This window comes from Bordetella tumulicola, assembly GCF_965138755.1.
GTDB classification, from domain to species: domain Bacteria; phylum Pseudomonadota; class Gammaproteobacteria; order Burkholderiales; family Burkholderiaceae_B; genus Bordetella_A; species Bordetella_A tumulicola.
Map to the genome: position 1 here is coordinate 374,511 of NZ_CBCSFP010000003.1, position 57,671 is coordinate 432,181.

Annotated in this window: 52 protein-coding genes and 2 pseudogenes (2 of these 54 cut by a window edge); 20 read left to right on the forward strand and 34 right to left on the reverse strand. The window is 60.6% G+C overall.

Annotation, left to right across the window (positions count from 1 at the left end; all coding sequences use genetic code 11):
- A protein-coding gene (gene risK, locus ACNAZS_RS12065; RefSeq protein ID WP_415789458.1) for a sensor histidine kinase RisK crosses the window boundary here: on the forward strand, positions 1–195 show its 3' portion. It extends 1,236 nt beyond the left edge of the window; the window shows 195 of its 1,431 coding nt (coding positions 1,237–1,431); its start codon lies off the left edge, out of view; its stop codon occupies positions 193–195.
- A gap of 63 nt (positions 196–258) precedes the next feature.
- Here the strand turns inward: risK and ACNAZS_RS12070 are convergent, their stop codons facing one another.
- Complete coding sequence (locus tag ACNAZS_RS12070; RefSeq protein WP_415789461.1) at positions 259–1,287, reverse strand: cytochrome d ubiquinol oxidase subunit II; 1,029 nt, start codon at positions 1,285–1,287, stop codon at positions 259–261.
- Positions 1,284–2,627 (reverse strand): cytochrome ubiquinol oxidase subunit I, encoded by a 1,344-nt coding sequence (locus tag ACNAZS_RS12075; RefSeq protein WP_415789463.1) that lies wholly within the window; start codon positions 2,625–2,627, stop codon positions 1,284–1,286. Before ACNAZS_RS12075 ends, ACNAZS_RS12070 begins: the two co-directional genes overlap by 4 nt.
- Before the next feature lie 117 nt (positions 2,628–2,744).
- Between ACNAZS_RS12075 and ACNAZS_RS12080 the strand changes: the two genes are divergently transcribed.
- The 5 genes and pseudogenes from ACNAZS_RS12080 (at position 2,745) to minE (ending at position 6,559) form a co-directional block, all read left to right on the forward strand.
- Complete coding sequence (locus tag ACNAZS_RS12080) at positions 2,745–4,508, forward strand: glutamine--tRNA ligase/YqeY domain fusion protein (protein WP_415789465.1); 1,764 nt, start codon at positions 2,745–2,747, stop codon at positions 4,506–4,508.
- A gap of 9 nt (positions 4,509–4,517) precedes the next feature.
- Positions 4,518–4,989: septum site-determining protein MinC (locus tag ACNAZS_RS12085; RefSeq protein WP_462935899.1), on the forward strand; the 472-nt coding region annotated here is incomplete at its 3' end.
- Positions 4,990–4,991: 2 nt separating this feature from the next.
- Positions 4,992–5,354 (forward strand): annotated as a pseudogene (minC, locus tag ACNAZS_RS12090) (septum site-determining protein MinC); the annotation flags it as partial.
- Between the two features lie 125 nt (positions 5,355–5,479).
- Complete coding sequence (gene minD, locus ACNAZS_RS12095; RefSeq protein ID WP_415789467.1) at positions 5,480–6,295, forward strand: septum site-determining protein MinD; 816 nt, start codon at positions 5,480–5,482, stop codon at positions 6,293–6,295.
- Positions 6,296–6,298: 3 nt separating this feature from the next.
- Positions 6,299–6,559 (forward strand): cell division topological specificity factor MinE, encoded by a 261-nt coding sequence (minE, locus tag ACNAZS_RS12100; RefSeq protein WP_415789469.1) that lies wholly within the window; start codon positions 6,299–6,301, stop codon positions 6,557–6,559.
- A 111-nt stretch (positions 6,560–6,670) separates the two neighbouring features.
- On the opposite strand, the gene ACNAZS_RS12105 is transcribed toward minE, so the two are convergent.
- The 6 genes from ACNAZS_RS12105 to ACNAZS_RS12130 form a co-directional block, all read right to left on the reverse strand.
- Positions 6,671–6,895, reverse strand: coding sequence for a glycine zipper 2TM domain-containing protein (locus ACNAZS_RS12105; RefSeq protein ID WP_415789471.1), 225 nt, complete (start codon positions 6,893–6,895; stop codon positions 6,671–6,673).
- A gap of 272 nt (positions 6,896–7,167) precedes the next feature.
- Positions 7,168–7,701: an isochorismatase family protein gene (locus tag ACNAZS_RS12110; RefSeq protein ID WP_415789473.1), complete on the reverse strand. Its 534-nt coding sequence runs from the start codon at positions 7,699–7,701 to the stop codon at positions 7,168–7,170.
- 12 nt (positions 7,702–7,713) lie between these two features.
- Complete coding sequence (gene ettA / locus ACNAZS_RS12115; RefSeq protein ID WP_415789475.1) at positions 7,714–9,387, reverse strand: energy-dependent translational throttle protein EttA; 1,674 nt, start codon at positions 9,385–9,387, stop codon at positions 7,714–7,716.
- Positions 9,388–9,444: 57 nt separating this feature from the next.
- The gene (locus ACNAZS_RS12120) at positions 9,445–10,353 is read right to left on the reverse strand and encodes a DMT family transporter (RefSeq protein WP_415789478.1); all 909 of its coding nucleotides are present in this window, start codon (positions 10,351–10,353) and stop codon (positions 9,445–9,447) included.
- A gap of 125 nt (positions 10,354–10,478) precedes the next feature.
- Complete coding sequence (locus ACNAZS_RS12125; RefSeq protein WP_415789480.1) at positions 10,479–11,384, reverse strand: SDR family oxidoreductase; 906 nt, start codon at positions 11,382–11,384, stop codon at positions 10,479–10,481.
- A 103-nt stretch (positions 11,385–11,487) separates the two neighbouring features.
- Positions 11,488–12,270: an SDR family oxidoreductase gene (locus ACNAZS_RS12130; RefSeq protein ID WP_415789655.1), complete on the reverse strand. Its 783-nt coding sequence runs from the start codon at positions 12,268–12,270 to the stop codon at positions 11,488–11,490.
- 546 nt (positions 12,271–12,816) lie between these two features.
- Here ACNAZS_RS12130 and ACNAZS_RS12135 point away from each other — a divergent pair.
- Entirely contained in the window at positions 12,817–13,245 is a 429-nt protein-coding gene (locus tag ACNAZS_RS12135; protein WP_415789483.1) for a winged helix-turn-helix transcriptional regulator, read from the forward strand.
- A gap of 196 nt (positions 13,246–13,441) precedes the next feature.
- The gene (locus tag ACNAZS_RS12140; RefSeq protein ID WP_415789486.1) at positions 13,442–13,984 is read left to right on the forward strand and encodes a hypothetical protein; all 543 of its coding nucleotides are present in this window, start codon (positions 13,442–13,444) and stop codon (positions 13,982–13,984) included.
- Positions 13,985–14,316: 332 nt separating this feature from the next.
- Here ACNAZS_RS12140 and ACNAZS_RS12145 read toward each other — a convergent pair whose 3' ends face one another.
- A complete protein-coding gene (locus ACNAZS_RS12145; RefSeq protein WP_415789488.1) occupies positions 14,317–15,252 on the reverse strand; it encodes a glycosyltransferase family 2 protein in 936 nt (311 codons plus the stop codon).
- 281 nt (positions 15,253–15,533) lie between these two features.
- A complete protein-coding gene (locus ACNAZS_RS12150; protein WP_415789490.1) occupies positions 15,534–15,662 on the reverse strand; it encodes a hypothetical protein in 129 nt (42 codons plus the stop codon).
- Positions 15,663–15,970: 308 nt separating this feature from the next.
- Here ACNAZS_RS12150 and uvrA point away from each other — a divergent pair, with 308 nt between their 5' ends.
- The 3 genes from uvrA (at position 15,971) to ACNAZS_RS12165 (ending at position 23,660) form a co-directional block, all read left to right on the forward strand.
- Complete coding sequence (gene uvrA / locus ACNAZS_RS12155) at positions 15,971–21,742, forward strand: excinuclease ABC subunit UvrA (RefSeq protein WP_415789657.1); 5,772 nt, start codon at positions 15,971–15,973, stop codon at positions 21,740–21,742.
- Positions 21,743–21,745: 3 nt separating this feature from the next.
- Positions 21,746–22,942 (forward strand): aminodeoxychorismate synthase component I, encoded by a 1,197-nt coding sequence (locus tag ACNAZS_RS12160; RefSeq protein ID WP_415789493.1) that lies wholly within the window; start codon positions 21,746–21,748, stop codon positions 22,940–22,942.
- An 82-nt stretch (positions 22,943–23,024) separates the two neighbouring features.
- Complete coding sequence (locus tag ACNAZS_RS12165) at positions 23,025–23,660, forward strand: aminotransferase class IV family protein (RefSeq protein ID WP_415789496.1); 636 nt, start codon at positions 23,025–23,027, stop codon at positions 23,658–23,660.
- Positions 23,661–23,665: 5 nt separating this feature from the next.
- On the opposite strand, the gene ACNAZS_RS12170 is transcribed toward ACNAZS_RS12165, so the two are convergent.
- On the reverse strand, positions 23,666–24,619 hold the full coding sequence (locus ACNAZS_RS12170) for a tRNA threonylcarbamoyladenosine dehydratase (RefSeq protein WP_415789499.1): 954 nt from the start codon (positions 24,617–24,619) through the stop codon (positions 23,666–23,668).
- A gap of 287 nt (positions 24,620–24,906) precedes the next feature.
- Here ACNAZS_RS12170 and ACNAZS_RS12175 point away from each other — a divergent pair, with 287 nt between their 5' ends.
- From ACNAZS_RS12175 to purU, 6 genes and pseudogenes are all read left to right on the forward strand, one after another.
- Positions 24,907–26,121, forward strand: a complete 1,215-nt coding sequence (locus ACNAZS_RS12175) for an MFS transporter (protein ID WP_415789501.1) — start codon at positions 24,907–24,909, stop codon at positions 26,119–26,121.
- Between the two features lie 41 nt (positions 26,122–26,162).
- A pseudogene (locus tag ACNAZS_RS12180) lies at positions 26,163–26,771 on the forward strand (gamma-glutamylcyclotransferase); the annotation flags it as partial.
- 66 nt (positions 26,772–26,837) lie between these two features.
- Positions 26,838–27,470, forward strand: coding sequence for a pyridoxamine 5'-phosphate oxidase (pdxH, locus tag ACNAZS_RS12185; RefSeq protein WP_415789503.1), 633 nt, complete (start codon positions 26,838–26,840; stop codon positions 27,468–27,470).
- A gap of 38 nt (positions 27,471–27,508) precedes the next feature.
- Positions 27,509–28,021 carry a flavin reductase family protein gene (locus ACNAZS_RS12190; protein ID WP_415789505.1) on the forward strand — a complete coding sequence of 171 codons (513 nt, stop codon included), beginning with the start codon at positions 27,509–27,511 and terminating at the stop codon, positions 28,019–28,021.
- Between the two features lie 13 nt (positions 28,022–28,034).
- Positions 28,035–29,144, forward strand: coding sequence for an NAD(P)/FAD-dependent oxidoreductase (locus ACNAZS_RS12195; RefSeq protein ID WP_415789507.1), 1,110 nt, complete (start codon positions 28,035–28,037; stop codon positions 29,142–29,144).
- 25 nt (positions 29,145–29,169) lie between these two features.
- Complete coding sequence (gene purU / locus ACNAZS_RS12200) at positions 29,170–30,024, forward strand: formyltetrahydrofolate deformylase (RefSeq protein WP_415789509.1); 855 nt, start codon at positions 29,170–29,172, stop codon at positions 30,022–30,024.
- A 68-nt stretch (positions 30,025–30,092) separates the two neighbouring features.
- Here the strand turns inward: purU and ACNAZS_RS12205 are convergent, their stop codons facing one another.
- The 11 genes from ACNAZS_RS12205 to ACNAZS_RS12255 all read right to left on the reverse strand — a co-directional run bounded on the left by ACNAZS_RS12205 (position 30,093) and on the right by ACNAZS_RS12255 (position 40,785).
- On the reverse strand, positions 30,093–31,031 hold the full coding sequence (locus ACNAZS_RS12205) for a sugar kinase (protein WP_415789511.1): 939 nt from the start codon (positions 31,029–31,031) through the stop codon (positions 30,093–30,095).
- Positions 31,015–31,656: a bifunctional 4-hydroxy-2-oxoglutarate aldolase/2-dehydro-3-deoxy-phosphogluconate aldolase gene (locus ACNAZS_RS12210; RefSeq protein WP_415789513.1), complete on the reverse strand. Its 642-nt coding sequence runs from the start codon at positions 31,654–31,656 to the stop codon at positions 31,015–31,017. The genes ACNAZS_RS12205 and ACNAZS_RS12210 overlap by 17 nt, the downstream gene beginning before the upstream one ends.
- Before the next feature lie 113 nt (positions 31,657–31,769).
- Positions 31,770–32,546 (reverse strand): SDR family oxidoreductase, encoded by a 777-nt coding sequence (locus ACNAZS_RS12215; protein ID WP_415789659.1) that lies wholly within the window; start codon positions 32,544–32,546, stop codon positions 31,770–31,772.
- A 75-nt stretch (positions 32,547–32,621) separates the two neighbouring features.
- Complete coding sequence (locus ACNAZS_RS12220; protein ID WP_415789515.1) at positions 32,622–33,467, reverse strand: fumarylacetoacetate hydrolase family protein; 846 nt, start codon at positions 33,465–33,467, stop codon at positions 32,622–32,624.
- A 34-nt stretch (positions 33,468–33,501) separates the two neighbouring features.
- Positions 33,502–34,236, reverse strand: a complete 735-nt coding sequence (locus ACNAZS_RS12225; RefSeq protein WP_415789517.1) for an SDR family oxidoreductase — start codon at positions 34,234–34,236, stop codon at positions 33,502–33,504.
- A gap of 68 nt (positions 34,237–34,304) precedes the next feature.
- Positions 34,305–35,327: a TRAP transporter substrate-binding protein gene (locus ACNAZS_RS12230; protein WP_415789519.1), complete on the reverse strand. Its 1,023-nt coding sequence runs from the start codon at positions 35,325–35,327 to the stop codon at positions 34,305–34,307.
- A gap of 145 nt (positions 35,328–35,472) precedes the next feature.
- Positions 35,473–36,750 (reverse strand): TRAP transporter large permease subunit, encoded by a 1,278-nt coding sequence (locus tag ACNAZS_RS12235; RefSeq protein ID WP_415789521.1) that lies wholly within the window; start codon positions 36,748–36,750, stop codon positions 35,473–35,475.
- Positions 36,750–37,274 carry a TRAP transporter small permease gene (locus tag ACNAZS_RS12240; RefSeq protein WP_415789523.1) on the reverse strand — a complete coding sequence of 175 codons (525 nt, stop codon included), beginning with the start codon at positions 37,272–37,274 and terminating at the stop codon, positions 36,750–36,752. The genes ACNAZS_RS12235 and ACNAZS_RS12240 overlap by 1 nt, the downstream gene beginning before the upstream one ends.
- Positions 37,275–37,380: 106 nt before the next feature.
- Positions 37,381–38,547, reverse strand: a complete 1,167-nt coding sequence (locus tag ACNAZS_RS12245) for a fumarylacetoacetate hydrolase family protein (RefSeq protein WP_415789661.1) — start codon at positions 38,545–38,547, stop codon at positions 37,381–37,383.
- A 7-nt stretch (positions 38,548–38,554) separates the two neighbouring features.
- Positions 38,555–39,301, reverse strand: a complete 747-nt coding sequence (locus tag ACNAZS_RS12250; RefSeq protein WP_415789525.1) for a FadR/GntR family transcriptional regulator — start codon at positions 39,299–39,301, stop codon at positions 38,555–38,557.
- A gap of 44 nt (positions 39,302–39,345) precedes the next feature.
- On the reverse strand, positions 39,346–40,785 hold the full coding sequence (locus ACNAZS_RS12255) for an FAD-binding oxidoreductase (RefSeq protein WP_415789527.1): 1,440 nt from the start codon (positions 40,783–40,785) through the stop codon (positions 39,346–39,348).
- A 191-nt stretch (positions 40,786–40,976) separates the two neighbouring features.
- Here ACNAZS_RS12255 and denD point away from each other — a divergent pair, with 191 nt between their 5' ends.
- Both denD and ACNAZS_RS12265 read left to right on the forward strand, forming a co-directional pair.
- Complete coding sequence (denD, locus tag ACNAZS_RS12260; RefSeq protein ID WP_415789529.1) at positions 40,977–41,963, forward strand: D-erythronate dehydrogenase; 987 nt, start codon at positions 40,977–40,979, stop codon at positions 41,961–41,963.
- Between the two features lie 9 nt (positions 41,964–41,972).
- Positions 41,973–43,760 (forward strand): IlvD/Edd family dehydratase, encoded by a 1,788-nt coding sequence (locus tag ACNAZS_RS12265; RefSeq protein WP_415789531.1) that lies wholly within the window; start codon positions 41,973–41,975, stop codon positions 43,758–43,760.
- Positions 43,761–43,773: 13 nt separating this feature from the next.
- On the opposite strand, the gene ACNAZS_RS12270 is transcribed toward ACNAZS_RS12265, so the two are convergent.
- From ACNAZS_RS12270 to ACNAZS_RS12325, 12 genes are all read right to left on the reverse strand, one after another.
- A complete protein-coding gene (locus ACNAZS_RS12270; RefSeq protein ID WP_415789533.1) occupies positions 43,774–44,949 on the reverse strand; it encodes an MFS transporter in 1,176 nt (391 codons plus the stop codon).
- Entirely contained in the window at positions 44,946–45,704 is a 759-nt protein-coding gene (locus ACNAZS_RS12275) for a GntR family transcriptional regulator (RefSeq protein ID WP_415789535.1), read from the reverse strand. The genes ACNAZS_RS12270 and ACNAZS_RS12275 overlap by 4 nt, the downstream gene beginning before the upstream one ends.
- Positions 45,701–46,891, reverse strand: coding sequence for a CaiB/BaiF CoA transferase family protein (locus ACNAZS_RS12280; RefSeq protein WP_415789537.1), 1,191 nt, complete (start codon positions 46,889–46,891; stop codon positions 45,701–45,703). The genes ACNAZS_RS12275 and ACNAZS_RS12280 overlap by 4 nt, the downstream gene beginning before the upstream one ends.
- Positions 46,888–48,042, reverse strand: coding sequence for an acyl-CoA dehydrogenase family protein (locus ACNAZS_RS12285; protein WP_415789539.1), 1,155 nt, complete (start codon positions 48,040–48,042; stop codon positions 46,888–46,890). The genes ACNAZS_RS12280 and ACNAZS_RS12285 overlap by 4 nt, the downstream gene beginning before the upstream one ends.
- Before the next feature lie 41 nt (positions 48,043–48,083).
- Positions 48,084–49,484: an MmgE/PrpD family protein gene (locus ACNAZS_RS12290; protein WP_415789541.1), complete on the reverse strand. Its 1,401-nt coding sequence runs from the start codon at positions 49,482–49,484 to the stop codon at positions 48,084–48,086.
- Between the two features lie 31 nt (positions 49,485–49,515).
- Complete coding sequence (locus tag ACNAZS_RS12295) at positions 49,516–50,787, reverse strand: TRAP transporter large permease (RefSeq protein ID WP_415789543.1); 1,272 nt, start codon at positions 50,785–50,787, stop codon at positions 49,516–49,518.
- Complete coding sequence (locus ACNAZS_RS12300) at positions 50,784–51,425, reverse strand: TRAP transporter small permease (protein WP_415789545.1); 642 nt, start codon at positions 51,423–51,425, stop codon at positions 50,784–50,786. Before ACNAZS_RS12300 ends, ACNAZS_RS12295 begins: the two co-directional genes overlap by 4 nt.
- Entirely contained in the window at positions 51,412–52,416 is a 1,005-nt protein-coding gene (dctP, locus tag ACNAZS_RS12305; protein WP_415789548.1) for a TRAP transporter substrate-binding protein DctP, read from the reverse strand. Before dctP (ACNAZS_RS12305) ends, ACNAZS_RS12300 begins: the two co-directional genes overlap by 14 nt.
- Positions 52,413–54,056: an amidase gene (locus ACNAZS_RS12310; protein WP_415789550.1), complete on the reverse strand. Its 1,644-nt coding sequence runs from the start codon at positions 54,054–54,056 to the stop codon at positions 52,413–52,415. The genes dctP (ACNAZS_RS12305) and ACNAZS_RS12310 overlap by 4 nt, the downstream gene beginning before the upstream one ends.
- A gap of 1 nt (position 54,057) precedes the next feature.
- Positions 54,058–55,050, reverse strand: a complete 993-nt coding sequence (dctP, locus tag ACNAZS_RS12315; protein WP_415789552.1) for a TRAP transporter substrate-binding protein DctP — start codon at positions 55,048–55,050, stop codon at positions 54,058–54,060.
- Positions 55,051–55,164: 114 nt separating this feature from the next.
- Complete coding sequence (locus tag ACNAZS_RS12320) at positions 55,165–55,668, reverse strand: MaoC family dehydratase (RefSeq protein WP_415789554.1); 504 nt, start codon at positions 55,666–55,668, stop codon at positions 55,165–55,167.
- Between the two features lie 182 nt (positions 55,669–55,850).
- Positions 55,851–56,756 carry a LysR family transcriptional regulator gene (locus ACNAZS_RS12325; protein ID WP_415789556.1) on the reverse strand — a complete coding sequence of 302 codons (906 nt, stop codon included), beginning with the start codon at positions 56,754–56,756 and terminating at the stop codon, positions 55,851–55,853.
- Between the two features lie 121 nt (positions 56,757–56,877).
- Here ACNAZS_RS12325 and ACNAZS_RS12330 point away from each other — a divergent pair, with 121 nt between their 5' ends.
- A protein-coding gene (locus ACNAZS_RS12330; RefSeq protein WP_415789558.1) for an acyl-CoA dehydrogenase family protein crosses the window boundary here: on the forward strand, positions 56,878–57,671 show its 5' portion. It continues 901 nt past the right edge of the window; 794 of the gene's 1,695 nt are visible here — the first part of the coding sequence; its start codon is at positions 56,878–56,880; its stop codon lies beyond the right edge, outside the window.

The window sequence follows — 57,671 nt, forward strand, 5'->3', positions numbered from 1 at the left end:
ATCGATCCGGAACGGCGTACGGAGGCATTGCGCCCCTTTGCCCGCCTGGACGATGCACGAACTCGCACCGGCAGCGTCGGCCTGGGCCTGGCGTTGGCAGACGCGATTGCCCGGGCCCACGCAGGCAGCCTCGAGTTGCTGCAGGCCAAGAGTGGCGGGCTGCTCGTGCGTATTCGGTTGCCGTTAATCGCCTGATTTAGCGGCAAAAGCCCGACCGGCACAAGGTGCCAAATTGACGGCATCTCGCCGCAAAAACTGCTAACTACGACGTTCTTTGCCAAACACGGACCGGTACGCCCACAGGTTGAAAATCAACACCACGGGCGCGCCCACCACCGCCGCCGACAACACGAGCCGCATCGACTCGATAGAGGCCGTGCCGTCCCAGAGCGTCATGTCGTCCAGGATCAGGTACGGAAACAGGCTATATGCCAGCCCGGCCAACATCAGCCAGATCAACACCACACACAATACAAACGGCAGCCAATGGTAGGCCGACTCGTGGCGTGGCACCCGCACCAACAGCATTTCGACGAACGAGAAACAAAGCAACATGACCGCCCATACCCCCACAACGGTCGCCAATCCACCTGGGTTGCTCCATTTGTAGAAAATCCCGGCATTTGCCAGTCCCAGCATGACCGAGGTGCCTACCATGCCCACCGCCGTCCAGCGGATCGCATGACGCGCCCAGCGCGCCGCGCGACGCTGTAAGTCGCCATCGACACGCATCACTAGCCAAGCCGCTCCCAGCAATCCATAGGCCGCCACCACACACAGCCCGATCAGAACCGTAAACCAGCCGTAGCCGGAGGCCGTCTGATAACCCGTGGCGATGCGCCCCAGGATCAGGCCTTGGCCAAAAGCGGTCGCCAGCGATCCCAGGCAGAATCCGAAAATCCAGCGCGGCTTGGTCTCGGCACGCGCCCGAATCCGAAATTCAAAGGACACACTGCGCAACATCAGCCCCAGCGCCATCAGCGCAAGCGGGCCATACAGCCTGCCGAACACCACCCCCCACGACAACGGGAAGGCCGCGGCACACAAGCCTATCCCCAACAGGGGCCAAAATTCGTTGGCGTCCCGCCATGGGCTAAGCAAGCCCATCATGCGCCCGCGTTCGTGGGCCGGCGCCAACGGCAGCAACATGCCCACGCCGATATCAAAGCCATCGAGCACGACACCGCCGGCGATTAACAAAAACAGCAGGCCCATGAACACCAACGGGATCCAGAATGTCGGATCATTGGCACTCACGCCCAGCGAAGCAGCCAGCGCAGCGATCATTGGGCCCCCCCTCCGGGTTTGCGTACCGGTACGACCCCGTAGCGGACTGCGTGAAACAACATGCTGTTAAAAGCCGCGATCAGCACGATATACAACACGCTATAGCCCACCAGACCCAACGCCAGTGCAGCTGTGCCGGTCGTGCCCAGCACCTCGGTTTGCGTGATCGTGCCGTTGACCGCATACGGCTGCATCCCCACCAACGAAAAAACGCCTCCCGCCAGCACGGCGAGGCCGCCGGTGTACACCATGCCCACCATCAGGCGTAGCCACCAGCGAGGCAAGTGAGACGGATCCAGCCCACGTCGCGCCGTCAGGATCAGGGTGGCCCACGACATCAGCAACATCAGCCCGCCCAACAGCAACACGGCACGCAACAACCAGAACGTCAGCGCCACCGGTGGCCGCATACCTGAATACGTGTCCAGTCCCAGGTACTGCCCGTGGGTATCGCGGCCCAGCCATTCACCGCCTGCCTGGTCCAGCGTCCAGGCAAAACGATTTTTCTCGGCCCGATGATCTGGCCACCCAAATAGCGTCCAGCTGGGCTCGGCACCGCTGTGCCAATAACCCGCGGCCGCAGCGGCCTTGGCGGGTTGATGCTCCGCCATGACACGTGAGGCGCCAGCGAGCACGGGAATCTGCAGCGCAGAGGCCACCACCGCCACCACCAGTGCCGTCTTGAACGTGCAACGCTCTCCGTCGTCCAGGGGACGCCGCAGCGCATGCAAGGCCGTGACCCCCAGCATCAGGAACGCCGCCGCCAACGCAGACCACAGGGCCATCAAGCCCAAGTTCCATCCCAGGGAGGGATTGAAAATCACCGCATTCCAGTCGTAAACCCGATATCGGGCATCGATCAGTGTCGCTCCCGCGGGTGTCTGGACCCATGATTGCAGCGACAGCACCCAAAACAGCGTCGCCGCCTGCCCCACCGCCACCATAAACACGGCAAAGGTGTGTACGCCATCCGAAACGCGCCGCTGACCGAACAGCATGACGCCCAGAAAACACGACTTCAGAATAAATACCGACAGCACGCCAAAACCCACGAGCGGTCCAGCGATATTGCCTATTTTGTCCATCAGGCCCGGCCACAAACTGCCCAACTGGATCAGGACGGGCAGCCCGGAGGCCAACGCCAACACAAACGACAGGGCGAAAAAACGCACCCAAAACCGATAGGCGGCCGTCCACCCGGCCCGCCGGGGTCCGTGCGTACACAACTTAAAAAACAGCAACAGCCAGGCCAGCGCGAACGCCAGGGCCATGAACAGTGCCAGGAAACTGAGGCTGGTCGTAAACTGGATGCGAGCCAGTAGTAGGGGAACAATATCCATGATGGCCGGTAGTGTAGAGCCTGTTTTCGATACGTGGGAGACGGGTTTACGACGGCACCTTCAGCTGAACGTGGCAAAATTGACGCTTTGCTGCTGCATTTACTTATTCCATTGAGCATGACCACCGCCCCCACCACGTCTGCCGCCACCAACTTTCTGCGCAACATCATCGACGATGACCTGCAGGCCAACCGCTACCAAGGTAAGCGCTGGGCCGGTGTGCCCGGTCCCGCCTCGGTACAGTCTCAAGGCGAGCCTGATCCCGCGCGGATCCGCACTCGGTTCCCGCCCGAGCCCAACGGCTATTTGCACATTGGCCACGCCAAGAGCATCTGCGTCAACTTCGGTCTGGCGCGCGAATACGGGGGGGTTTGCCATCTGCGCTTTGACGACACCAATCCCGAAAAAGAGGACCAGGAATACGTCGATGCCATCGCCGAGGCCGTGCACTGGCTGGGTTTCGACTGGAAAGCCGACGGCAACGATAACCTGTATTTCGCCAGCGACTACTTCGAGTTCATGTACGAATTCGCCCAGGCGCTGGTGCAGGCCGGCCACGCCTACGTCGACGAGCAAACACCCGAGCAGATCCGCCTGAACCGCGGCACCCTGACCGAACCGGGTACGGCGTCGCCCTGGCGTGACCGTCCTGCCGCCGAGTCGCTTACCTTGCTGGCGGACATGCGCGACGGCAAGTACCCCGACGGCAGCCTGGTGTTGCGCGCCAAAATCGACATGACCTCGCCGAATATCAATCTGCGCGATCCTGTCATGTATCGCGTGCGACACGTCACCCACCACCGTACCGGCAACAAATGGTGCATCTACCCGATGTACAGTTGGGCACACCCGGTCGAAGACGCCCTGGAAGGCATCACCCACAGCATCTGTACCCTGGAATTCGAAGACCAACGCCCGTTCTATGACTGGATCCTGGCGCGCTTGGCCGAATTGGGCAAACTAAGCCATCCTTTGCCGCGCCAATACGAATTCGCGCGCCTGAACCTGAGCTACGTCGTCACCAGCAAACGTAAATTGCTGCAACTGGTGCGCGAAGGGTACGTCGACGGCTGGGATGACCCGCGCATGCCGACACTGTTCGGTCTGCGTCGGCGCGGCTACACCGCCGCGGCCATCCGGCTGTTCTGCGATCGCACGGCCGTCTCCAAATCCGACTCTCGCATCGACTACAGCCTGCTCGAACAAGCCGTCCGCGACGACCTGGATCCCATCGCCGCCCGTTCGGTGGCCGTGCTGGACCCCGTCAAATTGGTCATCACCAACTATCCGGCGGGCCAGGAAGAGCTTTGCTCGGCCCCCACAAACCCTCACGACCCAGCAGCCGGCAAACGCGAGTTTCCCTTCTCGCGCGAGCTCTGGATCGAGCGCGACGACTTCCGCGAAGAACCGCCAAAGAAGTACTTCCGCCTGTTCCCGGGCAACACCGTCCGCCTGAAATACGGCTATGTCGTACGCTGCACCGGTTTCACTAAAGATGAGTCCGGCCAGATTACCGAGGTTCAGGCCGAATACCTGCCCGACACCAAGAGCGGCACGCCCGGCGCCGACAGCGTCAAGGTCAAGGGCAACATCACATGGGTCAGCGCCGCACATGCCGTGCCGGCTCGCGTCCATTTGTACGACCGTCTGTTTTCTGATCCCCACCCAGATGCCGGCGATAAGGACTTTCTGACCTGCCTGAACCCGAACTCGCGCAAAACGGTCGATGCCTGGCTAGAGCCGGGTACCGTGGCCACGCCCGGTGCCACCTGGCAATTTGAACGGCTGGGCTATTTCACCGCAGACAGCCAAGACTCCACGCCTGACGCCCCGGTACTCAACCGCATCGTGACCCTGCGCGACTCCTGGGCCACGGCCTGATTGATAACTATGACTACCGATTCCCTAGCCCTGGATTTCAAAAGTGCCACGCTGTATGCCATACGCGTGGTCCTGCATAGCGCCGATCTGACACATTTGTCCACCGCGCTCGATCAACGCATGGCCGACGCCGGCAGTTTCTTTGAAAACGAACCTGTCGTCGTAGATGCCAGCCGCGTGACGGACCCTGTCGACTGGACCGCCCTGATCGCCGCGCTGCGCGGCCACAATCTGCCACCCATTGGGGTGATCGCCGAGGGGGACAACCTCACGTCCGCCCAGGCCGCGGGCCTCACGCCCGTCGAACTGTCCACACCGGTGGCACGTCCTGCCGCCACCGTCGAAATGGCCTCAGCCTCCGTCGCGACACCCGTACCTAGTGTGGCGGCCAAGGATCCGACGACGAATGCCGCCAAGCCAAGCGAGCCAGGACCCGCCGATGCCGAGGCCACAGACGCCAAGGCCGCCGCAGCCAGCGCGGNNGCTTCCGCGCAGCCCGAGCCCCTGCCCACCACCGCGCTGGTCATCACAAAGCCCCTGCGCTCGGGTCAGCGTGTTTATGCACGGCATACGGATCTGGTCGTGATCGGTATGGTGAGCCAAGGCGCCGAAGTCATTGCCGATGGCAATGTGCACGTCTATGGCCCCTTGCGCGGCAAAGCCATGGCCGGTGCGCGCGGTGATACGTCCGCACGGATTTTCACGACCCAGCTTGACGCCGAGCTTCTCGCCATCGCGGGTGTCTACCGTGTGGTAGAAGCGAAGCTCGACAGCGCGCTGCATAACCAGCCTGCTCTGGTCTATCTCGACAACGAAACACTCAGCGTCGATGCATTAAAAAAATAAGCAACACCACGCGGATTCGCCTCGGTACACCGTACCGTTAGCGAGACCTACAACTTGTAAAAAGCCTTACAGTGCTTTTTGCTTTACGATAACGCGATTTCCTCGAACATAAAGGTTAATTAGTCATGACACGAATTGTGGTGGTGACTTCCGGAAAAGGCGGGGTCGGCAAAACGACCACCAGCGCCAGCTTTTCCTCCGGCCTGGCCATGCGCGGCCACAAAACCGTCGTCATCGACTTTGACGTCGGCCTGCGCAACCTGGATCTCATCATGGGCTGCGAACGTCGCGTCGTGTATGACTTCGTCAACGTCATCCAGGGCGAGGCTTCGCTCAAGCAGACGCTGATCAAAGACAAGCAGCTGGAAAATCTGTTCATCTTGCCAGCGTCGCAAACGCGCGACAAAGACGCGCTCAGCCAGGAGGGCGTTGAGAAAGTCATCAACGAGCTCAAAGAAATGGGCTTCGATTACATCGTTTGCGACTCGCCCGCCGGTATCGAAGCAGGTGCCCTGATGGCCGCCTATTTCGCGGATGACGCATTGGTGGTGACCAACCCCGAAGTCTCCTCGGTACGCGACTCCGATCGCATTCTGGGCATTCTGGCCGCCAAATCTCGCCGCGCCATCGAAGCCGACGAGCCCGTCAAAGAGTTCCTGCTGCTGACGCGCTACAACCCCAAGCGTGTCAATGACGGCGAAATGCTGTCCCTCGGCGACATCGAAGACATTCTTCGCATCAAGCTGATCGGCGTCATTCCGGAATCAGAGTCCGTACTACAAGCCTCCAACCAGGGCGTGCCTGCCATTCATTTGCGCGAAACCGACGTCGCCGAGGCTTATAAAGACGTCGTGGCTCGTTACCTGGGTGAAGAAAAACCGCTGCGTTTTACGGATTACAACAAACCCAGCCTCCTCAAACGCCTGTTCGGAGGAAAGTAAGCGATGTCCTTCCTGTCGTTTCTGCTTGGGCAGAAAAAAACTTCGGCTGTAGTCGCCAAAGAACGCCTGCAGATTATCCTGGCACACGAACGTACGGGTCGCGGCTCATCGCCCGACTACTTGCCACAATTACAGCAAGAGCTGATCGCCGTTATTTCCAAATACGTGAACATCAACCCTGAGGACATCCGGGTGCACCTGGAACGCCAGGACACACTCGAAGTCCTGGAAGTCAAAATCGAAATGCCCCAAAAAGAAGCCTGACCACGGCGACTTTTGTTGTCCCATACAACACAAGGCCCCGGCAGATTTTTCTGCCGGGGCCTTGCTGTATTCGGGCATATCAGGTGCGCAGGACGCTACTTACCGTGCTCCCTACTTGCCAACCTGGTTCCCGATGATGCCACCCAATGCGGCGCCCCCGACAGTCCCCAGCACGCCGCCGTTCGTAATCACGGCCCCGGCCAGGCCGCCTGCGGCCGCGCCACCCACGGTGGCCTTATCTCGATGGCTCATGCGATCCCAGGACGAACAGCCCGCGGCAGATGCGGCCAGCACGACCGTCATTACAATTTTTGAGATAGTTCCGATTTTCGTCATAATGAGACTCCTGTTTTTGCCACCGGACCGTTCCAAGACAACATATCCTGGGACAACCTCGCCACATCATGGCAAGCGTGGGGCACCTTCGCCCGGGAAAGCTCACAAACCTGGATCGAGCCGGGTTCGCCTATATACAATATTCCCCGTATTACTACGAACACACAGCATCGCAGAAAGTGCACTGCCTAGCTGTGAGGGATCACCATAAATTGTATCGATGCGTAGGTATAAACCCTGATATAGACGCGAAACGTTGCCGCTTGTCGGGCTTATTTCACCAGTCGTAACACATCACGAAAACGCGGATGGTCGCAGCTCTCCAGCCATTCGAACAGGGCCATCTCGGCTGTGATGACCGTTGCTCCGGCGGCGCGCATGCGCCGCAAGCCCGCATGCTGATCCGATGCACGACGCGATCCCGCCGCATCCGCCACCAGCACCGCGCGATAATCCAGCGCGAGCAGGCCCATGATCGTTTGCAGCACACACACATGAGCCTCCCAGCCGGCGACCAGGATCGTGCGTCGCGCCGGTGGCAACCAAGCCTCGAAGCCTGGCTCACCCATCGCTGAAAAATGCCGTTTTTGAAACACCGCCTGTACCGAATCGTTCAGGGACGCAATCGTCGCGCCCAGCGCCGAGCGATTGTGCTCGGTCGCCACCACCGGGACCTCCAGCAGCCGAGCGCCCTGCGCCAACTTGCAGGCCGTCGCCGCCGACGCCTCCCCGTTCATGATCGCGGGCTGCAGACGTTCCTGCATGTCCACAATCAATAAGGTTGAATCGGCAGCTCGCAGCAACATGGCGGCCCCGGCTTACTTCAGTGCCTTGTAGCGCAGACGACGCGGCTTGGCGCCTTCTTCGCCCAGGCGACGTTTCTTGTCGGCTTCGTATTCTTGATAGTTGCCGTCAAAAAACACCACTTGCGAATCACCCTCGAACGCCAGGATATGAGTCGCGATACGATCCAAGAACCAACGATCATGGCTGATCACCATGACGCTGCCGGGGAACTCCAGCAAGGCATCCTCGAGCGCCCGCAACGTTTCCACGTCCAGATCGTTAGAGGGTTCGTCCAGCAGCAGGACGTTACCGCCCGCGACCAGCGTCTTGGCCAGATGCAGGCGGCCACGCTCGCCGCCTGACAACTGCCCGACGACCTTGTTCTGATCCGCGCCCTTGAAATTAAAGCGACCGAGATAAGCGCGCGACGACATTTCGAACTTGCCAACCGTCAGCAAATCAGCACCATCGGCGACCGCGTCGAACACGGTCTTGGCGTCTTGCAGCGAATCGCGCGACTGATCGACAAACGCCACCTGCACCGTCTGACCCAGCGTCACACTGCCCGAATCCGGCTGCTCGCGGCCGGAGATCATGCGAAACAACGTTGACTTACCGGCGCCGTTGGCGCCGATGATGCCCACAATCGCGCCTGGCGGCACCTTGAAGCTCAGGTTGTCGATCAGCAAACGATCGCCGTAGGCCTTGCTGACGTTATTGAACTCGATAACCTCGTTACCGAGACGCTCGCCGACTGGAATGAAAATTTCCTGGGTTTCATTGCGCTTTTGGTATTCGTACGATGACAGTTCCTCAAACCGCGCCAAACGCGCCTTGGCCTTGGCCTGACGCCCCTTGGGGTTTTGACGCACCCATTCGAGTTCCTTCTTGATTGTCTTTTGGCGTGCCGATTCGGAAGACTCTTCCTGTTTGAGGCGAGCGTCCTTTTGCTCGAGCCAGGAACTGTAATTGCCCTTCCAGGGAATACCGTAACCGCGATCGAGCTCCAGAATCCACTCGGCCGCGTTATCCAGGAAATAACGATCGTGGGTCACGCCCACCACCGTGCCAGGGAATTTATGCAGGAATTGTTCGAGCCACTCTACGCTTTCGGCATCCAGGTGGTTGGTCGGCTCGTCCAGCAGCAGCATATCGGGCTTGGACAGCAGCAAACGGCACAACGCCACGCGGCGCTTTTCACCGCCCGACAGGTTGCCCACTGTCGCCTCCCAGGGCGGCAAGCGCAACGCATCCGCGGCGATTTCCATCTGGTGTTCAATATCGTCGGCGCCACTGGATGCCGCTGCGGCAATCACCGCCTCAAGGTCGGCCTGCTCGGCCGCCAACGCGTCAAAATCCGCATCTGGCTCGGCATAGGCAGCGTACACCTCATCCAGGCGTTTCTTGGCCTGCACCACCGCCCCCAGACCTTCTTCGACGGCTTGGCGCACCGTATGTTCGGGGTCCAATTGCGGCTCTTGCGGCAAGTACCCGATGTTCAAGCCCGGCATGGGCACGGCTTCGCCTTCGATATCCTTGTCCACGCCGGCCATGATCTTGAGCAACGTCGACTTGCCCGACCCGTTCAGGCCCAGCACGCCGATCTTGGCGCCGGGAAAAAACGAAAGAGAAATATCACGCAAAATCTGGCGTTTCGGCGGCACGATTTTGCCGACGCGATTCATGGAGTAAACGTATTGGGCCATGGGCTCGTATGTAAATAGACGGATCAACTAGAAGCCATGATTGTAGGCCGGATTGCCTCAAGCCGGCCGCGCCGCCGGCCGAGGCCGCCACTGCGCGAGCATTACACCCGCCAGCGCCATCATCCCTCCCACAATGTGATAACCGTGCGGCACCTCCCCCAACATCGCCGCCGCAATAGCCACCGTGCCCACCGGCATCAAATTCAGAAAAATACTTGACCGGTTCGGCCCCAGATACTGCACCGCCTGCATCCACAAATACGGCGCAAACAGCGACGGAAAAATCCCCGCATACAGCACCAGCGGAATATTCGCGTCAGTCAAGGGCGACGCTACCGACAGCAAAAACACCGGCAACTGAAACAACAACCCGAACAATATCTGCACATAGAGCGACTGCCACACCTTGATAGGCAACGGCCAGCGACGCAGCAAAACCCCATACGTCGCATAAGCAAGCGCCGCGACGCCCATCAACGCATCCCCCCGGCTGCCACCCACCTCCAGCAACCGTAAAGGATCCCCCTCGCTCAACAACACCCCCAACCCCAACAGCGACAACACGCCGCCCGCCACAGCCGCCCAGGTCGGCCACTCCCGCAGCACCACACATACCAACACAATCGTCAGCAGAGGCACCATCGCCGTAATAATGCCCATATGGGTCGCGGTCGTCGTCTCCGCCGCCACATAAATCAGCCCTTGATACACCGCCATGCCCAGCGCACCCAACACCGCCAGCTTGCCCAACGCCGGCACAATCACCCGCCAGTCGCGCACCACACTCGGCAAAACAAAAGGGGTCAACAACGCCGCGGCCAACGCCCACCGATAAAACCCGATCGAAGCCGGCTCAATCACCCCCGCCGCCATCTTCGTCACCACCATATTCATCGACCAGATCAACACCGCCGACAGGGGAAACAACATATAGCGCATAGACGGCACGGCAACAGCATTCGACATCACATCCCACCTTCCGCAAGCAAAGCCGGGATATTACTGCTCTCGCACCCAATTCATCGCCACAAACCGCGTCTTGGGCTTGCTGTCCACCTCACGGCGGGCAGGCCGCTCGGATTCCCCAGCCATCAGACAATACCGCCGTTGGCAAACACGGTTTGGCCATTGATCCACCAGCCGTCATTGCTGCACAGCGTGGAAATCACCTGGGCAATATCTTCCGGCTCGCCCAAACGCTTGTGCGGCGTGCGCTGCGCGAAGCCCGCGATTTGCACCTCTGTTTTGCCATCGGTGAACAAGGTGGTGTTCACCAAGCCCGGCGCAATCGCGTTGACTGAAATATTGCGGCCTTCCAGCTCCTTGGCCAACACGCTGGCAAACAAATCTTGCGCCGCTTTGGAGGCCGCGTATGGGCCATAGGTCGGGCTGCGCAGCTTGGTGATGCTGGAAGACAAGGCGATGATGCGGCCACCATCTCGCACCTGCTGGGCGGCTTCACGTAACACGTTGAAGCTGCCCTTGATGTTTACCGCGATCATCCGGTCGAAATCAGCATCGCGTATTTGGGCGAATGGCGCCAGGCGCATGATACCGGCGTTGCTCACTACCACATCCACGCCGCCAAATGCTTGCTGGGTGGCCGCAAACAAGCGGCGCACTGCCTCCGGATCGCTGACGTCAGCCTGTACGCTGATCGCCTTGCCGCCCGCCTGGGTGATGTGTGCAACCACCGCCTCGGCCAGCGCTTGGTTGGTCAGATAGTTGACCGTCACGCTGTAACCATCGGCGGCCAACTGTTTGGCCGTTGCGGCACCAATGCCGCGTGAGGAGCCGGTGACCAGCGCCACTTTGCCATTGGCGGGTTTGGATATGCCGACATCAGTAGCGCCTGCCGCGGCCGTTGCCGCAGCTGCGCTACCAGCGCCCATCAACATGGCCGCAGGCGCTGCCAACGCCGATGCCCGCAGGAAGTTACGGCGCGAGTGGCCTGTGTGTTCAATCTCGGTGGATGTGTCGATGATATCTTTTGACATGTCAGCTCCTCGTCGTTTCAAAAAGGTCGGAAAAATCAGGAAAAGCGCGGTGACCGACATGCGGCGTCCATCGATGCGGCCTTGCGCGCCGTCGTAGCGCGATTTAGGTCAAACCGCCATTGGCATTGACCACTTGGCCGCTGATCCACGCGCCTCGCTCACTTGCCAGAATCGAAACGACCTTGGCAATGTCTTGCGGCTCACCCAAACGCTGGTGCGGCGTCTGGCGGGCAAAGCCGGCGATTTGCTCGGCTGTTTTGCCATCGGTGAACAAGGTGGTGTTGGTAGTGCCTGGCGCGATCGCGTTGACGGATATCATTCGGCCCGCCAGCTCTTTGGCCAGAATGTTCACGAACACATCCACCGCCGCCTTGCTAGCGGCATAGGCACCGTAGGTAGGTGGGCGCATCGTCACCGTGCCTGACGACAGCGCCATGATGCGGCCGCCATCGACCACGCGTCGCGAAGCTTCACGCAGGGTATGGAAACAGCCTTTCATGTTCACGTCGATCAGGCGGTTGTAGTCGGCATCGCTCATCTGCGCGAAGGTACCCAGGCGCTGGATACCGGCGTTGGCTACCACCACGTTCAATGACCCGAACGCCTCTTGATGAGCATCAAACAGACGCCGCACTGCTTCTGAATCGCTGACATCCGCCTGCACGTATATGGCTTTTCCGCCCATATCGGTGATCTCGCGCACCACTTGTTGTGCGAGATCCCGATTGTTCAAGTAGTTGATCGTTACTGCGTAGCCATCTTGCGCCAAACGCTTAGCCGTCGTCGCGCCAATGCCACGTGAAGAGCCAGTCACCAAGGCCGCCTTGGACGGGTTGCCATCAGGTGGTGCCGTGACAGGAGTCGCGGCACTTGCGGTGCTGGCCAGCAGCGCGACAGGCGCAGCCAAGGTGGCGGCGCGCAGCAGATTGCGGCGCGAGAGATATGCCCCGCCCGGACTTGCCGGGTCGTGTGAAGTGAAGTCTTTGTAGGACACGTGATACTCCATAAAAGGATCGATATTGCAAAGCAGAACCTACGGGCGTGCCTTGCTGTGGCGGGTCACCGGCTGACGGTGTTTCACAGCGCGTGCAGACGCTGCGCCAGTTCACGGCCAATACCGGAGCCATCGCCGGTGAGAAGGATGGTGTTCTCTGTGGTTTGCATGATCTTTCTTCCTTCTGGAGAGGGGGCGGAAGCTGCATTGCCAAGCAGCAGCAACCCATCCGTAGCGCGTTGCGGGCATCTGGCCACCGCCTTTTGCCACCGGCAAGCAATGGACGAAGCGAAGATTAATTTCTATACTCTCTTTTGGGAAGAAGGCACCTGAAAGTGCTATACAGACTTTCTGGTAAGAAATGGAGTAATCGTCGAGGGACAACGCCAATTCCCTTCACAGGTACACGGCCGAAGCACCGCACCCACAGGAACACGCATGAGCATCGATTTCGTCAAACACGCCCAAATGCAAGCCAAACTGGCCGCCGAGCAGCCCCCGGACCCACGCGTACAGGCCTTGGTCAATGAAGTCATCGCACGGGTGGCCGACAAATGGACGATGATCATCGTCGACGTGCTGGCCGGACACGGCGCGCTGCGCTTCACCCAGTTAGCCGGGAGAGTCACCGGCATCAGCCAGAAGATGCTGACGCAAACGCTGCGCGAGATGGAACGCGAAGGGCTGGTGACCCGCACTGTTTTCCCCGTGGTGCCGCCCAAAGTGGAATACCAACTGACGGATCTGGGCCTTGGCTTGGGCGCAGCATTTTGCGGCGTGTGGATCTGGGCTGAGCAAAGCTTGGAGGTCATTGAGCAAGCCCGTGCAGCCTACGACCAGCGCAATGGCAAAAGGAGCAGCCAATAGTTGTTCGCAACGCCTCCTCATGCACGACGGCGCTACGATGGACTGCTCAAGCGGGTTCGTGCCATCCGGGCTCATCCCCCAAGGGGCCGTTTTTGACTTGAGGCAGCCCAAGGCAAAAAACGCGCGACAATATCGCTTTCATACACTTTCGACCGAATCGCCACCCCGCATTCGCCGCCCCATTCAGGAACTCCCCATGACCGCCTCCGCCACGCCGCCGGCCTCATTAACGCACTTCAGCCCCAAAGAACTCGACATGCTCGCCAAAACCGCGGACGCTCTTAGCGCCTACGTCGGCAAGCCCGTCTTGGCCGAAGTCGTCCTCGGCGACGAAGGCACCGAATGGGTCAGCTTTGGCACACCCATCGCCCAAGACGCCAAAGACGACGAACAACCCCACATCCAGATGGGCGGCCCGCAAGCCCGCCTCCTCGGCAACCGCGGCGGCCTCGATCCCAACGACAACAACGCCTACGACTGTCTTTACCTCTGGGCGATACAAATCACCCTCACAGAAGGCGAGCGATTCATAAAACTGGATCAAAACGGCGAAGAAGCCGCCTGGTCCGACGACCTGATAGACGTCCTCCCCTTCGCCCTCACCGACGACCCATTGCCGGACGATGACGATGATGAGGAAGACGACGATGAGGATGAGGAAGACGGCAATGATGACGAGGGCGACGTCGAAGACGAGCCGGACGGCAACACCCCTCCCCCCGGCTACCGCCACCACTAATCCGCCTCACCCTGAGAGTCAACGAAAAGCGAGAGACATCGCACAACAGTCCAATAACCATAACGCGGACTGTTTTCTCCTCTCAGCGCGCCCACGCCAGGACGCGCAGTCCGATAACGCGAGCCCTTGTCCCGCCGGCCTCTCAATGGGTCGCGCCGGGCCTTTTGAGGTGAGGGCAGTCCCGCNCAGCGGGACCGAGGGCGCCTGCATGCGCCCGAGCCGAGCCGATTTGGCCCGGCGCGACCCATTGAGAGGCCGGCGGGACAGGGGCGCCTAAAGAACCCAATCGAACCTAATCGGAACCCAACCCCGCAGCGTCAACCCAACAACCGCTAAGTCAGTCCCCGCCGCCGATCCCGCCGATGCAGCGCATACCCCGCGGGCCACATCACCGCGACAAGCATTCGCGCAACGGGCTGTGTCAGCGGATAAGCTTGGACCGCCGTCGGTACGCCCGAATGTTTCAGGTCCAATCGGAACCGGGTATAGCGCGCCGCCGCCATCAGAAAATCCTTGGGCCGATAGCGAAACCAATCCATGTGATGCTCAAGCGTATCCCAGGCTAGCAAATACAGCCCCTGGGCATTATTCCGTATCGAGACCGGTGCGCGACTCAAACCATCCTCGCTCGCGTGATACGTACGCACCACCTGATTAATACAGCGGTTCTGATAGCCCGCCCGCGCCATCGCCCACCAGATCAAGCTCTCCGGCACAAAACCCGCTACTTCCTCGGGAAACGGAAAACGGCGCAACACCTCCGTGCGCAAACTCCCGAATTTTTCACCCTTGATGCGATAACGGAAATACAAATCCACCGCCGACGCATCAAAAACATCTTGCGGGAAACGATCCCCGACAATCTCGCCATCCGGTCGCGCGCAGAGACCCGTCACGCCCACATACTTATCGCGTTGATCTGATGGAATATTTTCCCAGGCGTCTTTCAAAATTTGCAGCGAATCCGGCGGAATCTCGTCATCGCTATCCAGCGTGATGACAAACTCGCCCTGCGCCTCGCGCACCCCGCGGTTAAACGCGGTCTTTTTATGCTGATTTCGTTGCCAGACATACCGAATCGGGAAATCCGACTTCGCCTGCCAGGCCAGTACGGCATCATGCGTACGGTCCGTCGACCCGTCGTCGACGATCAACCACTCAAAATCCCGACAGGTCTGTCGCTTTAAGGATTCATGCACACGATGCAGCGTGGCTACCCGGTTATAAGTGGGCGTCAGTATCGTGAACGCGTAACGAGGCTCACTCATGCAGTCAGACAGTTTGCGTAAACATCGGCAGCCGCGATTGGCTTGTTTTGCCGGTATAGGATAGCGTCAAGTTTAGGGGGATATGCAAAATTACGATGTAATCCATCCCTCAATTTTGCAAATAAACTTTTCATGTTGTTCCGCGGTGATACAAAATTATCGAACCCGGGCCCATATTCGTTCAATACAGCCGCGCAATGGGCCGCAAAAACCCAAAAAAAAATTTTGGACAAAAAAAAACCACCGACATAATCGGTGGTTTTTTCGTCAAACCGCGTTTATTACACGCGCTTGATCTTTTCCAGCATCTTGAAAATTCCCTTGGGGGAATTAACGAACAAACGCTTGAAAGCCTTGCCCAGGCAACGGCGTTCCAGGGTGTTACGACGCACGCGTTTGCGCTCAGCCATGATGATCTCCGGTAAGGTTCGATGGTGCCCAAACCTGCCCGACGTTCCCGGCATATGCGCAAATGGTACGCGACATACACAGAGGGCCACAGGCTGGTGGCAGAAAATAGATAACTTGCCATTTTATCCCGAAAACCGCTCCTTACCAAATCAACCCTGACAATCGTCCGCCAGGCGAGCCGAAAGCGACAATTACCCTGAACAACAATAATCTGAGATACTGTTTATATATACAGATATTTCAGCGATATCCTTTCGCCTGCGGGATTGCTTTGAATTCCGCCTTGTCCACGCTACGTTTCCTCGTCATGAGCTCTCATATTCGCATCGTCGGTGCCCGCCAGAACAATCTGAAAAACCTGGACCTGACGCTCGCCACCGGCGAGCTGATCGTGATTACCGGCGTGTCGGGCTCCGGCAAAAGCTCACTGGCGTTCGATACGCTCTATGCCGAAGGGCAGCGCCGCTACGTCGAAACGTTTTCGCCCTACGCGCGCCAGTTTCTCGATCGCATGGACAAGCCACAGGTCGATCGCATCGAAGGCATCCTGCCAGCCATTGCCATCGACCAGACCAACCCGGTCCGCAGCTCGCGCAGCACCGTCGGCACCATGACCGAGCTGAACGATCACCTCAAGCTCCTGTTTGCCCGCGGCGCCAGACTCTACTGCCGGGGTTGCGGCAAGCTCGTCCGCCGCGACACCCCCGAATCGGTCGCCGACTCGCTGGCGCAGCGTGCGCAGGCCGCGGGTGATCCTCGCCTGGTCATCACATTCCCGATTGCCGTACCCGCCAACTTCACCGAAGACGAAGTCCGCGGCTTTCTCGAACAGCAGGGCTACACGCGGGTACACCGCGAAGAAACCCGCGACGCACGCGCTATCCCCCCTCGCAAAGCCCCCCGCAAAGCTGCCAAGACCGCACGCAAGACCACCGCCGCGGCGAGTGGCGAACGCCGCATCCTCCATGTCATCCAGGACCGCTTTCGCCACAGCAGTACCGAGCGAGACCGCTTGATGGAGGCTCTCGACACCGCACTGCGCATGGGCGGCGGCCACATGGCCGTCCATGCGCTCGACGACGAGGGGGCCGACGCGCACGTCTGGAAATACAGCGATCGCCTGCATTGTGCCGACTGCGATATCGAGTACACCGATCCGTTGCCCAGCAGCTTTTCGTTCAACTCGCCGCTCGGCGCCTGCGAGACCTGCCGCGGCTTTGGCCGCGTCATCGGCATCGACTACGGCCTGGTCATCCCGGACGAAAACAAAACCCTGCGCGAGGGCGCCATCAAGCCCTGGCAAACCCCCTCGTACAAGGAATGCCAGGACGATCTGGCCAAGTACGCCCCCCGCGCGGGCATTCCGCTTTCCGTTCCCTGGAAGGCCATGACCGACGAGCAACGCCACTGGGTGCTGCACGGCGACCCCGACTGGAAAGGCGGCAATAACGCCTGGAAAACCCAGTGGTATGGCATACACCGCTTCTTTGCCTGGCTAGAAAGCCGCGCCTACAAAATGCACGTGCGCGTGCTGTTGTCCAAATATCGCAGCTACACGGCCTGCCCCACTTGCCATGGCGCACGCCTCAAGCCCGATGCCCTGCTATGGCGCCTGGGATCGCGGGCCGAGGCCGACGCCGTGCTGCCCCCCGGGGACGCGCGCTATGCGCGCGCCATGCCCGTGGGTGCCGCCTGGAGCCTCAACCAACTCGAGCAACTCGACGGCCTGTCGATTCACGACGTGATGCTGCTGCCCATCGAGCGCGTCCGGCGTTTCTTTGACACACTGTCATTCGGCGGCGCCATGGACGCCGCGGCCGACCTGTTGCTCACCGAGGTTCGGGCGCGCCTGAAATTTCTCTGCGATGTCGGTCTAGGTTATCTGACACTTGATCGCCAAAGCCGCACGCTGTCTGGCGGCGAAGTGCAACGCATCAACCTGACGACCGCGTTGGGTACGTCGCTCGTCAACACCTTGTTCGTTCTGGACGAGCCCTCCATTGGGCTGCACCCACGCGACATGCATCGTGTCGTCGAGGTCATGCACCGCTTGCGCCACGCTGGCAATACCCTGGTCGTCGTCGAACACGACCCGCAAGTCATGGTCGCGGCCGACCGAATCATCGACATCGGTCCCGGCCCCGGCGAACGCGGCGGCCGCATTGTGTTCGACGGTACACCGGCACAACTGCGCACCTCTGCCACCCTCACCGGAGACTACCTGAGCGGTCGTCAACGCGTCGAGGCGCCGCGCCCCATGCCGGTCGCCGCCAATACCCCGCGCCTGCTGCTCGAGGGAGTGACTGCCCACAATCTGCGCAACGTCTCGATCGAACTGCCGCTCGGCCGTCTGGTCTGCGTCACGGGCGTTTCGGGCTCCGGTAAATCGACGCTGGTCCAGGACGTCCTGTACCCCGCACTGCTCAAGTATCAAGGCAAGCCTTCCGAAGCCCCCGGCGCGTTTGATCGCTTGCTGGGCGCCGAACAAATCGCCGATGTCGTCATGGTGGATCAAACCCCCATCGGCAAAACCGCGCGATCCAATCCCGCCAGCTATGTTGGCGCCTTTGACGCCATCCGCAAGCTGTTTGCCCAGGCGCCCCTCTCCAAAGAACGTGCCTACACGGCGGGCACCTTCAGCTTCAATAGCGGCGACGGCCGTTGTCCCACCTGCGGCGGCACGGGCTTCGAGCATGTCGAAATGCAGTTCTTGTCCGATGTCTATCTGCGCTGTCCCGACTGCGACGGAAAACGCTTCCGGCCGGAGGTCCTCGAGGTCCGCATCGAACACTTGGGCAAAAACGCCTCGATCAGCGACGTGCTGGCAATGACGGTCAGCGAGGCGCTGGACTTTTTCAAGGGTCTGCGCGATGTCCAGACCGGTCTGGCGCCGCTGGCCGATGTCGGCCTGGAATACGTGCGGCTCGGGCAGCCCGTACCCACGCTATCGGGCGGCGAAGCGCAACGCCTCAAGCTCGCGGGCCACTTGGCCGAGGCCGCGCGCAGTGGCATCTCAACGGCCCGCGTCGCCAAAAAAGGCAGCCTGTTCCTGTTCGACGAGCCCACCACGGGGCTGCACTTTGACGATGTTGCGCGCTTGATGCGCGCGTTCCGTAAACTGCTCGCGGCCGGCCATACGCTGCTGGTCATCGAGCACAATCTCGACGTCATCCGTGCGGCCGATTGGTTGATCGACCTGGGCCCCGAGGGCGGCGATGCGGGCGGCCTGGTCATCGGCGTCGGAACCCCCCAAGACCTGATGGACAATCCGCATTCGCATACCGGGGCCGCGCTACGCGACTACGCGGTCAGCGTGCTGCCAAGCAATGCGGCCACGGCGGTGGGCGACCCTGTGTCATCCGAAACCTCCCCCAGCCAGGCGCTCACGCTGGCCGAACCCATGACCGCCTATGGCGACGACACGGGCACACCGCTGCAATCCGTCATGCAACGCCAGCGGCGCACGCAAGCCATCGAGATACGCAACGCGCGCGAACACAACCTCAAGAGCGTCAACGTCGATATCCCGCACAACAAATTCACGGTGATTACAGGGGTATCAGGATCGGGCAAATCGACATTGGCCTTTGACATCCTCTTCAACGAGGGCCAGCGCCGTTATCTCGAGTCCCTGAACGCCTATGCGCGCGCCATCGTGCAGCCCGCAGGCAAACCCGACGTCGATGCGATTTTCGGCATTCCCCCTACCGTCGCCATCGAACAACGCACCAGCCGCGGCGGCCGCAAATCCACCGTCGCCACCATGACGGAAATTCACCATTTCCTGCGCCTGCTTTACGTCAAGCTGGGCACGCAGTATTGCCCCGATTGCCAGGCCGCAGTCGAGCCGCAAAACGCCGACCAGATCGTGGCCCGCCTGCTGCGCGATCACAAGGGCGAGCATATCGGCCTACTCGCGCCGCTTGTTGTCGCGCGCAAGGGCTACTACACCGATCTGGCCAAATGGGCGGGCGCCAAGGGATACAGCCATCTGCGAGTCGACGGCACGTTTATTCCCGTCAGCCCGTGGCCGCGGCTGGATCGCCACAAAGAACACACGATCGAACTGCCGATCGCCGACCTGGTCGTCGCCTCCGACAACGAAGCCGCGTTGCGTGACGCGGTCAAGCGCGCCCTGGAACACGGCCAGGGCGTGCTGAACATGGTCTGGCCTGTCAACAAACTGCACGAGGCGCTCGACAGCGAACTGCAGCAACAACACTTCTCGGTCAAGCGTGCCTGCCCGTCGTGCGGCACCAGTTTTCCCGAGCCCGAGCCTCGCCTGTTCTCCTATAACTCCAAGCACGGCTGGTGCACCGGTTGCTTTGGCACGGGCGTGCAACTGCAGAATTTCGATGCCGAGCAAACCGGCGAAGAGTCCGCCTGGAATGCCGGCTACGATGGCGAAGCCAGCACGTGCAGCGTGTGCGATGGTCAGCGCCTGAATCGTATTGCGCGGGCCGTGCGCTGGCGTGATCGTTCCATCGCCGAGTTGGCAGCCATGCCTGTCTCCGAGGCGCATACGTTCTTCACCGGCCTGGTCGCGCGCGGCCGCGAAGGGGAAATCGCGCGTGATATTTTGACGGAAATCCGTGGCCGCCTGAACTTCATGAAAGAAGTCGGACTGGACTATCTGGCACTCGATCGCGCCGCGCCCACGCTGTCGGGCGGCGAGGCACAACGCATCCGCCTGGCGGCCCAACTGGGATCCAATCTGCAGGGCGTTTGCTATGTGCTGGACGAGCCCACGATCGGCCTGCATCCGCGCGACAACCGTATCCTGCTCGATGCCCTGGCCCGCCTGGAGGGCAATGGCAATACGCTGGTCGTCGTCGAACACGATGACGACACTATCCGGCGCGCCTCGCACATCATCGATATCGGCCCGGGTGCGGGCGTACGCGGCGGGCGCGTCGTTGCCCAAGGCAGCGCCCAGGATCTGATCGACGCGCCCGAATCCGTCACCGGCCGCTATCTGGCCAAGCCTCTCAAACATCCGCTCAATGGTCGACGCGCCGTCGCAAACGACACCCCCATGATCCAGATCCATGGCGCGCATCTGCATAACCTGCGCCACGTCGACGCACGCATCCCGATCGGACGACTGAGCGTCGTTACCGGCGTCTCCGGATCCGGCAAATCCACCTTGGCGCGCGAAGTGCTGCTGGACAACTTGCTGCAGGCCGTCTCACGAGACAAGACGCCGCGCTGGAACGGCTGCGAAAGCATCACCGGCTGGGAAACGATCGATCGCGTCCTGGAAGTCGACCAGACCCCCATCGGCAAAACGCCCCGCTCATGTCCGGCCACTTATATTGGATTCTGGGACGACGTCCGTCGCCAATTTGCCGACACGCGCGAAGCCCGCATGCGCGGCTGGAGCGCTGCTCGCTTTTCGTTCAACACGGGTGACGGCCGCTGCCCCATTTGCGAAGGTCAGGGCATGCGCACCATCGAGATGAACTTCCTGCCAGACGTCAAAGTGCCATGCGATGCCTGCAATGGCGCCCGCTTCAATAGCGACACGCTGTCCGTGCAACTGCGTGGCAAGAACGCCGGGGAATTGCTCAGCATGGAGGTCGACGATGCGTTGAGCTATTTCACCGCCCACCCCAAAATTCACCGGCCGCTGCAACTCATGCAAGACGTCGGCCTGGGTTACCTGACGCTGGGCCAGCCTTCGCCCACGCTATCGGGCGGCGAGGCACAACGCATCAAGCTCGTCACCGAGCTCTCCAAAGCGCGCCTGACCGAGGGCGTCATCACCACCGGTCGCGCATCGCGTATTCCGCACACGCTGTACGTGCTGGACGAACCCACCGTGGGCCTGTCGATGGCCGATGTGGAAAAGCTCATCCACGTCCTGCATCGCCTGGTCGAGGCCGGCAATACTGTCGTTGTGATCGAACACAATCTGGATGTGATTGCCGAGGCCGATTGGCTGCTTGATCTCGGTCCCGAAGGGGGCACCGGTGGCGGAAAACTCGTCACAGAAGGCTCGCCAGAGCATGTCATGACCTTGCGCGATCGTTCTCATACGGGCAGCGTGTTGGCGGAATTTCTCTCACAGCAATCATAGATCGTGACGCAATGCCGCTTTGAAGACCGGCTGGCGGGGCATGCCCGCAGCCTGCACGTGCTACGCCAACGCATCGAGGCCCGACGCCCGGATCAATTGTCCGCCGCCCTGGACGACATTGATGCCGCACGCCGCGCCGGGCACTGGGTCGCGTTGCTGCTCGATTATGAGGTGGGCGAATGGCTGGCGCCCGAAACCACTCTGCCCCCGCCGACGGGGAGGCCCGCAGCGTCCGGTGCCGATACGGGTGAGGCTCGCCTGACGGCGCTGGTATTCGACCGCATGCAGATCGAAGCCCCCTGGCCCGCGCCCGCAGACGCGGATGCGAATGCGTACGCCGGCCCCGATGCGGTTGCGACCACTGTGGCACAGATCACCGCCATCCATCCCCGCATGGCACGCGCCGACTATCTGCGCCAGATCAACACCCTGCGCACATTGATCGCCCAGGGCGAGCTCTATCAGGTGAACTACACCCAGCCCCTGGATATCCAGACGCAAGGGGATCCGCAACAGCTCTATCGGCGCATCGCCGCACGCCACCCCGTCGCGCATGCCGCCTATATCGAAGATGGCGCGCGCACGATCCTGTCGTTCTCTCCCGAACTCTTTGTGCGACGCGAGGGCTCGCAACTGACTGTGCGCCCCATGAAAGGCACCGCGCCGCGTCATCCCGACCCTGGTGAAGACGCGCGACTTGGCCGCGAACTGCACAACAGCGAAAAGAACCGGGCCGAAAATCTCATGATCGTGGATTTACTGCGCAACGATCTCGGCCGGTTAGCCCAACCGGGCACAGTACGGGTACCCGCGCTATTCTCGCTGGAACGTTACCCCACCGTGTGGACGATGACTTCGACCGTGACCGCCGAAGCACCGGACGCCACATTCGCCGAGATTCTGCGGGCATTATTTCCTTGTGGCTCGATCACTGGCGCCCCCAAAGTCGCCGCGATGCGCCGCATTCGCCAGATGGAAATCGCGCCGCGCGGTCTGTACTGCGGCGCCATCGGCTGGCTGGCCCCGGACGGCGACTTTTCGCTCAACGTGGCGATTCGTACCCTGATACTGGATAAAACCGGGCGCGGCGTCTACAGTGTAGGGGGTGGCATCGTGCACGACTCCGATCCTGAACTCGAATGGCAGGAGTGCCTCTGGAAAGCCCGCATCCTGCAAGACGCGCTGCCCGCGTACGGATAGGCCGTGCGCAGCATCGAACGGCACCGTCCGCCACGCACGGGCCCGTCACCTGCCCTAATAGACACTCGAGGCCCGCAGAGACATGCCCGCTGACTTGATCGAAACCCTGCTTATCGATGCGCAAGGCGACATCCCGCTGCTGTCGCGCCACCTGGAACGCCTGCAAGCCAGTTGCACCGCGCTGGACTATATATGGCCGGGCAACGACGAAATCGAGTCCGCATTGGCCGTCGTCGCTGCGGGTCTGACCACACCGGGCGCCCATCGCGTGCGTCTGCTGCTGGACCGGTCGGGACACCCCACCATCGAGACCGCGCCGCTTACCGCGATGCCCGACAATCCACAGCTCATGCTGTCGGATCAAGTCCTCGACGCCGACGAACCCCTGCTGCGCTACAAAACCACGCATCGGCCCTGGTATGCCGACGCGACCGCATGGTTAGCCTCGCACCCTGAGGTATTTGATCTACTGTTTTTGAATCAACACGGAGAACTCTGCGAGGGCAGTCGCAGCAATGTCTATCTGCACGTCCGCGGCGTCTGGTACACGCCCCCCACGAGCAGCGGCTGCCTGCCGGGCGTGCAGCGTGCCGATTTGCTCGAACGCGGCCAAGCTCACGCGCGCGTGCTGACGCTGGCGGACCTGCGCGATGCGCAAGGCGTGCGTCTATCGAACGCGCTACGTGGCTGGTTCGACGTCACACTGCGCGCCGCCTGACACGGTCACGCGCCAGCCGTGGCCGGTGTTTGGCCGGCCAGCGCCAGCCGCAGCGCCTCGTTCGCGACGGCCAATCCCATCGCCGCAGTCACCGTCACCACAGATCCATAGCCCGCACATGACAGTCCCTGGGGCGCTACCGCCTGCCCCGCGGCACCCATATCGTCGTCCATTTCGGCGCGGCTCGCCCAAGCCGCCGGCATGATGGCGGGCTGATCAAACCACAGCGCCCTCACCCCCATGCGCGGCACGCGCTTGAGCGGCTTGCCGCGCGCATCGCTCGCCTTGGGAAAACCATGATGTCGGCGCAATTGATTGCGCAACTTGGCCAGCAACGCATCATTGAGGGCCTGCGACAGATCGCCGGCACGCAGCGACAAAGGATCCGTCTTGCCCCCCGCCCCCCCGCACAGCAGCAGGGGCACGCGGCGTTCACGTGCATACAACACCATGGCGATCTTGGCGGACGCCTGATCCGTGCAATCGGCCAGCGCCGTATACGGGCCGGGCAGCACCTGCTCGATATTGTCCGGTTCGACAAAATCATCGACGCGCGTTAACACGCAAGCCGGATTGATCGCCAGAATACGGTCCGCCATCGCGTCGACCTTGGATTGCCCGATCGTCGTGGTCAGAGCGTGAATCTGTCGATTGACGTTGGACTCTGCAATGTGATCCAGGTCGATCAGCGTCAACGCCCCAACACCGCAACGCGCCAGTGCCTCGGCGGCCCACGATCCCACCCCTCCCAACCCTGCGACCGCGATATGCGCTTGACGCAGACGCGCGGGCGCATCCGGCCCATATAGCCGGGCCAAGCCGCCGAATCGGCGTTCGAGGTCAGCGTCATCCTGGCCAACCTGATGGCCGGTCGCCTGGGTAGACGAGCCGGCAATCGATGCCGATGCCGTTTTCTCGCCCAGCTCATTCGCCGGTAACGATGTCGATGAAATGTCCATGGCGCGTATTTTCCCACGACCGGCCCCCTGCGTGCGTCAGAGGGGTTGATCGTTCAATGTTGCAGTAATGAGACAGGCTCAACGACTCTGGCGATCGGTACCGACACCTGGCAACGCCACAACTTCTGTGATCTATCAATTAATTCACGCCAGTTAGGTACTAACCCCATCGTTACGTGACGGATTGAGGCTATCTGACTCGGCGCCCAGCGCGTATCTCAATATCGGCCGTTGACTCGACACTGTGCGGACTTAGGGCCAAAATCAAAGAAGTTACTGCCGCATCAGTGTCAAATTCATCGCCTTCCCCCTCGCCTTCCCCTCACGCGACGGAATTTTCCGGAGCCGGTCTACTGTGCGTGGTTGCCATGCTCAACCATTTCGCGTTGACCGGCGGGCGCATCACCGTATCGCTAACTGCCCTGCATCTGGGGCTATCTACGTTCACTGTCGGGTGTTTAGTGGCGGTCTTCGCCGTTCTCCCCATGTTGATGTCGGTGCGTGTCGGCCAATGGATTGATCGCGTGGGCGTACGTCGCCCCCTCACGCTGGGCAATATACTGGTAGTGACGGGCACCCTGCTGCCGTTCATTATTCAGAACCAGATCAGCCTGCTCATCGCCTCCTGCAGTATTGGCATCGGCTTCATGCTGCACCAAGTCGCCACCCAGGATGTCCTGGGACAGGCCCAGCCCAAACGCCGGCTGCGCAATTTTTCCTGGCTGTCGCTCACGATGGCAGGCTCCGGCTTTAGCGGTCCGCTCGTGGCGGGCCTGGCCATCGACAATCTGGGTTCACAGCTAGCCTTCGGCATCCTTAGCCTGGGGCCCTTGCTGGCGCTGGCGGGACTACGCCGACTACAGCCTGCCTTGCGCGAAGTCGACCAGGCACTCGACCCTGGGGCGCGGCAAGCCGTACGCCGGCGAGCCACCGAACTGCTGCAGGTCCCGCCGCTGCGCCGCATTCTGATGGTCAATACCATTTTCTCGGGCGCCTGGGATACGCACCTGTTCGTCGTCCCGCTGTTCGGCGTCGCCATCGGCCTGAGCGCCACCACGATCGGCACCGTACTTGCTGCCTTCGCGCTGGGAACTTTCCTGATTAGACTGGCACTACCCTTTATCCAGACCCGCGTTCGATCCTGGACATTAGTTCGCACCGCCATGGTCATCACGGCCATCGATTTCCTGCTGTACCCGATGTTCCGCGACATTAGCGTCTTGATATCGCTCTCTTTCGTTTTGGGGCTGGCCCTGGGGTGCTGCCAACCGAGTATGCTGTCGCTATTGCACCAACATACGCCGCACGGACGTGCCGCCGAGGCCGTCGGCCTTCGTCTGGCGCTCATCAATGCCTCGCAGGTTTCCCTGCCATTGACCTTTGGTGCGTTGGGTGCGGTAATTGGTATCGCTCCCTTGTTTTGGGCCTACGCCGCCGCCATCACCGCGGGCGGCTGGGTCAACCGCCATCCCCCGCAAGACGTTGAAACGCCCGCGCCGTGACTTTGCCAACGCCCTCTTCCCCCCTGNCCTCGCCCGCCCCNCCCTTTCGCCTGTGGACGCCAGAAGAGCGGCGCGCCTCCCTCGAAGAGGCGCTGACGCACTGGCGCCACGGCGAGGACGTCTGGGTCTATGGGTACGGCTCGTTGATCTGGCGCCCCGAATTCGACTTTCTGGAACGCCGGCTGGCCACCTTGCACGGACATCATCGTGCCCTCTGTCTCTGGTCGCGCGTCAATCGCGGCACCCCCGAATGCCCCGGGCTGGTGTTTGGACTGGACAGGGGCGGCTCGTGCCGCGGCGTCGTGTATCGTCTGGCTGGCAATGCCGTCCCCGATTTTTTTCCCGCCCTCTGGCGACGCGAGATGTCCACGGGCGCCTACCTGCCGCGCTGGCTCAATTGCTCGACCGAGCAGGGCCCCGTCCGCGCGCTGGTTTTCATCATGAACCGCGACAACCCCGCCTACATCCCTGCCCTGCCCGAAGCCGAATTACTGGCCGTCATCCGACGGGCCTCCGGCACCTACGGCCCCTGCACCGAGTACGTGATAGAAACCGCCAATGCACTGCGCTCGGCCGGTATTCGCGACGCCAGCCTCGACCGCATTACGCGACTGCTGAAAGAACAAACCAACTTACTGCCGGACAACTGATCGTTCTCCGACGAAGGCGGTAAACTGGGGGTTACCCGATTTTTACGTGCCGACTCCACGCCGTCCATGCCTGTCTCCGATCTGCGCCAAAGCTACGAAAAAAACGTTCTGCTCGAGGAAACGGCAGCCGCCTCTCCCATCGAGCAGTTCCGCCTGTGGTTTGACGAGGCGCTGGCCGCCAAAGTCCCCGAACCCAACGCCATGACCCTGGCCACCGTGGACAGCGCCGGCCAGCCGTCGGCGCGCACTGTGCTGATCAAGGGCTATGACGCGCGGGGTTTTGTGTTCTTTACCAATTACGCGTCGCGCAAGGGTCACGACCTGCAAGTCAACCCGCGCGCCGCCCTGCTGTTTTTCTGGCAGCCGCTAGAACGCCAGGTGCGTATCGAAGGCCTGATCGAAAAAGTCGCCCCCGAAGAATCCGACGCGTATTTTCATAGCCGTCCATTGGGCTCGCGCCTGGGCGCCTGGGCCTCCGAGCAAAGCCAGCCCGTCACTCGGGCGGAACTCGAGGCCCGCGAACAGACCTTCCGCGACCGCTATGGCGACCAACCGCCCAGGCCTCCGCACTGGGGAGGTTACCGTCTCGTGCCGACCGTATTCGAATTCTGGCAAGGCCGTCCTTCACGGCTTCATGACCGGCTGCGTTATCTCCCCGACAGCCAAGGTGGCTGGATCATCGACCGACTCTCGCCATGAGCGGGGGGGCCGAGGCCCATCTGCCATTATCTGCCTGCATGCTCAACACTGACCCTTCCTTTGACGCGCGCTATTTCCGTACCGCGCTCGGCCGCTTCGCCACTGGCGTCACCGTCGTCACCACGGCGGCGCCCGATGGCGCACCCATCGGGCTGACGGTCAGTTCGTTCAATTCCGTCTCGCTGGACCCACCCCTGGTATTGTGGAGCTTGTCGCTGCGATCGAGCTCGCTCGAGATCTTCGAACACTGTGATCGCTACGTGGTCAACGTGTTGTCCGCCAGCCAGATCGCACTGGCCCGACGCTTTGCCACAGGTAATACGCGCGAGCGCTTTAACGGACTGGCGCACGGGCAAAGCGCCCACGGCACCCCCATGCTGGACGCACAAAGCGCCGCCTGGTTTGAGTGCCGTAACCGCAGCCGCTATATCGAAGGCGATCACATCATCATGGTCGGCGAGGTCGAGCACTGCGGCCACTCCAGCGAGGCACCGCTCGTTTTTCATGCTGGCGGCTTTGAACTGACGCCGCCTCACAAGAACTCCCAATAAATCTGATCGAATCATGAGTACAGATATCGACTGCATCGTCGTCGGCGCTGGCGTAGTAGGCCTGGCCGTGGCGCGCGCGCTGGCCTTGCAAGGCCGAGAAGTCCTGCTGGCAGAGGCCACGGAAGGCATCGGCACCGGCACCAGCTCCCGCAACTCCGAAGTCATTCATGCCGGCATCTACTACCCTGCCGGCAGCCTCAAAGCGCAGTTGTGCGTGCGTGGCAAACACATGCTGTACGAGTACTGCGCCGCGCGCGGGGTGCCCCATCAGCGACTGGGCAAACTGATCGTCGCCACCACGGACGACGAAGCCCGCCTGCTCGACGGCATTGCCGAACGCGCCCGCGCCAATGGCGTGGATGATATGCGCAAGCTCAGCGGGGCCGAGGCCACCGCGCTCGAACCCTCCCTACGTTGCACGGCCGCCCTGCTGTCTCCCTCGACCGGCATCGTCGACAGTCATGCTCTGATGCTCGCCTACCAGGGAGATGCCGAAAACGCAGGCGCGCAATGTGTGTTTCATACGCCCATGCTGTCGGCACGCGTGCGCCCCGAGGGCGGCTTCGACGTTGAATTCGGCGGCGACGAAGCCATGAGCCTGTCGTGCAACGTGCTGATCAACGCCTCGGGCATTCACGCGCCCACGCTGGCCCACCGTATCGAAGGCCTGCCGCAGGCCAGCATTCCCACTGAATATCTGTGCAAGGGCAGCTACTTCACCCTGACGGGCCGGGCGCCGTTCTCGCACCTGATCTACCCCGTTCCGCAACACGCCGGCCTGGGCGTACACCTGACGCTGGATTTGGGTGGACAAGCTAAATTCGGGCCGGATACCGAATGGATCCCGCAAGAAGACTACACGCTGGAGCCCAGCCGCGCCGAGGTATTCTATGATGCCGTGCGCTCCTATTGGCCCGCCTTGCCCGACGGCGCGCTGGCCCCTGGCTATACGGGAATCCGACCTAAAATCTCAGGTCCTACCGAGCCTGCCGCGGACTTCCTGATCGCCGGCCCAGCGGTGCATGGCGTGGCAGGCCTCGTGAATCTGTTCGGGATCGAATCCCCGGGCCTGACTGCCAGTCTGGCCCTCGCCGACGAAACCCTGGCTCGCCTGTCTTCCTAAGCTACTATTTTTGCGTTTTCGGATCATGCCCCACAACGACCACATCCTGACCCTGTCCTGCCCCGACCGTACTGGCATCGTCTATCGCGTCAGTGGTCTGCTGTTTAAGTTGGGCTGCAATATCCTGGACTCCCAGCAATTCGGCGATGACGAAAGCGGGCGCTTCTTTCTGCGCGTGCACTTTGACCTGCCCAGCGCCGTCGAGGTAGACAGCCTGCGCGAACAATTCACCGAAGTAGCCGAGGGTCTCGGCATGGAATGGCAAATACATGATGCACGCCGCAAATCTCGTCTGCTGATCATGGTCAGCAAGCAGGGACACTGTTTGAACGACCTGTTGTTCCGAGTGCAGAGTGGACAGTTGCACGCCGAGATCGCCGCTATTGTTTCGAATCACAATGACTATGCAGGTCTGGCGGCGTCCTACGGTATTCCCTTTCATCACCTGCCCGTCACCCCCGACACCAAAGCCCAACAAGAAAAACAAATCTTGAGCCTGGTCGAATCGGAGCAGATCGATCTGGTGGTGCTGGCGCGCTACATGCAAATTTTGTCGCAAGACATGTGTGAGGCGCTCAATGGCCGCGCCATCAATATCCACCACAGCTTCTTGCCCAGTTTCAAGGGCGCACGCCCCTATCATCAGGCGCATGCGCGCGGCGTCAAGATCATTGGCGCCACGGCCCACTACGTGACGTCGGCCCTCGACGAAGGTCCGATCATCGAACAAGACATCGAGCGCGTGGATCACACCATGACCGCCCAGGACCTGACGCAAGTCGGCAGCGATGTCGAGTCCCTGGTGCTGGCGCGCGCCGTACGCAGCCACGTCGAACATCGTATTGTGCTCAACCGCAACAAGACAGTGGTATTTCGCTAGCAGGCTGTTGCGATCATGACGCGGCCGGGGCGGCGAAACACCGCTGTCCTGACACCCCGACGGTGTGCTTAACCTCGCTGCAACAGCGCCTTGACCTGATCGGGTCGCGGCAACGGATCCACTGCCCCGTATCCCATCGTCGACAAACCCGCCGCGGCATTGGCATAGTGGCAGGCAGGCAACCAGTCATCGCCTGCACAAATGCGGGCCAACAGGTTCCCGGCAAAACAATCGCCGGCCCCGGTGGCATCCACCGACTGCACGCTGTGCGGCATGATCGACGTGCGCGTGCGCCCGTCATCCAGAATCACACCCTTGCTACCCATTTTCAGTGCCACCACGGCCTGGCCGTTCAGCGCTCGGATCCAATCCAGCATCGCGTCAGCTTGATCCAAGCCCGTCAACAGCGCCATATCGTCCCACCCCGGTAAAAACACATCGCACTGCGTGATGGCTTCGCGCAAAATGGCACGTGCGCGGGACATCGGCCATAGGCGCGTGCGCAGGTTGGCATCCAGACACGACTGCCTCCCAGCGTCTCGCGCGCGCTGCATGGCCGCAAAGACGGTATCGCAAGCACTAACACTAATGGCAAGGCTGATGCCCGATACATGCAGATAGCGTGATCGCTCGACCAAGCCGTGTTGCAGGTCGGACGGTTGCATGCGCGCAGCTGCTGACTGATGCCTCGCGTAGCTGAAGCGATGACCGTCCTGGGTATGCTGCACGAAATACAGGCCGTTGTTCGCCTGTTCATCGCACAACATTCCCGACACATCCACGCCTTCGTCTCGCCAGGTTTGCAGCAACAACTCGCCGAAATCGTCATTGCCCCCGTAACGTCCCAAATAGGCCGTGCGCGCCCCCGCTCGCGCCGCCGCGATAATCACATTAGAAGTATCGCCACCCAAGCCCTGACGATATGTCGGCTCGCCCGGCACGGTCTGGTTGAACTCAATCAGTGCCTCGCCCAACCCGACCACATCGAAATCATGCGTGCTTGCCATGGGCCGCCTCCCGAATGCTGCGTACGCTTGCCAACAAGCCGTCGGTATCACGCGCTGCGAGGGCTTTTTTGTCATAGAGCGACGAACCGATGCCGACAAAACTGGCCCCCGCCTGGAAGTAATCGTGCATATTTTTCGCCGACAGGCCCCCTGTGGGGCAGAACACGGTGGACGAAAAAACGGCACGTAACGCCGCCAGATGCGCCGGGCCACCCGTATCAGCGGGAAAAATCTTGACCACGTCGGCCTCTGCACGGATGGCGGCCATCACCTCGCTGGGGGTGAATGCGCCCACCAAACATAGCTTGCCGGCCTCGTGTGCGGGCGCCACCATATCGGTCGCTAATCCGGGCGATACCAGAAAATCGGCGCCGGCATTCAGTACGGCGCGCGCCTGGTCCGCATTCATCAAGGTTCCCACGCCCAGCAAAATCGATGTCCCGTGTTGTTTGCGCAAGGTCTGCAACACATCGAGTACATCGGGGATGGTCCAGGTCAATTCGATGGCCTCAAAGCCCGCGCGTACGGCAATGTCGGCCGCATAGAGGGCCGTCTCGGCATCGGTATAACGCAGGACGGGTACGACGCGCGTTTGGATCAACTGGGTCGTCAGGGGGTTGGTCATTTTGTGCATTCCGTAAAAAGGCGGGTATCGCTCTTTGGCTGGTTGTCTCTATTAACGCGTCCCTGCCGGGCGCCTGGCCTTGGCTTTTTTGTCTTTGTGGACACGCATGGGGTTTATACGCTGGCGGTCATGCCGCCGTCCACGAATAGGGTGTGGCCGTTCACGAAGGATGAGGCGTCACTGGCGAGGAAGACGGCGGCACCGATTAGTTCGGTGGGGTCTCCCCAGCGTCCTGCGGGCGTGCGTTGGCTCAGCCATTGTGTGAACTCAGGATTGTCCACTAGAGGTTGGGTCAGTTCGGTACGGAAATATCCTGGCGCAATGGCGTTGACTTGCAGGCCGTGTCGTGCCCAATCGGTCGCCATGCCTCGGGTGAGATTGCGTACCGCGCCCTTGGTCGCCGCATAGGGGGCAATGCCGGGGCGCGCCAGCTCGCTTTGTACGGAGGCGATGTTGATGATCTTGCCTCTGCCACGCGTGATCATGTGCGTGGCGACCGGCTTGCTGACGTAAAAGAGACTGCTGACGTTGGTACGCATCAGGGCGTCCCACTGGTCTAGTGGAAACTGGTCCAGCGGCGCACGATGTTGCATGCCCGCATTGTTGACCAAGATGTCGATCGGGCCGAATTCCGACTCGGCGTGATCGACACCAATCTGCGCCGCGACGGGATCGGTCACATCAAAGGGCAGCGCGTACGCTGACAGCCCATCGGTGCGCAGGCGCTGCACGGCCTCGTCCAGCCGGACGACATTGCGCGCGTTCATGACCACGGTGGCGCCGTGCTGGGCAAGCCCTCGGGCCAATGTATAGCCCAAGCCTTGGCTGGCACCAGTGATCAGCACGCGGCGGCGCGACAGGTCGAACAAGCGAGACGTCACCGGTCCCATCGAGGACATGGTCCCCTCTGCCGTCGCGGGTGCTGTCGATTTGATCGATGGCCCAGATGCCATGCAAGCCCCCCATTAGTCGTCGGCGCGCACCGATTGTCGCTGTGTGCCCAAGCCGTCGATACCCAGTTCGACCACATCACCGGCTTTCAGATACTGGGGCGGTTTCATGCCCATGCCGACGCCCGGTGGCGTGCCGGTGGAAATGACATCCCCCGGCTGCAACGACATAAACTGGCTCAAGTAGGACACCAAGTGCGCCACGTCGAAGATCATGGTGCGGGTAGATCCGTTTTGACGGGTGTCGCCATTGACTTTTAACCACATCGCCAATTGACCTGGGTCGGCGACTTCATCTCTTGTCACCAGCCACGGACCGATCGGGCCGAACGTATCGCAAGACTTGCCCTTGGTCCATTGGCCCTGACGCTCGATCTGAAATGCGCGCTCACTGACGTCATGCACCACGCAGTAGCCCGCCACGTAATCCAGTGCTTCTTCGCGCGACACGTATTTGGCGGTCTTGCCAATCACCACACCCAACTCGACTTCCCAGTCCGTTTTCTCGGATCCGCGCGGAATACGCAAGACGTCGTCCGGGCCGCAGATGGCAGAGGTGGCTTTCATGAAAATGATGGGTTCGCTGGGCGGCTGTGCACCCGTCTCCGCCGCATGATCTGAATAATTCAGGCCAATGCAGATGAACTTGCCGACCTGGCCGACACACGGTCCCAAGCGCACACCGGCGGGCGCCTGCGGCAAGCTGTTCACATCCAGACCACGCAGGGTTTGCAACGACGTATCGTCCAATACTGCACCCGCGATATCGGTGACATGTCCCGATAGGTCACGCACGACGCCTTGCGCATCGACTACACCCGGCTTTTCTTGGCCTGCCTGGCCGAATCTCACCAATTTCATAAAAACGCTCCTGTTTAGTCTGAATCGTAAACGCTCAACCGACCCAACCGCCATCGATGATATGCGCCTGTCCCGTGGTGTACTGTGCGCCCGCCACATAGACCACCAAGTCGGCAATTTCATCCGCCGTACCCAGGCGACCCATGGGCTGGCGGGCAATGAACGCGGCACGTGCCGCGTCATAGTCGCCTTGCGCACGCATGCGCTCCTGTAGCGAGGGACTGTCGACGGTACCGGGGCAGATCGCATTGCAACGTATGCCGCGAGCCACATAGTCGGCCGCGATCGATTTGGTCAGCCCCACCACGGCCGCCTTGGTGATGCCATAGGCGCACCGATTCGGCACCCCCTTGACCGAGCCCGCGACCGACGCCATGTTGACGATACTCCCGGCACCCCGCTCCAGCATCCCCGGCAATACGGCCTGCACCGTTCGTACCATAGCGCGCACATTCAAATCAAACGCCACGTCGAGATCGCTGTCCGCCATCTCCAGCACGGCCCCCGACTGCACAATGCCGGCGCAATTAAACAACACGTCGATGCGGCCAATACGCTCGACCAAGCCCCGGATCGCCGCGTTATCCCGCACGTCCAGCACATGCGTAAACATGCCGGGCTGTGCGGATAAATCCTGCAACGCTTGTGTGTCGATATCCGTCGCATGGACCGTGGCGCCCGCCCGGGCGAACGCCAGCGCCGATGCACGTCCTATCCCTTGTCCCGCGGCTGTTGCCAATACCACTTGGCCCTGCAAATGTCCTGTCATGGTAAGCCCTCTCGCATGAAATCCATGGCCCGGCCCGGTCTTACCGGTCGTCCGGGCCTGCCTCGGAATCAGGAACCGCTTTTCGCACGCAGATCGGCGAGCTCTTTTTGCACACGATCCACCACATCGGCGCCAATGGTGGCCTTGTGCTGTTCGTACACGACCTGTACCTTCTCGCGCATCCGTTTTTGCTCCTCGGGGCTCACCTGGTTGACCTTCAGGCCGGCTTCCTTGATTTTGTCCAGGGACTTGTCGTTCATGGCTCGAATCACTTTGCGCTCTTCTTGGCCACCCAATACGGCACACTCGCGCAGCGCGGCCTTTTCATCATCGGAGTAGCCCGCCCAGAGGGGTTTGGAGAACAACACCAGGAAAGGCGTGTAGGCGTGATTCGTCACCGAGATGAATTTCTGGACTTCGTAGAACTTCGACGTGTCGATGGTCACGAATGGATTTTCCTGGCCATCAATGGCGCCGGTTTCCAACGCGGAGAAAACTTCACCGAACGCCATGGGCGTCGCATTCGCTCCCATCGTGCGGAATGTATCCAGGAAGATATTGTTCTGCATGACGCGCAGTTTCAGGTCGCCGAAGTCTTCCCATTTATTCACGGCGTGCTTAGAATTGCTCAGGTTGCGAAAACCATTTTCCCAGTACGCCAGATTAACCACCCCTGCGGCGTCCAGCTTTTCGTTGATGAATTTGCCAAACTCGCCGTCCATGACGGCGTCGGCCTCTTTTTCATTGCTGAACAAAAACGGCAAATCGAAGACACCTAACGCGGGCACCAGTCCAACTAGCGGGGATGACGAGGTGATAACCGCCTCTTGTGTCCCCGAACGCAGTGCTTGCGTCGCTTGCAAATCATCGCCCAGTGAGCTGCTCCAGTACGCCGTGATCTTCATCTTGCCACCGGATTTATCCTGTAGGCACTGATTAAAGACCTTGACGCCATTGCCCACGGGATGGTCCTGAGCAAGCCCGTTGGACAAACGAATATTGCGCGACTTGAAATCACCCGCGGCGGATGCGGGGAGCGTGGCCCCCACACCGAGCGTGGCCATCACGACGGCCAATGCTAGTTTCTTCATTTGTATCTCCTCATCTGATTGGTGAAAGCTGACGTTTGACGTCGAGCCGTAAGCTGCGAGCTTGAAGAAAAGGCGAGTCTTATTGCTCGCTACGCACCACAATCTGCGATCGGTCGCCAGGCGGTAATACCGCATGGCGCCGAACTCAATACAGCCACTGCATGGGAACGGTGATCAGTTCCGGAAATATCACAAACAAAACCAGCAACACCGTGTAGGCCAGCAAGAACGGCATCACGCCCCACACGACACGGCCCAACGGCACCCGCGCCACACTGCTGACCACATTGAGGACCACGCCCACCGGCGGCGTCAGGAGCCCGATGCAGTTATTCATCACGAACATGACGCCGAAGTACACGGGATCGATCCCCGCCAATTTCACGATGGGTAACAACACAGGCGTCAAGATCAAAATGGTCGGAGTCAGATCCAGCGCCGTACCCACGACCATCACGAGCACCATGATGACGAACATCAGCATCTTGGGATGATCGATCAACGGTTCGATCAGCCCCTTGAGCTCACCCGGGATGTCCGCGGCGGTGATCAGCCAGGCCGACACCATGGCGGCCGCCACCAAGAACATCACGACGGCGGTGGTTTTCCCTGATTTCAGGAATACCTCATACAGATCGCGGATCTTGAGTTCGCGATAAACGAACATCCCCACAAACCACGCATACACGGCCGCCACGACGGCAGCTTCCGTGGGCGTCACGACGCCCATCCGTATGCCACCCAGAATAATCACCGGCATACCCAGCGCCCATGCACCGCGTCCCGTGGCTTGCAGACGCTGTTTCATCGTTTGTTTAGGCAGCGGCTTGATATCCGACTTGCGTACCAGCCATAGCCACATCGCAACCAGCGTGAACCCCATCATCAACCCAGGGGCAATACCGGCCATGAAGAGCTTGGAAATCGACACATTGGCTGCGACACCAAACACGATAAATGCCATGGAAGGCGGGATCACCGGCGCGATGATGCCACCCGAGGCGATCAAGCCGGCCGAACGCGGCACGTTGTAGCCGGCCTCACGCATCATGGGGATCAGAATGGCTGCCAGCGCAGCGGTATCTGCCGAGGCCGATCCTGACAAACTCGCCATGATGATGGCGGCCAGGATCGCGACAATCCCCAGGCCGCCCTTGATATGGCCGACGCACGCCAACGCGAAATCAATAATGCGGCGAGACAATCCCCCGGCATTCATCAACTCGCCGGCTAGCAAAAAGAATGGAATCGCCAATAAGGTAAACGTATCGGCGCCCGTGACCATGTTCTGCGCCACAATCTGCGCGTTGAACATATCCATGTGCCACATCAACATCACGCCGCAAAAAATCAACGCGAATGCGACAGGCACACCAATCGCCATGGCCCCGAGTAAAGAACCCACAAAAATCAGCAACGTCATCAGACAACCTCCGCAATCTGGCCGTCTTCACCCACAAAACGGGCGATCTCCTCGTCACTGATTTTCCCGGTGAGCACCTGTATCAATCGAAGGGCCGAGATCACAAAGCACGCCGCCCCCGTGAACAAGCCGATGCCGTAGACCCACGCCAAAGACAACCCCGTGACCGGTGCAAACATCGTCGCGTTGATATCGAACTGCATCTGCGCGCCCCAGAAAAAAATCGCAGAGCAGCCCATGACGACAATGTTGCTTAACGCCATGCAGATCAAACGTCCGCGACGGCTAAGCCGTTGCACCAGGCTTTCGATGCCCATGTGCGACTGCTCGTGGAAAGTCAGCACGGCTCCTACGAAGGTCAGCCATACAAAGCAATAGCGCGATAGTTCCTCAGACACCAAAATGCCGGAGTTGAATCCATAACGCAGCATGACATTTCCGAACACCATGAACACCATGGCCGCCAAAAGCAGCACCATGACGAGGCCCAGAAATTTATAAAATAAATTGGTGACTCCTTGCATACCTGTCTCCTTGATGCTCGCGCTAGGCCAGTCGGCGTGCGCGATGCGTTGAGGTCGTCGTACAGAGCAGAGCGGTGACTGACATGCGTCAGTCAGCCAGATAACGCTACATCATGGGTGTCAACACCCCCCGTTTCACCAGATTGCGCATCAACGCACCCACACCAAATGTCCATTCTGGGCAGGCATCGGACGTGTCGACCTCATTGACCAAACGGCCCAGTTGCGGCGCCGAGATACTGACCCGATCCCCCACCTCATGGGTAAAGCCCTGTCCTGCGCCCCGACGATCCTGCGTGGGGGAAAACATCGTGCCCAGGAACAGAACAGCGCCATCGGGATACTGATGGCAGCGATTCAGTAGCTGGTCGGCCAGATTGCGCGGCGTGCGGCTGATGGCGGACATGGCGCTGACGCCTTGCATATGAAAACCGTCCGGCCCTTGCACATCCAGGGAGACCTCCAACTGACCGATCGACGTCAACGTGAAATCATCGTCCAACAGGCGAATAAACGGACCCAGCGCGCAAGACGCGTTGTTATCCTTGGCCTTGCTTAACAACAGCGCGGACCGCCCTTCGAAATCGCGCAAGTTGACGTCATTGCCCAACGTCGCGCCGACGATACGACCATCCGAAGAGAGGGCGAGCACGACTTCCGGCTCGGGGTTATTCCACTGCGACCCGGGATGGATGCCGATGGCTGCGCCGCAACCAACCGCCGACATGGGCTGCGCCTTCGTGAAAATCTCGGCGTCTGGGCCGATGCCGACCTCCAGGTACTGGGACCACAATCCCATATCCTGGAGCAGCGCCTTGGCCTGGAGCGCCTTTTCAGAGCCTGCCACCAAGCCACGCAAGTTATCGCCCAACACCGGCGCCAGCTTGGCGCGTATCGACTGCGCACGCGAAGGATCGCCCTTGGCTTGCTCTTCGATCACCCGCTCTAGCATGCTGTCGGCAAACGTCACCCCGGCGGCCTTGATAGCCTGGATATCAATCGGGGCCAGCAAATCGCCAGCGGACCCGTCCAGGAAATCCTGCAGTGACCCTAATACCGGCAACTCGTCGTTTTGATCGAACTGCGCCAACAGGTCCGTACGCTCGAGCAACATTGACATGGTGCACGCCACCGCGCTCGCGTCATACACCTGGCCTTGACGTATAAATACGGGACATGGGCCGCCCGCCTGGTTCGACCACACGCGACCGACCAGGCGTGCCTGATCCGCATCATGCGGCACGATATCGGCCACGCTCAATCCGGCAATCATTTTTGACCTATGCATCACAATCTCTCTTTGCGTCATCCGTCGGACTATCCACTTGCAGCCCCAGACGTGAGGCTGCACCTAAAATATGGGCGCGCATGGCCGTGCGGGCCTGCATCATGTCGCCCAAGGCAACGGCATCACGTATCGCCGTATGTTCATCGACCGTGAGTTGCACGATCGTTTCGAGTTCGGCGCGCGCACGGGCGACGGCAATCGTGTTCGCGATTTTCTCGCCAACGAAGCCCACGAACATCGAGTAGTACTCGTTCTGCGTGCCTTGCGCCAAGGCACAATGAAACGCCAGGTCGGCTTGCATCCCTTCGGTCGTCCAGCGCGTATCCATATCACGCATAATGCCGAGCGCATCGTCCAGCCGCTGCAAATCCTCGGCCGTATGATGCAACGCCGCCAGCCCTGCCGCCTCGACCTCCAGCGGCATGCGCAACTGAAATAAACTGCGAAAACTTTCCGGATTCGACAAATCCATGCTGTCGATACGGATCACGGGCCGACGCTGTGTCTCCAGCACGAAGGCGCCCACGCCCTGGCGCGTATCCAGCAGGCCCTCATTGCGCAGTTGTGCAATGGCCTCGCGCACCACCGAACGGCTGACCCCAAAGGTCTTGGCCAGCTCGTGCTCGGTGGGCAGCTTTTCACCGCCTTTCAGACGGCCCGCCGCGATTTCCTGTCCTATCGTCGCAGCGATCTTGGCAGGCAAATGCTCCAAGCGCTGGATCTGTCCAAAATTAACCATCTATTCCTGCTACGTTGTGACAATAAACACCGAGACGACGACCCTCATGTGTCCAGCCGGATCTGACAATTGGGGTTCAACATCAAGTGGGGATCAATCGCCCGCTTGATCGCCACCAGCAAATGACGGCGCGGCTCGCTGAGTCGCGCCTCGAATTCGCCGCGTTTGAGGCGGCCAATGCCATGTTCGGCGCTGATACTGCCGTGAAACTCGTCGATCACAGCGTTAATGCAGTCCTTGGCATCATGGATAATTTGCTCGCGGTCGACGGCATTCGCCGTCACAGGCGGCAGCACATTGATGTGCACGTTGCCGTCGCCGACGTGCCCATACGACAACGTCAGGCACTGGGGAAATGCCTGCCGCAAGCGCTCCTCGGCCTGTTCGACAAATTCGGCCAGACGCGATAGCGACACCGATACGTCCGTACGCAGGTGGGCTCCCCGCTTGGCTTGGCCTTCGTTCATGGCCTCGCGAATCTTCCACAGATTCGCGGCCTGCGCGCGCGACGCGGCCACCACACCGTCATGCATCAGCCCGTCATTCATCACATTTTCGAGAAACTGTTCGAGCAACGCGCGAATATCCACCAGCCCCGAACCCGAGATCTCCATCAGCACGTAGCCGGGATGATCCGCGGCGATGGGCACCGTCAAACTGGGGAGCGCCTCGCGAGCCAGCATTAACGCGGCGGGCGGCATGAACTCGAACGCCGTCATCAGATCGCAGCAGTCGCGTCGCGCACGGCGATAGAGCGCAATAGCGGACTGCAACGAATCCACCCCAAGCAACGCCGTTTCGATCTGCTCGGGACGCGGGTACAGTTTGAGCGACACGGCCGTCACGATGCCCAAGATTCCCTCGGCGCCGATAAACAACTGCTTGACGTCCATGCCACGGTTGTCCTTGCGCAGCGACCCCAGCGCATCCAGGATCGTGCCATCGGGTAACACCACCTCCAGTCCCAGCACCTGATCGCGCGCCATGCCATAGCGCAGCACATTGATGCCACCCGCGTTGGTGCTGATATTGCCGCCAATCTGGCAACTACCCTCGGCGCCCAATGACAACCCCAAAAACAGTCCGGCGTCGTCGGCGGCCTCCTGGATTTGCTGCAGGATGCACCCCGCCTCGACCACGGCGGAAAAATCATCGGGATCCATCTGGCGCACGCGATTCATGCGCTCCAGGCTCAATACCACCTGACGCTGGGGGTCATCCGGCGTGGCGCCCAGCACCAGTCCCGTATTGCCGCCCTGCGGAACCACCGCCAATCCCAAATCGGCGCAAGCCCTGACTGCCTGGGCCACGGCCTGCGTGGAATCCGGACGCAGCACTGCAACGGCGCCCGTCGTGACATCGCCGTGCCAATCGCGGCAGTAACGCTGTTGATCCGCAACATCGGTAATCACCGAGGTCGCGCCCAACCGTCGCACCAATGCCGCCTGCAACTCGGAAATGTCGGGAGCAACGGGCGATGTCATGCGGAATCCTGAAAATTTTGCGTAGGCATGTTTTTACCAGTAGTCAGCTTGTCAGACAACCCTATAATAGGTCGTCAGGTTACTTGGAAGTCGTTAATCTGCCTACTAGAGATCAACCCTAAGCCCTTCACTAACAACACAACAACAAGACCCACAAAGATCGGGTGTGTGGACACCCGGAGGAGACACACATGCATATCGCCATCATTGGCGCAGCAGGAATGGTCGGTCGGAAACTGACGGCGTCGTTGGTACGCGACCCGATGCTCAAACCCCACCACGTCGACCGAATGACGCTCTGGGACGTGCTGCCACCGGAAGCACCGTCGGACTTTCACGGGCGAGTCGATTGCCACGCCGCTGACCTGTCCGAGCCTGGACAGGCGGAGAAGGTGATAGCATCGCGCCCGGATCTGATCGTGCACTTGGCTGCGATCGTGTCGGGCGAGGCCGAGCTGGATTTCGACAAGGGGTATCGGATTAATTTAGACGGGTCGCGGGCGCTGTTCGACGCGATCCGCGTGCAATCGCTGGCCGACGGCTATCACCCCCGTCTTATCTTCGCCTCATCGATTGCCGTGTATGGCGCGCCGCTGCCCTACCCTATCCCCGATGATTATCACCACACGCCGTTGACGAGCTATGGCACGCAAAAAGCCATCAGTGAGCTGCTGCTGGCCGATTACACACGTCGCGGTTTTTTCGAGGGCATAGGCATACGCCTGCCCACCCTGTGCATCCGGCCCGGCAAACCCAACAAGGCCGCATCGGGCTTTTTTTCCAGCATTCTGCGCGAGCCGCTAGTTGGCCAGGAGGCCGTGCTGCCGGTCCCGGAAGACGTGCGTCACTGGCACGCCTCGCCGCGCTCGGCGGTGGGATTCTTGCGTCATGCCGCCACGCTTGATCTGCAGCCGCTCGGACCGCGGCGCAATCTCAATATGCCTGGCGTCAGCGCCACCGTGGGCGAGCAGATAGAGGCGTTGCGCCGTATCGCCGGCGACAAGGCCGTGCGCCTGATTCGACGCGAACCGGATGACATGATCACGCAAATGGTTCAGGGATGGGCGCCGGGGTTCACCGCCCAGCGGGCTCGGCAGCTGGGTTTCACGGCAGAGTCTTCATTCGACGAAATTATTCGCGCACATATCGACGACGAACTGAATGGCCAGTTGCTTTAGGAGCACGCAATGAACAACGGTAAAAAGCCTGTCAAACGACTGCGTTCGCTGGACTGGTTCGACAATCCCGATCATATCGACATGACGGCGTTGTACCTGGAACGCTTCATGAACTATGGCATCACGCCCGAGGAACTGCGCTCAGGCAAGCCGATTATCGGCATTGCCCAAAGCGGCAGCGACCTCGTACCCTGCAACCGGGTGCATCTCGAGTTGGTCAAGCGCGTGCGCGATGGCATTCGCGATGCGGGCGGCATTCCGATTGAGTTTCCCACGCATCCATTGTTTGAAAACTGCAAGCGCCCCACCGCCGCGCTGGATCGCAACCTGGCCTACTTGGGACTGGTGGAAATCCTGTACGGCTACCCCATCGACGGCGTCGTGCTGACCACCGGTTGCGACAAGACCACACCCTCTGCGCTGATGGCCGCCTCGACGGTCGACATCCCCGCCATCGTCCTGTCCGGCGGCCCCATGCTGGATGGCTGGCATGACAATGAACTGGTGGGGTCCGGCACGGTCATCTGGCGCTCGCGCCGCAAGCTCGCGGCGGGGGAAATCAACGAGGCGCAATTCATGCAGGCGGCACTGGACTCTGCCCCGTCGGTGGGACACTGCAACACCATGGGCACCGCATCCACGATGAACGCAATGGCCGAAGCCCTAGGTATGTCGCTCACGGGCTGTGCGGCGATTCCGGCCGCGTATCGCGAACGCGGCCAGATGGCCTATCGCACCGGTCGACGCGCCGTCGAACTGGTGATCGATGACATCAAACCGTCGGACATCATGACGCGTGCGGCGTTCCTCAACGCGATACGCGTGAATACGGCCCTGGGCGGATCGACAAATGCGCAACCTCACTTGATGGCAATGGCGCGTCATGCCGGCGTGGAACTCCCGCTGGATGATTGGCAACGCGAGGGCTATGACCTGCCGCTATTGGCCAACGTGCAGCCGGCGGGTAAGTATCTGGGCGAGCGCTTTCATCGCGCGGGCGGTGTGCCGGCCATCATGTGGGAACTGCTGCAACAAGGCAAACTGGATGGAGACTGCCCCACCGTTACCGGCCAGACCGTGCGCGAAAACCTGCAAGACCGCGAAAGCACTGACCGCGACGTGATCTTCCCGTACGCCGCCCCCGTGAAAGAACGCGCCGGTTTTCTGGTACTCAAGGGCAATTTGTTTGACTTCGCCATCATGAAGACCAGCGTCATTTCTCCGGAATTCCGTCAACGGTATTTGAGCGAGCCGGGCCGCGAAGGGGTCTTTGAGTGCCGGGCGATCGTGTTTGACGGATCCGAGGACTATCACCGCCGCATTAATGATCCTGACTTGAATATCGACGAACACTGCATGCTGGTCATTCGCGGCGCCGGTCCGATTGGCTGGCCGGGTTCGGCAGAGGTGGTGAACATGCAACCGCCCGATGCCCTATTGCGGCGTGGGATATCCAGCCTGCCAACGCTGGGCGATGGCAGGCAATCGGGCACGGCCGATAGCCCTTCCATTCTGAATGCCTCTCCCGAAAGCGCGGCAGGCGGGGGATTGTCGTGGCTGCGTACGGGTGACATCGTGCGCATCGATCTGAATCAAGGGCAGTGCGATGCGCTCGTCGACGACGCGGAAATCTCGCGTCGCCAGCAACACGACGGCATTCCCGCCGTGCCGCCCGATGCCACGCCCTGGCAAATGATTTATCGGCAGCGCGTGGGGTCGCTGGCAGAGGGTGCCGTGCTGGAAGACACGTTGCCATTCCGCCAGATTGCTAAACGGATGCCGCGGCATAATCACTGAGCTCGGGCTGGCGTCAGGAGGCAGGGGTCGTGGATTTCTGAGGGGCGAAAAGGTTGCGCCGCGTGAACAACAGCGTGCCAAAGAGCAGTGCAGGAATCGCGATCAGAATAAAGGCGATGCGATAGCTGTCAAACAGCGACGCGACCACCCCGAACAGGGCCGGCCCCAAGACCACGCCAAAGAACGTGCACGTCAGGGCGCCACCCGTGGCCAGGCTGGTTTTGCCAGCCGGCGCCTGACGCGCCACCTCTGCCAGATAGACGCCATTCCAGCCGACCGCCGCCGCGCCCAATATCATCAAGGCCAGCGCCACCAGCGGTACGGGCGCGTTGGCCGGCAACAAGGCCAGCCCAATCGTGCCCACGCCCATCAACAGCGCCAGGCTAAACAACATGCCCACGGCCCCGAGATAACGGTCCGCGCACCACCCCCATAAAATGCGTCCGACAACGCCGGCGACCTGACCCAGCGATAACATTGCCCCTGCCGCAATCAGGGTATAGGCCAGGCCGTCGTGCAAATACGTGACGACATAGGCGCTGAACGACCACTGTACCGCCGAAAAACAAAACGACGCCGCCGCCAGGAGCGTCAACGATCGCCGCGAAAAAATCAGCATCAACGGCGCGCGCAAGTCGCCTAGTCCCGCCCGGCGATCCGGCTTGCGATCCGCATCCAGTTCGTCGCGTACGACCTGGGCCAGCAGCGCGCACAGCAGACACGCCAGCGCCGTTACCAGCAAGACCCCATGCCAGCCGATCGTCATTTCCAGTTTGGGCGCCAATAACCCGGCCAGCACGCCGCCTAGCGGCACGCCGGTCTGCTTAATGGAAAACACCAACGATAGTCGACGGGCCGATGTCGTTTGAATCAGTAAGTGCGAGCTGGCGGGCGTGATCGGCCCATAACCCAGACCCAGCAACAGGGCGCCTCCGGCCAGCGCGACCCAGTGACCTAGCATACTGAGCAGCAACCCCACCGCGCACAAGACCAATCCCCACTGACTCGCCCGAATCGCTCCCTGCCGTTGGACCCAACCGCCCGCCATCAGGCTGCCCAGCATCGCCCCGACATAGATCAGGGAAACATAGACGCCGATCAACTCGGCCGGCACGACCAATGCGGCGGCCGCCACCAGCGCCTGCACCGTCAGCGTAATCGCCAACGTTCCCGCTCCGGAAATTTTCACGCGGGCACCTGCCAGTCTCGCCGGAACGACTCGCGATAGCTAAAACGATCCGCGGGATGCACACTGACAGCGAACTCGATCAGTGAATCACGTGCATCCAGGTAACGACGTTCCAGTCGCAACCCTGCGGAACCCGGCTTGGATCCCAGGCGCGACGCCGTCGCCTTGTCGAGCACGACCCCACGGATTTCCTGATGCACCGTCCGGATCTGCAGGTCGAACTGCTCTTCCAACACCGCATACACTGCCTTGGTCATTCGGCCGCTGATGCCTGTCACGGCCCGAAATGGCGGGGCAATGTAGGTATCTGTCAGGCAAATCGGCGCATCATGCGCCTCGGTATAGCGTAGCCCCCAAACATGCAGCCACACCTCTCCGGGCGACGCATCCAGCGTATCCGCCAGTTCGCTGTCGACATTGATCAACGCCTGGCCCTCGATTTCCAACGAGGTTTCGTAGGCGTACTGCCGCAGGTCGGTGATTCCCGACATGGTCTGCGTGTACTGCGTGACCGGTGCGTCGGTCAAGACGCGACTGCCGACACCAGCCTGACGCGTCACCATGCCCCTCAGTACCAGTTGCTTGATCGCCTCGCGCACCGTAAAGCGCGATACGCCAAACTGGTCACAGAGCTCAAACTCGGTGGGCAATAAACCGCCCACCGGATAGCGACCGGAACGGATCTCATTGATCAGCGTCGTGGCCAGCTGCAGATATCGCGGACGGCCACCCGGTGCTTCGATTTTTACAGTCATAACACAGCATTCTTCCTCAGCCTGGCAATCTGGTCGGGCCCGTATCCCGCCTGCGCCAGTAGATCTTCTGTATCCACGCCCATGGCAGGCGCCGCTCGCGCCAACGGGACCTCGCCGGGACAACGGATAGGCGAGGCGACGCTCCTGATCGGACGCCCGTCGGCATCGTAGGCATCCAGCAGACATTCCCGCGCCTGGACGAAGGGGGTATCAAGCGCTTGCGCTACATCATAAACCGGCGCCGCGGGCACGCGGCCGGCAAAGCGTGTCATCCAGTGTTCGGTCGACGCTGTCATGAAGACGGCCTCGAGCTCCTGATTGAAGCTTTCGCGATGTTGCAGACGATCCTTGAAGCTGCGGTAGTTCGGATTTTCGGCCCATTCGGGATGATCCATGGCTTGCGCGAGCAGGGGCCAGAATTTTTCCTTGTTACACATAATGAAAATCCAGCCGTCTGCCGTACGGTACAACTGGCTTGGCACCAGCGAGGGATGACCGGAGCGAGGCGCTCGCCCTGTGGTGTGGCCGCCGTTCAGATACCAGGTGGCCACATAACCCAGCGTGTGCAAGGCGACATCAAACAAACTGACATCCACATCGCGCCCGACGCCACTCTGGCGCGCGCCCAGGACCGCCGAGACCAGGCCCAGCGCGGCGGTCGTGCCCGTCATCAAGTCGACCACAGACAAGCCAAAGCGCGACGGCGGCCCGTCCGGCTCGCCCGTCAGCGAGAGGTAACCCGTCTCGGCCTGCATCAGGTAGTCGTATCCCGGCCAACTGGCGCGCTCCCCCTCTCGGCCATAGGCGGAAAGATGCACGCAGACGATATCCTGACGGACCTCGCGCAGGGCTTCGTACGTTAGTCCCAGCTTTCCCGGCAAATCGCCGCGCAAGTTGTTGAATACGGCATCCGCTTCCCGACACAGATCATGAAGCACCTGCCGACCCTCATCATGCTTTAGATTCAGTGTGACGCTTTTCTTGTTGCGGTTGAAAGCTTGATAGAAATGGCTATCTCCGGGTCCAAAATAATGCGGCCCGACCGCACGCCCCACATCCCCGCCATCGTGCGGATTTTCTATCTTGATGACCTCGGCACCGAGGTCGGCCAGATGCTGCGTGCCAAACGGCCCTGCCCCATATTGCTCTACCGAAACAATGCGCAACCCTGTCAACGGCAAGCTCATATACGGTTCCTCTGCACCAATTGCTTGGAAATGATGATCCGCTGCATTTCATTGGTCCCTTCGCCAATGACCAGCAACGGCGCATCGCGATAAAAGCGTTCGACCAGGTATTCCTTCGAATAGCCATATCCGCCGTGGATACGCACGGCCTCCAGGCTATTCTCGACCGCGGTTTCCGTCGCAAAAAGCTTGGCCATGCCCGCCTCCATATCGCAACGCTCACCCCGGTCGTAGGCCTCGGCCGCGCGCAAGGTCAATAGGCGCGAGGCCTCGGTGCGCGTCGCCATATCACCCAGCTTGGTCTGAATGGCCTGATGCTCACAAATAGGCTTGCCGAACGTCTTGCGCTGCTGAGCGTACTTCACCGCCTCCCGCAGGGCCGCCTGCGCCACGCCGACGCCGCGCGCAGCGACATTGATGCGCCCCAGTTCCAGGCCATTCAACACCATTTGCAGCCCACGCCCCTCGACCCCGCCAATCAGCCTGTCTGCCGGAATGCGATAGTCCTCGAACACCAACTCCGTCGAATCGATCCCCTTGTAACCCAGTTTCTCCAACTGGCGGCTCACCGTAAAGCCGGGACCTTTTTCCGCGATGAACAGACTCATGCCTTTGTGGCGCGGCTCGGCTTGAAGGTCGGTTTTCACCAGCAGTGCAAAACAATTGCCGTGGTAGCCATTCGTGATCCACATCTTGGCCCCATTGACGACATAGGCATCACCATCACGACGCGCGACGGTGCGAATGGCCTGCAAGTCCGTTCCGCAATCGGGTTCGGTCAACCCGATGCCGCCGCGCAGCTCACCCGTGGCAAATCGGGGAAGATAGGCTTGCTTCTGCGCCTCGGTGCCGTTGCGCTGCACCGCTGTCGCCATAATCAAATGGGAATTCAAGATGCCCGAAAGCGACATCCATTCTTCCGATATGCGCTCGATGATCTTGGCATACGTTACCGTCGATAAGCCAAGCCCACCATATTCCGGCGCGATCAGGCAGCCGAACAAGCCCATCGCCTTCATCTTCTCGACGATCTCTTCTGGATACGTATCGTCGTGTTCAAGCTGCCACACGTGCGGCCGTACTTCCTGCTCCAGAAAGCGTCCCACCATATCCAGGATCAGTTGCTCCTGGCCGTCATCACGGTCCGTCATGTCGTCCTCTCCTCAGTATGTTGAATGCGTCAGGCGGCGGCTTAAGCCTGCCCCAATTGATCTGCCAGCGCGCGCGCCGAACCTTGCTCCAGCCGCAATACGCTTTGTTCGATGGATTCGGCACGCGCCGCGGAAACTTGACGCAACGCGTTGTCGCGATACTTGCCACGAATGTCTTCTGTTGTCAGGGGCCGGTCTTCCGCACCACGGTTGACGGCCTCGCGCTCACGCAAAATTCGACCGTCATTGAGTTCCACAATGACCTCGCCCGAGTAATGTTTGGGGAACCCGCTGTGCGGATCACATTGATAGTCAGTTATGGCCGCCAACGCCAGCACGGCAGGATCCCGCAACGCGCTCTCCTCTAAGTCGTCCAACGTCAAACCGCCTTTGCACAACGCGGTACCGACCAGATAGGGAATACTGAATTGCGCCTCGTAACTGTTGGCAGGCTTGCGCTTGGCGGCCTCCGGCTCGCAAACGGTCTTGACGACCTCTTGCGGCACCAGCACCGTAATGCGCCGTACCTGTTCCGGCCGCACCCCTTGCGCGTGCAATCGTGTCGCCGCGTCCACGCTGGCATGCGTAAAGTGGCAGGCGGGTAGCGGTTTGACTGACACACGTGGCACCTCCCACTGCTCGCCCAGATCAGCCGACGCCAGGCTCAAGTCGTAGTCAGCGTCCCCAAGATGACTGGCATACAGGCCAAAGCGCCCCTCATAGGCCAAGCGTGTGCCGGTGTAGCCATGCTTGCCAAAGGTCGCGGCAGTGATCCCGCCGTTGGCCGCCCAGCCGGGGTGCATGCGTTTGTTCCACGCGCCGTCGTTCAAGAACTCCAGACTGCCAGACGCGATAGACAGCGCAATGCCCTGAGCATCCACCATCTGTTTTGCATTCAGGCCCAGCAGCCAGCCGGCCGCCAACGTGCAGCCGAACGTACCGATCAGTCCGGTAGGATGAAAACCCACCTGGTGAAAGCCGCCTTTCGCAACCGCGCCCAACCGTGTCGCGACCTCCATGCCCAGCACATAGGCGGCCACCATGTCCGCACCGGATCGATCATCACGCGCGGCCAGCGCCAGTACAGTAGGCAGTACGGAGGCCGTGGCGTGAATCACGCCGCGTGCGTGCGTGTCGTCGTAATCCAAGCCGTGCACCAGCACCCCATTGAGCAGCGCCGCATTACGCGGGTCCATCCTGACGGACGTGCCGATCACGATGCTATCGCCGCCTCCATCCAACTCACCGACGGCGGCCATCGCTCGTCGCGCAAAGTCGTAGCCATGCGAGGCCAGGGCAATACCAATCGAGTCCAGCATCAGCAAGCGCGCGCGCTCGCGGACCTCGGCGGGAATGCGTTCGGCCTTGAAGCCAGCGGCGTAATCCGCCAGCAATTCGGATAATGCTTGCCCGACCACGGGCGTATCGACATTGTCTTTCATAAGGATTCTCCAGCAGAAACACGTTCGGGCATCAACTCACCAGCGTCAGCGATATCGCGGGAACAAAGGTAATCAACGCCAGCGATATCAAACGAGTCAGATAGAAGGGAACAACACCGCGCGCCACCTGCTCGACGGGAATGCGAGCGATGCCACTCATGACGAACAGATTCAGACCAATAGGCGGCGTCAGCGTGGCAACTTCGACGTTGGCCACCATGATCACGGCAAAGTGCACCGGATCAATACCCAGATGCGTGGCCATGGGGAATAGCAACGGCGCGGTCAACACGATCATGGCCACGCCGTCCAGAAACATGCCCAGCACCAGCAAAACCGCATTGGCCAGCAACAGAAACTGCCAGGCCGACATATCCATGCTTTCCATCGCGCCAATCAATGAAGCGGATACGCCCATGCGCGCCAGAATGAAACCAATCAGGCTGCCGCCCATGACCACCATGAAGATCATGGTCGACTGCAGAATCGACTCTTGCGATGCCAGCCATACGCCACGCCAATTCATGGTGCGATACACCACCACGCACAGCAGCGCCGCGTACCCGGCGGCCACAGCCGACACTTCAGTCGGCGTAAAGATGCCGAGATAGATCGTGCCTAACACGATCACCGGCATCGACAAGGCGCCGGCCGCGCGCGGCAAGCGTTTCGCGAAACCCGCCAGATCAGGCTTTCCCGTCGTATCGCCATAGCCATAACGACGCGTCAGGTAGATCGTCGTCAACAACAGGAGCGCCGCCTCCATCAGGCCAGGCAGAATGCCGGCCACAAAGAGCTTGTCGACGGGAATCCCCACAATGGAGCCGATCAGAATGAAACCCAATGACGGAGGAATCATCAAACCCAGCGTCCCCCCCACTGCCACTAATGCGGCAGAGAAACGCGGCGGATAGTGCTCTCGTTTCAACCCGTCGACCGTCGCCGCGCCAATGGCGGCGGCAGACCCGACGCTCGATCCCGAAACCGCCGCAAAGAAGACGCACGACAGCATCACTGTCAACGCCAGCCCGCCTCGCACGCAGCGCACCAGGCTACCGATCAACTCGATCATCACGGCCACGATATTGCCGCGCATCATGAGATTGCCCATCAACACGAACATGGGAATCGCCATCAACGGGTAACTATTGATCGACTTGAACGCCGTCTGCGCGACGACCGTCAGCGGAACACCGTCTACGGACATCACCATGCCGCTGGATATCAGTCCCATGGCCGTTCCGACGTGCGCCCCCAGCGCCAGCAACACCAACAACCCAATTACGGAAAGTCCTAATGTCATAGCAGTGGCTCCTGACGGCTTAGCGCGGTGGCGACGCCGGCGTCCGGTGTCTCGTCGATAGGCTCAGGCGCAAAGGGATCGCCCCAACGCCAGGCGTACCAGGCAGCGCATGCGTAATACAGAAACAACGCCACGCCACCCACCGGCATCGCCAAAAACAGCAACCACATGGGCAGCTCCAGTGACGACTCGGACACCATGCCCATGGAATAAAACCGCTGTACTTGAGGAATGGACGAATACGCCAGGATGAACGCGAACAGCATGCCGGCCACGCAAGAAAGCAACCACACGGCACGCTGCAGGCCGCGCGGCAAACGCTGCACCAGCAATTCCGTACGGATGTGATAGTGACGAAAGCCGGCAACGCCCAGTGTCAGGAAGAATGCCCACACCATTAAAAAGCGAACCGACTCTTCGGCCCAGAAATAGCTGACATTCAGAACGTAGCGGCTAAACCCCTCCAGAATCATGATGCCGGTCGCGCCCAACGCAAGGACAGTGCCCACCGCCAGGATGATTCTGGATAGCCAGCCTAGCTGGCCGAAAACCGGCGCGGCGCGCGGGGCAGCCGTTGCCTTGTCAGGCAAAGGCTGTCTCGCGTGCAGTGGGCCAGGCTTAAGATCACTTGCCATCATGGATGCACTCCTGGCGAGTTTTTTCTAATTGCGCAATCACATCCGCATGCTTGTTGCGAAAACCCTCACCCGCGGCCAGAAAACGTTCTTTCAGCTTATTGACCTCGTCGGGCGCCATCACGCGGTAATGCCCCCCTTTACCGACCATCTGATCAATCAGCGCCTTATCCTTGGCCACGGTCTCCTTCCATTGCCGCGCGATGATTTCGCTCAGCACCTCTTGAATCGCTTTTTTCTGTGCATCAGGTAATGCGTCCAGCCATTGCTTATCCACGGTCACGGCTGACGTTGCCAATCCCATGCCTGGTGCCAGCGTGGCGTACTTTGCTGTCTTTCCCAGCACATCGACCCACCCCGCCGGCGAAGTCATTGCGCCGTCGATCGCGCCCTGCGATAGCGCCGCCGACATTTCTGAGGCCGACATTGAAATGGGGCTGGCTTGTACCGAACGCATCGCGTCCAACATGATCTGCCCGCCAATCACGCGAATTTTCTGACCCTTTAGATCCGCGACGGTCTGAATGTCATGATCCTTCATCAGGAAAATCAGATCTGCCGTGCGCAAGAACCCTAGAATCTGCATGCCACGGGGCTCCAGATAACCCGAAATCTGACGCGTAAATCCATTCGCGAAACACGCGTTGGTCATTTCTTCTGTCGTTAGTGCAAACGGCAGACTGGCGATCCCCACGCGCTGATCAAACTGCTCTAGCCGCGAAGACACGGGCCACACCATGTGCACGGCACCCGTACCCAGTGCGGCCAGACCATCACGATCGTTATAGAGCTGCGACGCGGGGAAATACTTTCCTTTGATCGCACCGTCAGTCCGCTTGTCGACTTCAGTGATGAACTGCTCGATATACGGACTGGGATTGGTCGCCAGTGGGATCTCACTGGTGATGATCATTTCTGTTCCGTTCGCGGCTGACGCCCACCCGACAACCAGCGTTGTCATCCAGAATGCGGCTTTACTCCAGCATGCCTTCATGTTGCCTCCTTTGTCGTTTGACGACGCCCTGATGGGTCGCGCGGGAATTGATCGTCGTGTGCTGCGTAATCGTTGGGATGCTGTTGATGCCATTGCGTCGCTTGTTGATACAGCCGGCCTAACGCCAACACCCTGTCTTCGCCCAGCGGAGGGCCAACCAGTTGCATCCCTAAAGGCAACCCTCCCGTCCCCCCGCCGATCGGTACGCTCAGCACGGGCAGCCCCAAATAATTGATGCCTCGTGTCCATACCGACAACAAGGAGAACTCGCGTTCCAGCCGAGCTTGGTCCCCGACTCGGGTGTCCTCGACAAGCGGCGCCACACCCGGTGTGCTGGGCAACAACAGCACGTCTGCATCGCCCTGCACCTCACGCAAATAGCGCTGCAAAAAGGGCTCGCGCAAACGCAAGGCATCGTAGTAATCCACGCCTGACACCAAGAAGCCGCGCGAAATGCGCCGACGCACCTGATGTCCATAGGCATCTCCCTGTTGGCGCAACCAGCGCTGATGCATCGCGGACGCTTCGACAACGAGCAAAATGGACGCCAGCACCCCTGCCCGTTGCAACATCGGATAGGGCGACGGCACGGTCACACACTCCACGCCCGATGTGCGCAACACCTGCACGGCTTCGTCCAGCGATCGCCGCATCTCTTGCGACAGCGGATCCTCATCTCGCCATTGAGGTACCGCCACACGCAGACGACGTTGTGCCGCGCCCACCGCGACCCGCGCATCCAGACAGGACCCGTCCGCAGGGTCCGGTCCCGCCATGGCCTGATAGGCCTGACCGCATAATTCGGCCGATCCCGCCAATGGGCCAATGCAATCCAGGCTTGCCGATAACGGCATCGCGCCTGCGACACTGATGCGATGCTGGGTCGGTTTCAGCCCGGTTAATCCACACAGCGCAGCGGGCAACCGAATGGAACCGCCGGTATCGGAGCCGATCGCGAGCGGCACATGCCCGGCCGCCACCGACATGGCCGCGCCGCTGGAACTGCCTCCCGAGACCCGATCCGTATCCCAGGGATTGCGGCCCGGCCCATAAGTAGCATTCCAACCTGTGGGAGACATGGCAAACTCCGCCATATGTTGCGTGCCCAATACGATGGCGCCCGCCGCACGCAAGCGCGTCACGATCGTCGCGTCGATACGGGCGGGCGCACTATCAGAACGCAAGGGCGTTCCCCAGCCCGCAACCCGGCCTTTCAGGTCAAACATATCCTTGATCCCGACAGGCATGCCATGCAAAGGGCCTCGTACTCGACCCTGGCGCCGCTCGTCGTCGCAGTGGCGCGCGGCCTCCAACGCCGCATCGGCATCGATACTCATCCATGCCAATTTTCCTGGCGCCGAACGCGCTATCGCGGCCAGACTGGCACGCACCCAGTCTTCGCTGCTCATGACGGCAGTCTTTTCGGCAACAGGCACATCGAACCATGGCTGCGGCGCCAACGCTTGCAGCACGTGGCCAAATGGCACGGCCATCTGCGTCATCGATAATGTCGCCGTTTCCTGCGCCAGAGTCGCCGTCAAGGCGGCCACAACCTCGGTCAACTCCGCTAAATCTCGATCATTCACGGGCAGATTGCACTCGCGCGCCCCATGCACTGCCGACGCTGTCGGGGTACTCACGTCAGGCCCCGCAGCGTTTGGTGATCTCGTCGACCTGCTTCACTACCTCGGGATATTTGTCGGTGTAGGCCTTTTTGGCAACATCGGCGCGGGCTTTCCACTCTGCCGAGGCGGCCTCGTCGGCAACGCGGTAGGTCGAGCCCTGCTCTTCCATTTTTTTCACCAGCTTGGCGTCAGCCTCGCGGGCCTCTTCCCATTGGCGCTGGACAATACTGTTCAGGCTGTCGGTCACGGCCTTGCGCTGCGAATCCGTCAGCGCATCCATCCAGTTGCGATCGACCACGACCGCATAGGTCGCCAGTGACATGCCAGGAACATGGAAGGCGTATTTGCCAGTCTTGCCGATCATCTCGGCCCAACCCGCCGGTGAGGTCAACACGCCGTCAATCGCGCCCTGCGCCAAGGCCGTGCTCATTTCCGACGCGGCCATCGAGATCGGACTGGCATCAAAGCTGCGCACCATGTCCAGGAAGATCCGCCCCCCCGTCACCCGCAGCTTCGCGCCTTCCATATCTTTCAGTGATTTCACATCGCGATCGCGAAAAATGAAGAACAGGTCAGCGGTACGCAGCAACCCCAGCACCTGCAGCTGGCGGGACTTCAAGCGGTCGGAAATCAGTGCCGTCAGACCGTTCGCAAAGCACGCGTTCTCCATCTTCTGGTCCGACAAGCCAAATGGCAGATTCACATAACCCAAGCCAGGATCCAACGTTTCCAGGCGAACGGAGACAGGCCACACCATATGCACGGCGCCTGTGCCCAACGCCGCCATACCGTCCTGATCGTTGTACAGCTGTGACGCGGGAAAGACTTTGACCTGCACTTCACCATTGGTGCGCTTGGCGACATCCTTGGCGAACTCATTCATGTAGCGCGTTTTCCAGTGCGACGCGGCGACTTCCGACGTCAGCACCATCTCGACGGCTCCGGCACTCAAGGGGACGATCAACGTAAGGAACAACAATGCAGCCCGGCGCAATAGCGAATGAAACATGGCAATATCTCCTGGATGAGTACTGCAATGCAGCACGTGCACGATCCTGGCGCACAGCGCTGCGGCGTTTTCAGCAAAATTTGTCGCGCGATGTTGGAAAAACAGGTGTGCCGACTATTGATCGCCCACACCATGCCCGCGCTTGGGCACCAGGCACGACCGGATGAAGTTCATCACTTCAACGCCATTCTGGTTATAGGCACGCGTCAGTGTCGTTACGATGCCCTGTGTTGGTCGACTGCGCGATTCACGCAACTCCAGTACCTCTGACTCGGCATATAAGGTATCGCCGGCAAAGACCGGGGCAGTCAGATTGATTTCTTTCCAGCCCAGATTCGCGATGGCTTTGCCGCTGACGTCGGCGACGGTCATGCCTAAGACGACTGCCACCGTCAGGCCACTGTTGACCAGCAATTTGCCAAACTCGCTTTTGGCAGCGTGCGCGGCATCGCAATGCATGGGATGAAAATTCATCGTCATCAGCGAGAACTGAATGTTGTCCGCATCGGTCAAGGTGCGGCCCGGTCGGTGTTCGTACACCGCCCCCACTTCGAACTCCTCCAAATAACGACCGAAACTGAAGCGATATCGCTTGGGGCTCACTGCCACGACTTCCATTTTGTCTCCTTTGTCTTATTTATCACTTTGTCTGGACAAATGATCCAACAAAGGAAGAGTCCTTGTCAACGATTTTTCTTCCCGCGGCGCAGCAACGGGGATGTTCAGTCGGATACGGTCAGAGAAATCTCTTCGAGATTGACGCCGTATTGGTATCGCGTAGTTGTCACCACGCGCCTGGCTCAGCGCCGCGTCTGGCGGTTTTCGCCATAGTGTTTTTGCGCCAGCGACACGGCCATGCGCAACAATGGCGAATCGGATTCGCGCGGCCAAATCATCTGACTGACCGAGCGAGCCTGGTGCTCGAAGGCGATGAACTTCGTTCCCGCCAGGCCGCTGCGTGCCAGGCAGGCTGGCACAACCGACACGCCCAACCCCTGCGACACGAGCGCGGCCACGCTGAGCCAATGCCGCACCTCATGGCGAATAACAGGATGAAAGCCCGCGGTCACGCACAGCGACAGCACGGTCTCGTGATAACTGGGCGACGCCTCGCGTGCAAACAAAATAAAGTCATCGTCCTCCAGCTCCAGCAGTTGGACGCGCCGGCGCCGGGCCAACGGGTGGGTATCGGGTACACACAGCACGAAAGGCTCTGCCATCAAATCCTGGGTCTGCACTTCGGCAGGCGCCGGGTTGGCATGAATGAATCCAAGGTCCTGTTCGCCGCGACGCACGGCTTCGACCTGGTCATGCGAATTCAACTCGGTCAGTACGTGTTCGACATCGGGCAGCGCCGCACGCATCGCCGCCAGCAGATCAGGCAGCCCGCGATACAACATGGACCCCACAAACCCGATACGCAACCGACCCCGCAGCCCCGCGTCAACACGCTGGACCAAGGTGCCGATGGCTTCCGATTGGCGCAACAGCGCCTGGGCCTCACGATAGAGCACCCGCCCCGCTTCGGTCAGAGCGACGTGCCGGCTCGTGCGTTCGAGCAAACGAACGCCCAGCGTGGACTCCAACTGGCGAATGGCGTAACTGAGCGGCGGCTGCGACAAATGCAGTCGGGCCGCGGCACGGCTGAAATGTCGCTCTTCGGCGACCGCAATGAAATAGCGCAGCAGGCGGGGTTCCAGATCCATGGCGTGTTCCGATGGTGAGTTTGAATCTATATTTTTTATGTATTGTTCTACATAAAAACGGTATTTGTATAGATAGATAGCTTGCGCGACCATGCACTGTCCCGCCATCCGAGTGTCCGCTATGCCCACCCTATCCGCTGCTTGCACCGCTACCGAAGTTCCTGATTCGCGTGGTCTGAACCTATTCAGCGCCGATCCGTACGCCGCCGCACTGTGCGCGCTGTACCTGCCGCCGGCGCTGTACGCCCATCTGTTGCCTCACCTGGATCGCCTGGGTGCACTGGCCGGCAGTCAGATCGACACACTCGCCGCCGTAGCCGACCAGAATCCGCCGACTCTGTCGGTGCGCAACCGAGCCGGACAGGACGAATCACGGGTACACAAGCACCCCGCCTATATCGAACTGGAACGCCTGGCCTACAGCGAGTTTGGTCTGGCCGCGCTATCGCATCGCGGCGGCGTGCTGGGCTGGCCCGAACCCATGCCCCCGGCGGCCAAGTACGCACTCAGCCATCTGTTTGTGCAAGGCGAGTTCGGTCTGTGCTGCCCGGTCAGCATGACCGATTCGCTGGCCCGTACGCTACGCAAATTCGGCGACCCGGACCTGATCGAACGCGTGCTGCCGCAAGTCACGTCGCAGGATTTCGACGAACTGCGCCAGGGCGCGATGTTCATGACGGAACAGGGCGCGGGCTCGGACGTCAGCGCCACCACGACGCGTGCCGAACCGCACGACGACGGCACCTGGCGCCTGCATGGCGACAAATGGTTCTGCTCGAACCCCGACGCGGGTTTTGCCATGGTGTTGGCACGCAGCGAGGCCACGGACGGCCTGAAAGGCGTATCCCTGTTCCTGCTGCCCCGCGACTTGCCCGATGGCACGCACAATGCCTACCGCATCTTGCGCCTGAAGGA

Coding starts and splice junctions, on each gene's coding strand:
- ACNAZS_RS12070 (WP_415789461.1), bottom strand. CDS start 1,287: ATGATCGCTGCGCTGGCTGCTTCGCTGGGCGTGAGTGCCAATGATCCG.
- ACNAZS_RS12075 (WP_415789463.1), bottom strand. CDS start 2,627: ATGGATATTGTTCCCCTACTACTGGCTCGCATCCAGTTTACGACCAGC.
- ACNAZS_RS12080 (WP_415789465.1), top strand. CDS start 2,745: ATGACCACCGCCCCCACCACGTCTGCCGCCACCAACTTTCTGCGCAAC.
- minD (WP_415789467.1), top strand. CDS start 5,480: ATGACACGAATTGTGGTGGTGACTTCCGGAAAAGGCGGGGTCGGCAAA.
- minE (WP_415789469.1), top strand. CDS start 6,299: ATGTCCTTCCTGTCGTTTCTGCTTGGGCAGAAAAAAACTTCGGCTGTA.
- ACNAZS_RS12105 (WP_415789471.1), bottom strand. CDS start 6,895: ATGACGAAAATCGGAACTATCTCAAAAATTGTAATGACGGTCGTGCTG.
- ACNAZS_RS12110 (WP_415789473.1), bottom strand. CDS start 7,701: ATGTTGCTGCGAGCTGCCGATTCAACCTTATTGATTGTGGACATGCAG.
- ettA (WP_415789475.1), bottom strand. CDS start 9,387: ATGGCCCAATACGTTTACTCCATGAATCGCGTCGGCAAAATCGTGCCG.
- ACNAZS_RS12120 (WP_415789478.1), bottom strand. CDS start 10,353: ATGTCGAATGCTGTTGCCGTGCCGTCTATGCGCTATATGTTGTTTCCC.
- ACNAZS_RS12125 (WP_415789480.1), bottom strand. CDS start 11,384: ATGTCAAAAGATATCATCGACACATCCACCGAGATTGAACACACAGGC.
- ACNAZS_RS12135 (WP_415789483.1), top strand. CDS start 12,817: ATGAGCATCGATTTCGTCAAACACGCCCAAATGCAAGCCAAACTGGCC.
- ACNAZS_RS12140 (WP_415789486.1), top strand. CDS start 13,442: ATGACCGCCTCCGCCACGCCGCCGGCCTCATTAACGCACTTCAGCCCC.
- ACNAZS_RS12145 (WP_415789488.1), bottom strand. CDS start 15,252: ATGAGTGAGCCTCGTTACGCGTTCACGATACTGACGCCCACTTATAAC.
- ACNAZS_RS12150 (WP_415789490.1), bottom strand. CDS start 15,662: ATGGCTGAGCGCAAACGCGTGCGTCGTAACACCCTGGAACGCCGTTGC.
- uvrA (WP_415789657.1), top strand. CDS start 15,971: ATGAGCTCTCATATTCGCATCGTCGGTGCCCGCCAGAACAATCTGAAA.
- ACNAZS_RS12165 (WP_415789496.1), top strand. CDS start 23,025: ATGCCCGCTGACTTGATCGAAACCCTGCTTATCGATGCGCAAGGCGAC.
- ACNAZS_RS12170 (WP_415789499.1), bottom strand. CDS start 24,619: ATGGACATTTCATCGACATCGTTACCGGCGAATGAGCTGGGCGAGAAA.
- pdxH (WP_415789503.1), top strand. CDS start 26,838: ATGCCTGTCTCCGATCTGCGCCAAAGCTACGAAAAAAACGTTCTGCTC.
- ACNAZS_RS12190 (WP_415789505.1), top strand. CDS start 27,509: ATGCTCAACACTGACCCTTCCTTTGACGCGCGCTATTTCCGTACCGCG.
- ACNAZS_RS12195 (WP_415789507.1), top strand. CDS start 28,035: ATGAGTACAGATATCGACTGCATCGTCGTCGGCGCTGGCGTAGTAGGC.
- purU (WP_415789509.1), top strand. CDS start 29,170: ATGCCCCACAACGACCACATCCTGACCCTGTCCTGCCCCGACCGTACT.
- ACNAZS_RS12205 (WP_415789511.1), bottom strand. CDS start 31,031: ATGGCAAGCACGCATGATTTCGATGTGGTCGGGTTGGGCGAGGCACTG.
- ACNAZS_RS12210 (WP_415789513.1), bottom strand. CDS start 31,656: ATGACCAACCCCCTGACGACCCAGTTGATCCAAACGCGCGTCGTACCC.
- ACNAZS_RS12215 (WP_415789659.1), bottom strand. CDS start 32,546: ATGGGACCGGTGACGTCTCGCTTGTTCGACCTGTCGCGCCGCCGCGTG.
- ACNAZS_RS12220 (WP_415789515.1), bottom strand. CDS start 33,467: ATGAAATTGGTGAGATTCGGCCAGGCAGGCCAAGAAAAGCCGGGTGTA.
- ACNAZS_RS12225 (WP_415789517.1), bottom strand. CDS start 34,236: ATGACAGGACATTTGCAGGGCCAAGTGGTATTGGCAACAGCCGCGGGA.
- ACNAZS_RS12230 (WP_415789519.1), bottom strand. CDS start 35,327: ATGAAGAAACTAGCATTGGCCGTCGTGATGGCCACGCTCGGTGTGGGG.
- ACNAZS_RS12235 (WP_415789521.1), bottom strand. CDS start 36,750: ATGACGTTGCTGATTTTTGTGGGTTCTTTACTCGGGGCCATGGCGATT.
- ACNAZS_RS12240 (WP_415789523.1), bottom strand. CDS start 37,274: ATGCAAGGAGTCACCAATTTATTTTATAAATTTCTGGGCCTCGTCATG.
- ACNAZS_RS12245 (WP_415789661.1), bottom strand. CDS start 38,547: ATGATTGCCGGATTGAGCGTGGCCGATATCGTGCCGCATGATGCGGAT.
- ACNAZS_RS12250 (WP_415789525.1), bottom strand. CDS start 39,301: ATGGTTAATTTTGGACAGATCCAGCGCTTGGAGCATTTGCCTGCCAAG.
- ACNAZS_RS12255 (WP_415789527.1), bottom strand. CDS start 40,785: ATGACATCGCCCGTTGCTCCCGACATTTCCGAGTTGCAGGCGGCATTG.
- denD (WP_415789529.1), top strand. CDS start 40,977: ATGCATATCGCCATCATTGGCGCAGCAGGAATGGTCGGTCGGAAACTG.
- ACNAZS_RS12265 (WP_415789531.1), top strand. CDS start 41,973: ATGAACAACGGTAAAAAGCCTGTCAAACGACTGCGTTCGCTGGACTGG.
- ACNAZS_RS12275 (WP_415789535.1), bottom strand. CDS start 45,704: ATGACTGTAAAAATCGAAGCACCGGGTGGCCGTCCGCGATATCTGCAG.
- ACNAZS_RS12280 (WP_415789537.1), bottom strand. CDS start 46,891: ATGAGCTTGCCGTTGACAGGGTTGCGCATTGTTTCGGTAGAGCAATAT.
- ACNAZS_RS12285 (WP_415789539.1), bottom strand. CDS start 48,042: ATGACGGACCGTGATGACGGCCAGGAGCAACTGATCCTGGATATGGTG.
- ACNAZS_RS12290 (WP_415789541.1), bottom strand. CDS start 49,484: ATGAAAGACAATGTCGATACGCCCGTGGTCGGGCAAGCATTATCCGAA.
- ACNAZS_RS12295 (WP_415789543.1), bottom strand. CDS start 50,787: ATGACATTAGGACTTTCCGTAATTGGGTTGTTGGTGTTGCTGGCGCTG.
- ACNAZS_RS12300 (WP_415789545.1), bottom strand. CDS start 51,425: ATGATGGCAAGTGATCTTAAGCCTGGCCCACTGCACGCGAGACAGCCT.
- dctP (WP_415789548.1), bottom strand. CDS start 52,416: ATGAAGGCATGCTGGAGTAAAGCCGCATTCTGGATGACAACGCTGGTT.
- dctP (WP_415789552.1), bottom strand. CDS start 55,050: ATGTTTCATTCGCTATTGCGCCGGGCTGCATTGTTGTTCCTTACGTTG.
- ACNAZS_RS12320 (WP_415789554.1), bottom strand. CDS start 55,668: ATGGAAGTCGTGGCAGTGAGCCCCAAGCGATATCGCTTCAGTTTCGGT.
- ACNAZS_RS12325 (WP_415789556.1), bottom strand. CDS start 56,756: ATGGATCTGGAACCCCGCCTGCTGCGCTATTTCATTGCGGTCGCCGAA.